Raw genomic sequence first — 55,686 nt, 5'->3', positions numbered from 1 at the left:
CTTGCTGTCCAGAATTAGCAATATATTCCGCTGATTGACGACGTAAATCTTTATACGTACTTCCCTGAACAATCGGGAAAAACGTTTGTTCGTAACCGTATTTATAAGGCACTTTATCTAAATGACTGATACAGCGATCCAACCAACGGTGTGTCATGTGCATAGAACGCTGAGCATATCTGTAATCGCAAGGGTAAGGCGTACACTCATCAAAAGCCATGATAATATCAGCTCCAATCGTACGCTGAATTTCCATTACATTTTCAGGCGTAAAAAAGTGGTACGAACCGTCAATATGCGATTTGAATTTTACTCCTTCTTCTTTAATTTTTCGATTATTTGAAAGAGAATACACTTGATATCCGCCAGAATCTGTCAAAATATTACGATCCCAATTCATGAATTTATGCAGTCCTCCCGCTTTCTCCAAAATTTCAGTCTGCGGACGCAAATATAAATGGTACGTATTTCCAAGAATAATATCCGGATTAATATCGTCTTTCAATTCACGCTGATGCACTCCTTTTACAGAAGCAACCGTTCCTACAGGCATAAAAATAGGCGTTTCAATTACGCCGTGATCTGTAGTAATACTGCCCGCTCTCGCTTTCGACTGCGGATCTTTTTGTAATAAATCAAACTTCATCTGTTTCTTTTTTCAGTCGGCAAAGATAAGCTAATTTCAGGGAAAACTAATTAATTAGATAATTAGAAAATTTGTCGATTAGATAATTATTCTCATTGAGTTAAATTCAGAGATTTTACAAAAACCTGAAACAAAGAAAACTTTAAACATGAAACTAAAATTATTTTGGGCGTTTCCTCCGGCCGGGCTATCCGCTATATTCCCGATTAACAAAAACTACGGCTAAAAAACCTTGTTTTTCTAAATCGGGAGATGCCGCTTCTATCCCTAACGCACACGGTTCTTCAAGAAACTTCACGACAAAAATCATACTGTAAAAACTGCAGCAATCTGATTGTTAAAATATAAAAGTTTCAACGATTTCTTTCGTAATTTTAATATTCAACTAAAATGTATAAAAATCATGATAAATTCAGAAGAAAAAAATACCGCAAAAGAGAATGAAATTGAAAGAAATCTGGAGAATTTAGATTATCCGTCAAGCGAAGACATATTCAATCAAGAAGACCAATTAGAGGATATTGATCTGGATGAAATCTCAAACGAAAAAACCATCGATCAAAACAATCATAAATGGAAACAAAATAGCGATAAACTCGGAGAAGATCTTGACGTTCCCGGCTCTGAACTTGATGATGATCAGGAAGAAATTGGTTCAGAAGATGAAGAAAACAACTTCTATAGTGAAAGCGATACTAATTAAATAGCACATCAAATTTTCTTTAAACTTTTTTTCGTTGCAGATTAAGTGTATTTAAGACATTTAAAAGTCATTAATACACATTTAATCTGTGTCATAGCTTTATGCGTAATTATGAATATCTCGAATTTTCCCTAAATCTGATAAAAAAAGAGCAAAAAAATTTAACAATTAGAGCAAACTAAAGCGGAAAATCATTTGTCTCCCCGCAAAATAACAATTACTTTTGCTTCAGTTTAAAATTTTACATATAAAATGAAGCCTAACACACAACAATTAAGCGATTTAACGATCCAAGTAAGAAGAGATATTCTTCGAATGGTACATGCTGTAAACTCTGGACACCCAGGTGGTTCATTAGGTTGTACTGAATTTTTGGTAACACTATATCAAAATATTATGGACCGCAAAGAAGGTTTTGATATGGACGGAATTGGAGAAGATTTATTTTTCCTTTCAAACGGACATATTTCTCCTGTATTTTATAGCGTTTTAGCACGCAGCGGTTATTTTCCAGTTTCAGAACTTGCTACTTTTAGATTATTAAATTCTCGTTTACAAGGACACCCAACAACTCACGAAGGTTTACCTGGAGTTCGTATTGCCTCTGGTTCATTAGGACAAGGTTTATCTGTAGCTCTTGGAGCAGCACAGGCTAAAAAATTAAACAATGACAATCATATTGTTTATACTTTACACGGAGACGGAGAATTACAAGAAGGTCAAAACTGGGAAGCTATCATGTATGCTTCTGCTAAAAAAGTAGACAACCTTATTGCTACAATCGACTTAAACGGAAAACAAATTGACGGAACAACGGATGAAGTTTTGCCAATGGGAAGTATTCGCGCTAAATTCGAAGCTTTTGACTGGGATGTTTTAGAAATTAAAGAAGGAAACAGCATTGATGCAATTCTTGCTGGTTTAACTGATGCTAAATCAAGAACAGGAAAAGGAAAACCGGTTTGTATTTTATTACATACAGAAATGGGTAATGGAGTTGATTTTATGATGCACACTCACGCATGGCATGGTAAAGCACCAAACAATGACCAATTAGCAAACGCATTGGCTCAAAACATTTCAACTTTAGCGGATTATTAAAAAGTGCTCAGTCTCAGTAGACAGTTTTTAGCTTAGAAACCTAGTCACTTAGAAACTTAGCATCTCAAAAGAAATAAAATGAAAAAATACGAAAATACAGGAAGTAAAGATACTCGTTCTGGTTTTGGAGCGGGAATGACTGAATTAGGTCAAAAAAACGAAAATGTTGTAGCATTATGTGCTGACTTAATTGGATCATTAAAATTTGATGAATTCAAAAAAAATCACCCAGAGCGTTTTTTCCAAATCGGAATTGCGGAAGCTAACATGATCGGAATTGCTGCAGGTTTAACAATTGGCGGAAAAATTCCTTTTACAGGAACTTTCGCAAACTTTTCTACAGGAAGAGTTTACGATCAAATTCGTCAGTCTGTTGCTTATTCAGATAAAAACGTAAAAATCTGTGCTTCACACGCTGGTTTAACTTTAGGAGAAGACGGTGCAACGCACCAAATCTTAGAAGACATCGGATTAATGAAAATGTTGCCAGGAATGACTGTAATCAATACTTGTGATTACAACCAGACTAAAGCTGCAACTTTAGCATTGGCAGATCACCACGGTCCAGCTTACTTGCGTTTCGGACGTCCAGTTGTAGCAAACTTCACTCCTGCTGACGAACCTTTCGTAATTGGAAAAGCAATTTTGTTAAACGAAGGAACAGATGTTACTATTATAGCAACTGGTCACTTGGTTTGGGAAGCTCTTATTGCTGCTGAAGCATTAGAGGCAAAAGGAATTTCTGCTGAAGTAATCAACATTCACACTATCAAACCTCTTGACGAAGAGGCCATTCTAAAATCGATTGCTAAAACGAAATGTGTAGTTACTGCAGAAGAGCACAACTACCTTGGAGGTCTTGGAGAAAGTGTTTCAGGTGTATTAGCTTTAAACAATCCAACTCCACAGGAATTTGTAGCAGTACAAGATAGTTTTGGTGAATCTGGAACTCCTGAGCAATTAATGGAAAAATACAAATTGAACAATCAAGCAATTGTTGAAGCTGTAGAAAGAGTTATCAAAAGAAAATAATTTTTACTTTTCTTACTTTATAAAAAAAACCTCGAAATTGAATTTCGAGGTTTTTTTATTTCTATCTCATCGTAATTATTTTACACTATGATGAATTATGATTTTTAGCAACATGAAGCCTTAATCTTAATAGGGAAGTACAAAGACAAGATGGTTATTGGTGAACCTGAAACTCCAGAGCAATTAATAGAAAAACACAAATTAAAAAATCAAGCAATTGTTGAAGCTGCAAAAAGAGCTATCAAAAGAAAATATTTTTTACTTTTCTCTACAAAAAAACCTCGAAATTGAATTTCGAGGTTTTTTTTTCATTTTTATTTTCTTGTAATTATTTTACACTATGGTGATCTTTATCAACATGAATTCTTAATCTTCCCGGAGAAGTATAATCGCCTCCAAAGGCAGGAATACCATATGTTTCAGTCTCATCAATATTTGGCGTACTAGGATTATCCGGAATTGGATCAAATGGATAATATTTGCTTATACCCGTAACTGGAGCATCAGTAGGTTTTGTAGTTTCAAATCGAGTAGTATAACCATCTCCATCATCATCAACATCTAAGAAATCTGCGATTCCGTCTCCATCTGTATCATCTTTCATCCACGCTGGTGGATTTGGATATCTTACTAAATCTCTTAAGTCATAAACATATCCATTGCCATCAAAACCATCAGCAGTAACAGTTTTATTAACATCTTCAAAATAATCAGGAATACCATCTGGATTTGCAGTTACCGTTGTACCGTTTATCTGAATATCATGATCCATTCTTAAAAGACCATATAATTTAAAACTAAATACCAAAGGAGAATATGCCGGTATTTTATCTTGCGCCGATGCATAATATGCTAGTCCCGAAGGCAAAAACATTACACCAGCTCCAAAATTATCATAGGTAATTTCACCATTTGCTGCAGTAGTCGCGGTTCCTGTCCTAAACTGCGGAAAAATCTCTCCCCAGCCATCAATTACAGCACCTTGAGTGTAAACAAACAAATCAAAGCTTATACCGTATCCATATGAAGTATCAAAAACAGTTCCGTCAAGCAAATTACCAGAATAAGAAGCGTAAATTTTATCTGTATTAGATGGAGCCTCACCAGTTCCTTTTCTTAATTCTAAATAATAAACATCATAATTAACATCACGATTGTAAACCTTTCTTACTTTCAAAGGATACGTTTTTTGATCCCAAATTGAAGTCTGTGTACCCCCAGTAGGGATTTTCTTTATTACAATGTCATAATTTGCTGAAACGTTATCAATATAATTAGTCTTTAAATATTTTACTATAGAGTCATTATCTGCTTTATATTGCACATTATAATCTCTCAAAGGAACCACAGGTTCATCATCATCACCCTTGTTACAAGAAACCAAAGCAATACCAGCTAGTAATAAAATAAAATAATATTTAAATTTATTCATTATTGTTAATTTTTTAGGTGCGCAAGATACAATATTGATTTATTTTTGTAAAGAATTTAACTTCGATTTTAGAAAAATTATGAGAATAGATAAATACTTATGGTGCGTGCGTTATTACAAGACCAGAAACATGGTTACAGAAGCTTGCAAAAAAAACCATATCACAGTAAATGGGCAGGTTGCCAAACCTTCTAAAGAAGTTTTTCCTACTGACAGAATCACCTTTAGAAAAGATCAGATTACTCAAATTATTACGGTTCTTGACATCCCAGAAAGCCGTGTAGGAGCAAAACTTGTGGATATATACCGAAAAAACGAAACTCCAGCCGAAGCTTATGCTCATTTGGAATTATTAAAACTGTCCAAAGAACATTATAGAAAAAGCGGAACAGGAAGACCTACCAAAAAAGACCGAAGAGATATTGACGAGTACGGAAATGAAATTTTTGATGAAGAAGAGGAAAATTAAATTCCAATTCCTAAATTCCAAATTCCAATTCAAAAAATCTAAAATCTAAAATTCTAATCGTATTTTAGCAAAAAATAAAATCATGAGCAAAAACATCATCTTAACCAATCAAGAAATCGAACACAAAATCAAACGTATCGCTTATCAAATTTACGAGACATTTGTTGATGAAGAAGAAGTTGTAATTGCCGGAATAGCTTCTAACGGATCTATATTTGCTCAAAAACTTGCTTTAGCCTTAAGCAATATTTCAACATTAAAAGTTTCAACCTGCGAAGTTAAAGTCGACAAACAAAATCCGCAATTGCCAATTCAGACTTCTTTAACCAAAGAAGAGTACCAAAACAAAGGTTTGGTATTAGTTGATGACGTGCTTAATTCGGGCACTACTTTAATCTATGCTGTTCGTCATTTCCTAGACGTTCCGCTTAAGAAATTCAAAACAGCAGTACTTGTTGACAGAAACCATAAAAAATACCCTGTAAAAGCCGATTTTAAAGGAATCTCCTTATCAACTTCTTTATTAGAGCATGTTCAGGTCGTTTTTGATGAAAATGGCGATAATTACGCGTTCTTAAGCTAAGATTTTCAAAATATCCTCAACTGTTTCTTCGACTGATCTTCCATCAACCGACACTTTATGCTGTGCGTGGTTGTAATAAAAACTTCTGTCGAATAAATGTTTTGCGATAAACTCCTTCATTTCTTCCTCTTCCATATTCGCAATCAGCGGGCGTTTGCTCTTGTTTTGTGCCAATCTATTATATAAAGTATCAATTGATGCTTTTAAGTACACAGATACGATATCATCATTTTGAAGCAGTAAATGATTATTAGCATAACAAGGAGTTCCTCCACCTAAACCAATAATGTTATTTTCTGAAGAATGAAGTAATTCCAAAAACATTTCGTGTTCTAATTTTCGAAAATAGATCTCTCCATGTTTCGAAAAAATTTCATTTATAGACAAATTTGCTCTTTTTTCGATGCAAGTATCTAAATCCAGAAACGGAATATTTGTAATTTTTGACAAGTTTTGGGCAATTGTTGACTTTCCGCAACCCATGTAACCTAATAACACTATTTTTTTCATATTAATAAAACCTTATAAACTAAGACATTGGCGTTTTTTCGTAAAAAAAGACAAATTTATAATAAAAATGCTTGGAAACTTCGAAAATAACTCCTTATATTTGCACCCGCATTCAAGAAACGAATATGACTCGATAGCTCAGTCGGTAGAGCACATCACTTTTAATGATGGGGTCCTGGGTTCGAGCCCCAGTCGGGTCACAAAATTTGTGATTAACAAAATAAGTTTCTTGAAAGCAATGACTCGATAGCTCAGTCGGTAGAGCACATCACTTTTAATGATGGGGTCCTGGGTTCGAGCCCCAGTCGGGTCACAAAAGGTTGTTCGCCACGGCGAATGACCTTTTTTCATTTAAGGCCACGTGGAGAAACGGTAGACTTGCCATCTTGAGGGGGTGGTGCTCGTAAGGGCGTGTGGGTTCAAATCCCACCGTGGTCACTTTAAAAAAGGAAAAGCCTGAGAATTTTGATTCTCAGGCTTTTTTTATTGGCGATTGGTTGTTATCTAATAAAGGTCCTCGTCAACCATTTGTTCTGGGGAGTTTAAAAATAATATCCATTTCCCGTTCTTTCTAAAATACGTATTTTTTGTTAATGCAATTCCTTCGCTAATAGATGCATCATACATATTTTCTGCAACTGGCCTCATCGTCCTAAAACTCTCCATTAGTTTTATATCTGAAAAAAACAATAAATTTTTCGCTGGTATTGTAACTGCAATAATTTCGGCATTTGTAACTTCTTTTGCTGTTGTTTCCCAAAATTCATCTAACAACATTAGTGAAGGGTTGAAATTAGCGTCGATATCTACTTTATAAAATGGTTTTGCCAATGGATTTTGTTCTGAAAAATCCATAATTCCTATTTTGCAATCAGCGTTAACTTTGTTGATGAAATTTCTTTGAGCAACTTGTCTTATATCTTCAATACTTAACCCAAAATTTTCTAAGTGTGATTGAGATAACATTTCGAAATTATCTCCCATATCCAAAACATAACAAGTTACAATTCCATCACTTAAAGGGTCTACTAATAATGGATTGTTGTTTGCAGCCATTTTAATTCTGGGATCATCAATAGACTTGATAACAGGAAAAATACTTTGTCCAACATTAATATATTCTTCTCTGTCTTTTTTTATCTCAGAAATCGGCGTATTTAGCGATTGTATTTTTGATTTGTTTTCTTTTTTTCCAAATAATTTGTCTAATAATCCCATATTTATTATTTATAAGTTTTTGATTATGTAATGAATGACTGTCACCATTCAGTCACTAAAGCAGGTTTGGGATAAATTAAGTACATTCTTCGGATTTGCAAAAACATCCCAAATACAAAACCAACTTTCCATTAAGCCTATTTGTCCAAATCTATTGTAGTAGCTGTTATACGTTCGGCTTTTTATTCATTATCCATTTTGTAAATTCTTGAGTAATCGGCAAATTCTGTGTTTTTTAAATTTACCTCAATTACTTTTTTTGCAATTTCAAAATCAACCACCATACATCCAGCTTCCATTGTCCCACTTCCAATACTTCCCCCGTCTGTGTGGCCAAGTCCTGTCCATCCTAATATTCCGTCAAGTTTGTTTTCAAGTCTATGACGTTTTTCAAGGTCTTGTTCTGTTCCAAAACCGTCAATCTTATATTCTATTTCTAAAAAAGAAAGCTTGTCTTCGTCAAATTCAGCGTAGCCTTCTTTTAGTTTTTCGTTAATTTCTTTCTGAACAGTCTTTCTGAAATTTGAGAAAAGTCCGCTTTTAACTTCTTTGTCTTGTCCACGTTGTCCAACCACACCCCAATGCACAATTGCAGTTTTTTCATCTTTGTCCCAAGTTTCCCAATAGTTAAGTTGATTATCCGTTAGTTTATAAAGTTTAAGCATAGGTTTGTAAATTTCGGTTGTCTCTCACTGTTTAGTTTTTTTAAGCTGACCCATAACGTTCTGGCACTACAGCGGGTTTGGAATAAATTAAGCACATTCTTCGGATTTGCAAAAACATCCCAAATACAAAACCAACTTCCCATTAAGCCAATTGCCCAAATCCGTTGTAGTAGCTGTTGTGTATAGTGCTTTGAATAATTAATTAATAGTCAAATTGTCAATCATATGTCTTAATAACGTAACATTTTCATCGTTGATGTCTGTTTTTTTATTAAGCGAAATGATAAATATTTTGTTTTTTAAAGTTATTGTCCACCATTTCCAATAATTATCATTTTCTTTTATATCACATTCTAAAAGATTGTCATATTTTGATTTAAATGATTTAAAATCTTTATCCTCTAATTTAATTGAGAAATAATCTTTAAAATAATTTTTCATCAAAGCAATAGTTTCATCTGTCGAAAAATTTTTGTCAACTATATAATTGCTTATAGTGATATTGTTTTCTTCTTTTTCGTTACCGTCTTTGCTTTTGTTAAAAATGGAAACTATACCTTCCGTATCCTCTTCAGTGATATAATTTTCTGGGTAATAAATACTATAGGAATTATTTTTCGGACTAAATATTTTCACATTTGTTTTTGGGTGATTTTGTCCAATCAAAATATTTATTGTAAAAAGTGTAAATAGAACTAAGTATTTGTTTTTTTTCATTCCTGTTCGGTTTTTTAGCATTATACATAACTTATATATATGCCTGACTAAATCAGACTTATCTACCCTAAATTAGGCTCTATGTCTGAAAAATTTCAGTATTTAGTTATTTTCAAAAATAGGATTTTTATTTCAAAAACCATCAAAGGAACTTTTTATTTGTTGAAGGCTATTTGTAGTAACATGAATGTAAATTTTGGCGGTCTTGCTATTTTGATGAATTGCGGGAACGCGACTCTAACCAATAGTAATATTAAATTCAAATAATAAAATTAAACATCCTTTATAATTTTTAAATCTTCTAACAAGCGGTTCGAATTCTGTACCGTCAAGGTAACTTTAAAAAGCAAAAAGCCTGAGAATCTAGATTCTCAGGCTTTTTTTATGGTTCGAAAATTTTTAAGATTTTGTTCTAGTTTTAAAAATATCTATGTTTAGAGAGATTTTGGTTCGAACCTCATCATAGATTTGTTAAGTTTTACGATTCCCTTTTAGCTTCTAAAGTTAAGATTTAGTTCCCAGCCTATTATCCAAATCCGCTGTAGTAGTTGCCGGAGGTAGTTATTTTCATTCAGTCTTTATGTGACTTATCAATTTTTCAAGTTCTTTTATATCACCCTTGTGCCTGCTCAATTCAGTAGTTATTTTTAAGAACCATTTTTCAGTAGATTTTCTAATGCACCAAATTTTCACGGGCGTCCAGTCTTTTGTTTTTACTAAAACAGCAAAATAGTTTTCAAATTCCATTCGTTCAACTGTTAAGTGGTCAAGATTGTAACTTAATTCCGTTTCTTTTACCCATAGGTCTGTCCAAAATTTATCATTGTCCAATTGAGTAATAGGAAAATCAAAAGCTAAACCTGCAACGCAACTATCGCTTTTACCAATCTGAAAATTATAAATCTTGCTGTTTCCTAAAATTGTCTCTGTCAAAGTCCAAGGTGATGGAATTTTGTCCATAAAAAAACCAAAATCAGTTTTCAAACTATTTAGTTTTTGCTTCTTAACTTGGTTTGTTGGATAAGTTTTTTTTATTGGTGGATTTAGATAGTCAAATAAATCTTCCACGTTTGCTAAAACTTCACAGTCGCAACCGCCTCCGTTGTCCTCCAACCAGTCAATTACATCACTTGCATTCACAACAACATTTTTGTCTAAAAATTTCTTTGTCAATATCGTTGTATGGTCGCAACCATATTCGCCTAATTCAACATCTAAAAAGTCAAACAGCTGAGCGAATATGTTTTCGTCAATTGGTAAGCTTTTTTTAAACTCGACTAATTCTTTTTCAGCAAGTTGATTCTGTATTTCTTTACGTTTCGCTTTGTCCATTGTTGGTTCTGTATAATTACCACTTACATTTTGTTACTATTGCGGGTTTAGGATTAAATTAAGCCCTATTTTAGATTTGCCAATCATCTCAAATGCAAAATCAACTTTCCATTAAGCCTATTGCCCAAATCCGTTGTAGCAGCTATTAGCAGGTTTTATTTTGCGTCAAGTATTTCATCGAGTTTTTTTTTTCTAAATCCGCTATTTGAAATTTTTATTGAATCATTAATTTCTTCCTCAATAATTAGTCTTGAAAATTCTGGATTTTTTTTTGATATTTCTACAGTAAAATATTTACCAATTTTTGAATCGGAATCACCATTGCCATCATATAATCCATCATATTTTTTTTTATCAAAGTAATAGATATATGATGAATTGTATCTTCCACAATCTTTTAATTTTGCTACTGTGACAAATAAATTACGATCTATATCTTCATTTATTAATTGCTCTTGCTTCGACGTTTTTTCAGCTTCAAAAAAAAGAAATGTCAAAAAGGCTACAAATGCTAAAAGACTAAAATGGTTTTTATTTAATTTCATTTTTTAATTTCTTTTGCAACAAATTGTTTCGGCATTATACTTGGCCGCACCACCAAGGTCACTTTAAAAAAAGCTTGAAACCCGTTATGAAAATTATTTTTGCTATTTATTAATTTATACACGTATTTGTAGTTGGATTGTAATTAATACATTTTACAGCTAAATCGTTGCCACTTCCCTCATATGTAGAAATAACAACATCAGGTCTTTCTGTTTTAAGATATTTAATTTCGTCAAATTTTTGAATTGCTATATTTATCTTAATTAAAGCCAAATCATTATTATTTTCAAGTGAACCAACACCGTTTTTTATAATAGACAAAATATTGCTAGATATTTTTTTTGAAGAACTAATATCTAATGTTTTCAATTTATTAGAAGAACATTGAAGCTTAGACAATTCAATGTTTTTACTTAAATCTAAAGCTGTAAGCAAGTTAGCGCAGCAAAAAACGCGTGTTAAAGATACATTCTTGCTTAAATCTAGATTTGTTAATTGATTCTTATTACATTCAAGTTCATTTAAATGCAGATTTTTACTTAAATCCAAGCCAGCTAATTGATTTGAATTGCACCAAAACCTAGTTAAGGATACATTTTTAGCTGTATTTAAGTTACTAATTTTATTATTAGAACAATCTAACATAGTCAAAACAGTATTTTTACTAATATCCAAAATAGGCAATTGGTTATCGGAACAATCAAGGCCGATCAAATCAGCATTATTACCAATGTCTAATTTAGTCAACTTATTTCGCTCGCAATCCAATTCTTTGAGTTTTGTCAATCCCTTTATATCTATATCTTCTAATTGATTTTGATCACAATATAAAATCGTCAGATTTTTAAAATTTTCTATTCCTTCTAAACTAGAAATTTCAGAATTCCTCATTTCTAATTTATATACAGCCAATGCTTCAGAAACTTGTATATTCTCATCATTGTTAAGATCTATCTTTATTGGCTTCCCATCAAATCCATAAGCAATACGCAATGTATCATTAGCTTCTAATAATTTTCTTTTAAATTTAACGTCAGGAATTGTTATGGTTTGAGCATTAACTTTAATAAAAGCGATTAAAATAAATACTGAATAGTAAAATTTCGTCATTGTTTTAACTATAAAAATCAATTAAATCTTTTCCATTCTCCTTAGAGATATGTTTGAACAAATATATAAGAATGTTTGATTGAAAACTCTTTATTATTTTTGAACTTATCTCTTTCAATTTCTAAATTTTATTCTTTATACAACAAATATATATTTCAAGTTCCTTTTGCTAATTTGGTATTTTTAAAAGATCTTTATTTGGTTGATTCAGCACAAGGATTATTATCGTAATGTGGCTAATAAATTTTATGTTTATGAAATTTAATATATTATTAAAAATTCTATTTTTTACTTTATTTATTAATTACAGCCTCTCTGCACAAGAATGCAGAGGTGCTAGTACTCGATATAAATATAAATTCAAATTATTGAAAGAAAAGAAAATAAGTGTTGATACTTCAAAAATCAAAATTAACGGCATTTATCTAAGAGAACGTGAAGAAAGAGATATTGATGGCAAACCTATCAAAGTATATTATTTTCGTCGCTTTTTTAGTAATGGCAAAATGTATTCTAGTTCTGGTTATTGTTCTTTCCCAACAGAAAAAGATTTTAATAATTTGAAATATGGTTTTTATAGTGAGTATTGTATTGAAGATGACAAAATTATCATAGAAGGATATGCACCTTGGCGCGGTTATGTCTTAAGCTATTATAAAATTGTAGGGGATAAAATAGTTTCTGTTGGACGCAGTGATAGAAAATTCACTAAAGATGTTGTTATAAACTATGATGCAGCACCTTATATTTCAGAATATAAATTTTATAAATGTGATGTGAGTTCGGCTTCATTTTGGTAGTTTTAAAAGTCTTTATATTTTTTATAGAATAATAAAATTGCATAAAATCAGAAACATTTGCCTTTCGATAAGAGCTCGTGAGGAGTTAGGCACATAAAATATTCTTACACTATATAATTCCACTAGAAATTATTTGCTTAACATTTTACCCTGAAGACATATCTAAAGCACAAAAAAACAACTCTTATTTTACTGTAAAATAGGCTTTTATAAATTATTACAAAAAAGCACATAAAAAAGGCTTCAAAACCTAAATAAAGTACTTATATTTGCACCCTCATTAAAGAAAACAATGACTCGATAGCTCAGTCGGTAGAGCACATCACTTTTAATGATGGGGTCCTGGGTTCGAGCCCCAGTCGGGTCACAAAAGCAAAAAAGCCTATTTCATTTCGAAATAGGCTTTTTTTTATGTCTTTTTTGATTAAAAACAGAATTTCCCAAAACTACATTTTAAAATTCCTCGTTTAGATATTTTTTAATTTCATTTTTATCCTCGAGATCAATTGATATTGTCAAATCCCAATCATTGAGAACCAAACTAAATTCAGTTCCAACTTTAAATAAAATTTCCTGAAGCTTCAATTTATCTTCTTCTAATTGATGAAATCTGAATCCGTTGATAAAAAAATCTTTGATAAAATTATCTTTCTGAACAATAAAAATTTGAGCTTCTTTAAAATCATATACAATTGTATTCTCTGATTTTACTGTCGTTGAACCGTAAAAATAATACACATTTTCAATTTTCCTCATTCCAAGCTTAGTGAGCAATGAATCAATCATTTTAACTTCAATTTCCTTTTCAAGTAGCAGCATTTGATTTTCATCTCCTCTGATATAAAGATCTGTAAATCCACTTCCGTCAGAGTGATTTTGAGCAAATTCATTTACTTTATCATTTTCACTTTTTAGAAAATCTATATTTTCTCTAGGAACAAATTCCACTTGTCTAAATAAATCTTCGTGAAAATAAGCGCTGCCAGCAGAAGGGCTTTTAATTTCAACATTGTCTGCTTCTAAACTTTTAAAAAAGGAAACTATTTTTCTAAACATCTTATTTCAATTTATTTTTCAACCAATATACAATCTCTTACTTCTGCGAAATAGCTCTTTTTATATTTATAACGCTGAAACAGGAATTTCCAATTCTTTCAATTCCGCAATTCTATTTCGGCAATATTCCACAATTTCAAAAGCATACAAAATACTTCCAAGATTTATCTTCGTATTAGACAGTACTTTTTTATGATTACGAGTAATATAAACTCCCGTTTTTAATTTAAAAATTATATTACCGTCATTCTTCTTTCCAAAAACTTCAATATCATCTGTAAACTCTTTCCAAGGAAATGACTTTACTTCTCCCCAACTATAACGTATCAGATTATTTTCAGTTCCAATATAATAGCCGCCCGATTTAAACAATCCAAAAAAGCCAAGCAAACCAACGATAACTCCCGGAGATAAAAAGACACAATACATAATCAGCAAACCTCTCAATGGCGATAAATCATCGGGACAAACTTCTGTATAGACACCATCGATCGAAATTGAGGTGCATTCTCCATAAAACAATTCCCAGACAAAACCATAAAAGATTAGACTGTTTACTAAGATCCAAACAAAACTAAAACCGAAAACCGAAAGAATATTTCTTAATGGCTGTTCTTTTTTAGCTTTTACAAAAAATTCTATTTTTTCATTTCCAAGCGCTTCTTGCATTACATTTGGAATAGCAATATTTTCAATCATATTTTCAATTTACTAGCTCTTATGATCAAAACTCAAAACCTCTTTCAAAATCCACTCTTTATTAATTAAAAGATAAACATGAGTGAATTTCGCTTCGCTGGTAAAAACATCCGGTTTATTTGCTTCTCTTAAATAAAAATCATGAATTCCGGTCTGAACAACTCCATAAAGCTTTCCATTATCATAAAGAGGATAAACTTCCAAGCTTTCAGCTTTTACTTTTCGAATTGGTTTTTGAGAACCTTTGGCACAAATATTCTTTTTTACGTTTTCTAAAAAAGTCTTTTTATTCTGAATTCCGCCTTGATCGTGATAAAAAACCAAATCAGGATGAATCGCTTTTTCTAAAAAAGCAATATCACACTGATTAAAACTCTTTTCAAAAAAAATACTGTCATGTTTCTTTAACGTCAAAAACAACTCAGAATCTTTTGGCACTTGCGCAAAAAGCACAACTGAAATATTTAATAAAAATAATACAAGTGATTTTTTCATATCTAAATTTATTAATTCGTATTCTTTTTCAAATCTTCTATTTTTTATTAAAAGTAAAACAAAGCCGTTAAAAACAATTTTCCTGAAGCAATATTTTTTATTTCTTCCATAAATCCCAATGAATTCGCAACATCAAGCTTATTTAACCACACATTTTCAATCAGTTACAAAATAAATTATGTTAAAAAATTTGCGTAGCCAAATGGCTTCATTTATATTTGTAGCCAAATAACTTCACAATGAATTTAAGAAGAGATGTATTTCAGGCAATAGCCGATCCTACAAGAAGAGCTATTTTACTTTTAGTGACTTCGCATTCGATGACTGCGGGAGCAATCGCGTCAAACTTTGATACTGCACGACCGACCGTTTCAAAGCACCTAAAAATTCTGACGGAATGCGAATTGCTGCAACAAACACAAAATGGCCGAGAAGTCTATTACACCATAAATGCAAAAAAAATGAGACAAATAGCTGATTTCATAGAACCGTTCCGCCAAATGTGGGACGAAAGATTCAACAAACTCGAAGACATCATGAAAAACTATAAACCAGAAAACTAACTGTTATGGAATTAAAAACAAAAATAGACGCACAGGAAAGCAAACAGGATTTAGTAATTACACGAGAATTTGATCTGCCTGTTGCATTGCTTTTTAAAGCGTATGAAGAGCCTGAAATTGTAGCACAATGGATGGGCACAAAAGTTTTAAAACTGGAAAGCAAAAAACATGGTTCTTATCAATTTGAAACTAGCGATGCAAACGGAAACGTAGTTTTTAAAGCAAATGGCGTAATTCATGACTTTGTCCCAAATCAAAAAATCACCAGAACATTTGAAATGGAAAATTCTCCTTTTACTGCACAATTAGAGTTTTTAGAATTTGAACAGCTAAATGACAACCGCAGCAAACTTACGATGCAGATCGTCTATAAATCTAACGAACTGAGAGATCAAATGCTGCAATTGCCATTTAAACAAGGCTTAAATATGGCGCACAACCGTTTACAAGAAATTTGCAACAACCTAAAATAACTTATCATGACAAAAAGAAACAAAATTATTTATTGGATTGCTACACTTTGGCTGGCATTAGGCATGACAGCAACGGGTATTGTACAATTAATGCAGTCAAAAGACGAAACCCTCAGAATGTCGCATTTGGGTTATCCAATTTATTTGCTAACTTTATTAGCCATTTGGAAATTACTTGGCGTTATTGCAGTGCTTATTCCTAAATTTCCTTTATTAAAAGAATGGGCGTATGCCGGTTTTTTCTTTGCAATGTCAGGCGCTTTATTTTCACATTTTGCATCAGGCGATAGTGCTAAAGATTTTTTCGGTCCTGCTCTTTTGATTGTCTTAACGGTAATTTCTTGGTATTTTAGACCAGCTGAACGAAAACTCATTAACGCTTAAATTAATAAAAATGAATCCGAAAGTTGACTTTTTCTTTGATAAGGCTGTAAAATGGCAAGAAGAATTAGAGCTGATGCGAACCATCGCTCTGGAATGCCAGCTTACTGAAGAATTAAAATGGGGAAATTCATGTTATATGTACCAAGACAGCAATGTTGTTTTAATTCACGCTTTTAAAGAGTATTGCGCTTTTCTATTTTTTAAAGGCGCTTTGATGAAAGATACGGACGGAATTTTGATTCAGCAATCCGAAAATGTTCAGGCCGCCCGTCATATTCGATTCACAAATCTTAAAGAAATTGTCGATTTGAAACCTGTTTTAAAAACGTATATCTATCAGGCAATTGAAATTGAAAAAGCGGGATTAAAAGTCAATCTGAAAAAGACTTCTGATTTTCCAGTTTCTGAAGAATTTCAAAAGAAATTAAATGAAGATTCCGAATTAAAAAAAGCTTTTGAAGCCTTAACTCCAGGAAGACAAAGAGCTTATTTATTGCACTTTTCTCAGCCAAAACAAGCCAAAACGCGAGAAGCAAGAGTTGAAAAACACACGCAGAATATTCTTGACGGAAAAGGTTTAAATGATTAATTTGCCATTTTAATACAAATCAAAATGACAGCTAAAGATATTTTAATACAGCTCAAATCTCTTGGAGATGAAAAAGTATTTGCCCAAAATAAAAAACGTGGTGTTTCTGAGAATCAGTTTGGCGTTAAAATGGGCGACATTCGGACATTGGCAAAAAAAATAAAAATCAATCACGAATTAGCACTTGAACTTTGGGATACTGAAAATGCCGACGCTCGATTTTTAGCAATATTGATTATAGATCCAAAGAAACTTTCGAATGAACAAATTGCCAAAATGGTTTCCTCGGAAAAATTCGTCCATATTGCCGATTGGTTTTATTCCTATATAATAAAAGAGTATCCCGACCGAGAAACTTTGCGACAAGCCTGGATGCATTCAACCGATGTGATGCACGGCCGCGCCGCATGGAGCCTGACCAGCGGATGTGTTGCCCGAAATCCTGAAATTCTTGATTTACCAGCTTTACTTGATAGAATTGAAAACGAAATGCCAACCGCAGCGCCAGAAGTCCAATGGACAATGAACAGCACTTTGGCACAAATTGGAATTAAATTTCCTGAATATCGAGAACGCGCCTTAGCTATTGGAGAGAAATTGGGCATTTACAGAGATTACCCAACTTCAAAAGGCTGTACTTCTCCTTTTGCACCAATTTGGATAAATGAAATGGTACGCCGACAAGAGTAATGATCAAAAAACAACAAAATGAAAAATAAAATTTCGCAGGAAGAACAAGAACAGCTGATCAGCATTTTGAAAGTCCGTTTTGAGAAAAACACAAATCGTCATCAAAATATAGATTGGTCAAAAGTCGAAGCTAAACTCAATGCAAATCCGGAGAAACTTTGGTCTTTGCTTCAAATGGAAAAAACAGAAGGCGAACCAGATGTTGTAAACTACAATAAAGATACTGACGAATATACATTCTTCGATTGCGCAGCCGAAAGCCCAAAAGCCCGCAGAAGCCTTTGTTACGACAGAAAAGCATTGGATTCAAGAAAAGAACACAAACCTAAAAACAGTGCCGTTGATATGGCAGCCGAAATGGGAATTGAGCTTTTAACTGAAGAACAATATCGACAATTACAAGAATTTGGAAATTTTGATACTAAAACCTCAAGCTGGATCGCAACGCCAGATGATGTTCGAAAACTTGGCGGCGCGGTATTTTGTGATTTCCGTTACGGCAGGGTTTTCCTTTATCACAATGGCGCCGAATCCTATTATGCAGCAAGAGGATTTCGAGGATTTTTGAAAATTTAATTATAAAAACCCGTTGGTTATAATTCGTTTTTTTATTCAACACATAGAAACATAGATTTTATTTGTAGAAAAGAGCTTAAAAAGAAACCAGTTTCTAACACATAGCCAACTATGTTTGTTAAAACAAGTGAAACGCCTTTTTTGCGCCTTTTAAATCTATGTCTCTATGTGTTTGAATTCATTACCCCCAACAAGTTTATATTTATTTCACACAAGAACTTCTCTTCCAAAATAAATCTTTCTTAAATTCGTCTGGAAATAATTAACCGCTAATCCCAAATTAGTTTTATGAAAAACCTACTATTAGTATCATTTATTATGATTACTTGCTCTTCCTGGGCACAATCTGCAACTGCTTATTTTGACAAAGCCATGAAAAAAGCAGAAGCAGGCAATACAAAAGGCGCTATAAGCGATTACACAAAAGCAATCAGCATGAATTCAAAATTTGTTGAAGCGTACCAAAATCGCGGTGTCGCAAAACTTAAACTTAATGATTTAAATGGCGCTCTCGCAGATTTTAGCAAAACGATTGAACTAGACAGCATGAATGCCGATGCTTTTACTGGAAGAGCCAATGTAAATTACAAATTGATGAACTACAAAGAAGCCATTGATGACTGCACTTCGTCACTTGGGCTTAATCCTAAAGATTATATCGCCTACAATTTAAGAGGTTTGGCTTATAATAAAATTGGCGACAAGAAAAATTCCTGCAAAGATTTCTCAAAAGCTGTAGAACTCGGAAGTCAGAGCGCAATAAAAAACAAAGCAACTTTTTGCAGATAAAAGAAAAACAACAAAAGCCATTTGTAAAGACCAAAATACAAATGGCTTTTATTTTACAAACACTTTAATATTCCACAAAAGATATTTATAAATTTGCTCTTCAATTAAATTTCTATGGCGCTTCTTAAAAAAATCAACAACAATGCTCAAACAGATAAAAATTCCGGGTTTGGAACCAATGCAGAAAGTTACGGCGGAAGATTTGTCAATAAAAATGGAACGGCAAATGTTGAAAAAAGAGGCATGCATTTATTTCGTCGCATCAGTTGGTATCATACCATGATTAATATGCCAAATTGGAAATTCATGCTCATTTTATTTAGTTTTTACATTGTCATCAATTTTATTTTTGCCGTCATTTATTATGCCATAGGAATTGAACATCTTGACGGAATCGAACAGTCTCAAAGCATTTTGAAGCAATTTGGCCAGGCTTATTTTTTTAGCGCACAAACATTTACCACCGTTGGTTATGGGCATATTAGTCCGACTGGATTTTTAACGAGCGCCTTGTCTGCTGCCGAAGCACTAATTGGATTATTAAGCTTTGCAATTGCAACAGGATTGTTTTTTGGAAGATTCAGCAAGCCTACTGCATATTTAAAATTTTCCCACAATGCTTTAATTTCGCCTTATGGAGAAGATAAAGGTTTAATGATTCGGCTTGTACCTTTTAAAAACACCAATTTTACTGATGCTACAGCAAAAATAACTTTAGGATTAAGTATTGAGGAAAATGGCGTACAAGTGAATAAATTCTACAGTCTCGATTTGGAATTAGACAAAATCAATGCTCTTACATTAAGTTGGACATTGGTGCATCCAATTACAAAAAACAGTCCTTTATATAATTTTACCGAAGAAGATTTCAAAAAAATACATGGCGAAATTTTAGTCTTTATTACCACTTTTGATGACATGTTTAGCAACACGGTTGCTGCTCGAACTTCGTATACTTTTGACGAAATTATATATGGCGCAAAATTTGTAACTATGTACAACAGAAGCCAAAACGCGTCCAAAACAATTCTTCATCTGGACAAATTAAATCAGTATGAGACTACAAACTTTCAATAATCTAGCATTTTGATAAAGTTTTAGAGGTTATTTCAGATTTTATTTTATTTTTGTTTACTCAACGATCAATAATGGTAAACAATATAAAAACGGTTTTCAGCATAAAAGACCTCGAAAACTTATCTGGCATAAAAGCGCATACAATTCGTATTTGGGAAAAAAGATACAATATTCTTGAACCAATGCGAACGGATACCAATATCAGACTATATAATTTACAAAACTTACAGAAACTTTTAAATATAACTTTGCTTCATCAGTACGGTTATAAAATTTCTAAAATTGCTACTTATCCTGAGGACAGAATCCCGCAGTTAGTACGCGAAATTATTTCTAAGAAAAATTCGCAAAACTATGCTATCACTTCGTTTAAAATGGCAATGATGAATTTCGACCAAGAATTATTCTTCAATACTTTTGACTGGCTTATTTCAGAAAAAAGCTTTAAAGAAGTTTTTAAAGACCATTTTCTTCCGTTGTTGAAAGAGTTAGGCCTGTTATGGCAATCTGAAACCATAACACCCGCAAATGAACACTTTATGAGTCATTTGATCAAACAGAAAATTTTAATTTATACCGAAAGTCTTCAAATATTAAAACCTACAAAAACAGACCGAATCTTTGTGCTGTCATTGCCTTTAAATGAAGTGCATCAAATTGGTCTTTTATATCTGCAATACGAAATTTTGACAAAAGGATACAAAACCATTTATTTAGGAGAAAGTATGCCTATTGAAAACTTGCAGGATCTTACTCGACATTTTGAAAACATAACATTCGTTTCGTTCATGACCGTTCAGCCTGATAGAACTGTTATTAATCAATATGTAAAATCGATGGGACAGAAATTGTTGCTGAAAAATAACGAAATCTGGCTTATGGGTAATATGGTAGAACATATTGACCAGTCAAATCTGCATGAGCGCATTCGTGTTTTTGATTCGATGGAAGAAACTATCGAAGAAATTTAATTATTTTGTTTAAAGTTTTTGTATATTTGTTAAACAAATGACAAAAACAATTATCATACTAGGATCTGGCTTTTCTTCTTTAGCCGCATCGTGTTACTTGGCAAAACAAGGACACAAGGTTACTATTTATGAAAAAAATCCAACGATTGGTGGCCGAGCACGACAATTTAAGAAAGATGGTTTCACCTTTGATATGGGACCAAGCTGGTACTGGATGCCAGATGTTTTTGATCGCTTTTTTCAGGATTTTAATAAACAAACTTCTGATTATTATGAACTCATAAAACTTAATCCTGCCTACAGAGTTTATTTTGGAACAAATGATTTTATCAGTATTTGCGATAATTTAGAAGAAATAAAAGCTGCTTTTGAAACCATCGAAAACGGAAGTGCTAATAAACTTCAGAACTTCATCGACCAAGCAAAAAGCAATTATGATATTGCGATTAAAGATCTTGTATATCGTCCCGGAGTTTCTCCTTTAGAATTAATTACACCAAAAACAGCTTTAAAACTCGATCAGTTTTTGAGTAATGTGAGTCAGGATATCCGAAAGAAATTCAAAAACGAAAGATTAATTCAAATCTTAGAATTTCCCGTTTTATTTCTTGGAGCAAAACCCAGCAAAACGCCTTCCTTTTACAATTTTATGAATTATGCCGATTTTGGTCTAGGAACCTGGCATCCAAAAACAGGAATGTTTGATGTTATTCGCGGTATTGAAAAATTAGCTTTAGAACTTGGCGTTACGATTAAAACCAATTCGCCAATTGAAAAAATAATCGTTGAAAACAAAACCGCAACTGGAGTTGAAATCAACGCAGAAATCATAAAAGCAGACCTGATTTTAAGTGGTGCCGATTATCAGCATACTGAAACTTTGCTCGAAAAAGAACATCGTGTTTATTCCAATAAATATTGGGAAAACCGAATTTTTGCTCCTTCTTCTCTCCTATTTTTCATTGGCTTCAATAAAAAAATAGAAAACATTTCGCATCATGCATTATTTTTTGATGTTGATTTTGACAAGCATGCAAAAGCCATTTATGATGATCCACAATGGCCGGAATCTCCATTGTTTTATGCCAATTTTCCATCCAAAACAGATCTTACGGCAGCGCCCGAAGGAATGGAATCAGGGTTTTTCTTAATTCCGCTTGCACCGGGAATTGAAGATAATGAAGAACTACGAGAAGCCTATTTCGAAAAGATAATCGATCGTTTTGAAGAGCTTACACAACAGAAAATTAAAAATAACATTATATTTAAGAAGTCATTCTGCAAAAATGATTTCGTAACAGATTACAATGCGTATAAAGGCAACGCTTACGGAATGGCGAATACTTTATCGCAGACTGCTTTCTTAAGGCCAAAACTAAAAAGCAAAAAAGTACGTAATTTATATTTCACAGGACAATTAACTGTTCCTGGTCCAGGGGTTCCGCCTGCTTTAATTTCGGGAAAATTGGTTGCTGAGTTAATTCAAAAATCTTTTAGATCTTAAAAAATGAAATCACTATTCGACGCCGTTTCTTTCAAATGCAGTAAACTGATTACGCAAAATTACAGTTCCTCATTTTCATTGGCAGTAAAAATGCTGTCGCCAAGCATTCGTGATGCCATTTACAGCATTTACGGATTCGTGCGTTTTGCTGATGAAATCGTAGATTCATTTCACGATTATGAAAAAGAATATCTGATCGAGGATTTCGAAAAAGAATATTACAAAGCAATGCAATTAGGCATCAGTCTGAATCCTATTTTAAACGCTTTCCAGCATACAGTCAAAGAATATAATATTACTGATGATTTAGTTCAGGCGTTTTTACGAAGCATGAAACTTGACCTTATAAAATCAACTTATAACACTCAAACCGAGTACGCAGATTACATTTATGGCTCCGCCGATGTTGTCGGATTAATGTGTTTGAAAGTTTTTGTTTCCGGAAAAGAGCACAAATACGAGCAGTTAAAACACGAAGCCATGCGTTTAGGATCAGCTTTTCAAAAGGTAAATTTCCTAAGAGATTTAAAAGATGATAATCTGATTTTAAACCGAACTTATTTTCCGGGAATCAATCTCAACAATTTCAATGAAGATGCAAAAGCGCAGATCATCAAAGAAATCGAAGAAGATTTCCGAATTGCGTATCAAGGAATTGTAAAATTGCCAATTGAAGCTAAATTTGGCGTTTACACCGCTTATGTTTATTATAAAAAGTTACTCAAAAAGCTAAAAAACACACCATATCACGAAATAGGAAATTCCAGAATACGGGTTTCTAATTATACAAAAGCTGGGCTTTTGGCGCAGTCATTTGTGACGTATAAATTGAAGTTAGTATAGAGATTTAGCCAACAGTTTGTCATTTCGACGAAGGAGAAATCTTCGCGAGAAACTCGACAAAGATTGTCACAGATTGCGGAGCTACTTGCGGTCCTTCGACTTCGCTCAGGATGACAAGTAAAAAAAATAATCATTAGAGTTAATATTTTACAATCTAAAGCTAAACTCAAACAAAATAAAGTCATAATTTTAATAACAACATTTACAAAATGATTTCTTTTTTAATCTTTTTAGGCGTTTTTCTGTTCATGGAATGTGTTACCTGGCTTACGCATAAGTACGTAATGCACGGTTTTATGTGGTATTTTCACGAAGATCATCATCAGCCAAAATACGAGCATACCTTTGAGCGCAACGACATTTTCTTTGTCATTTTTGCTACTCCAAGTATCCTTTTATTTTATTTTGGTGCTCAGGCCGGTTTCAATTATTTGTTTTTCATTGCCTGTGGGATTACGCTTTACGGCGCCTGCTATTTTTTAATTCACGATGTGTTGATTCATCAGCGTTTTAAATGGTTTAAAAACACTAAAAACAAATACCTCATCGGACTTAGAAAAGCACATAAAATACACCATAAACACCTCAACAAAGAAAAAGGAGAATGTTTCGGAATGTTGTTTGTACCATTTAAATATTATAAAATGTAACTTTATAAGAAACATTTGAAACAATTGATTTAATACGAAATGAAATTATACAAAATAGAAACCGTACAATATGTAAATTCAAGTGTCGAAGAATGTTGGGATTTTTTCTCAAGTCCAAAAAATCTTAAAACCATAACGCTTGACAATATGAGTTTTGAAATTCAGGATTTTGATAATAAAAGAATGTATCACGGACAGCTCATTACTTACACCTTAAAACCGCTTTTGGGAATCAAAATTTCATGGGTAACCGAAATTACAGCTTGTCAAGAAAACGAATATTTCATCGACATTCAGCGCTTTGGTCCATACAAATTATGGCATCACAAACATTTTTTTGAACGCACAAAAGACGGCCGAACAAAAATGACAGACATCGTTCATTACGCCCTTCCACTCGGAATTCTAGGCCGAATTATGAACACCATAATTGTAAAAAATAAACTAAATACCATTTTCGATTTCCGACGCAACAAAATAGAAGAATTATTCAATTCACAAAAAGAGCCACAAGTCGTACAAATTAATGGCAAACAAAAAAGCTTTTAATTTTCTTTAAACACATAGAAACATAGATTTTATAACTTGAAAAAGGCGTTTCACTTGCACAAACAAACATAGTCTGTACAATCTTGTCATTCCGAGTAACGAGGAATGACAAACTTTGGGAGCTATGTGTTAAGAAACTAGTTTCTTTTTTAAGATCTCTAAATCAAAAAGAAAAAAATCTATGTTTCTATGTGTTTAAAAAAAATACACAATACAAATATTCGTCAAGACATAACCAATACAATGACAAAACAAAAAGTTTCTTTCTTCTGGTTCAGACGCGATCTGCGTTTAGAAGATAATACGGGATTATTTCACGCCTTGCAATCAGATTTCCCTGTAATTCCTTTATTTATTTTTGACGAAGATATTTTGGACAATCTTCCAAAAAATGATGCCAGAGTAACTTTTATTTATGATTTACTTCAAAAAATAAATTCCCAATTAAACGAATTTGATTCTTCAATTCTAATCAAAAAAGGAAAAACAACAGAAGTCTGGAAATCGCTTATTTCAGAATTTGACATACAAAACGTTTTCTTCAATAAAGATTACGAACCGTTTGCAATCAAACGTGACACAACAATTTGTTCTCTTTTAAAGGAAAGTAAAATCGAGTGTTTCTCTTTTAAAGATCATGTAATCTTCGAAGAAAAAGAAATCACAAAAGCCGATGGACTTCCATACACGGTTTACACACCATATAAAAACAAATGGCTTGAGAAATATCATTTTTCAGGAGCTGCACCAGAATATGATTCGGCATCGTTTCAATCCAATTTTTTCAAAAATCAATTTTCATTTCCAGAATTATCAGAAATTGGTTTTGAAAAAAGTGCTATAAAAGTACAACCTCACGATTTATCTCAAATTTCAAATTATAAAGAAACACGTGATTTTCCTGCCTTAGACAGCACATCTTATCTTTCGCCGCATTTACGTTTTGGAACCGTCAGTATTCGGAAGTTGGTAAATTGGGCGAATAGAAAAAATCAGACTTTTTTAAGTGAATTGATTTGGAGAGAATTCTTTATTCAGATTCTATTCAGCTTTCCAAATTGTGTCAATCATAATTTCAAATCGGCTTACGACGGAATTCAATGGCGAAATAACGAAGAAGATTTTAAACGTTGGTGTTCAGGCACCACAGGTTATCCAATGGTCGATGCCGGAATGCGTCAGCTCAACGAAACAGGTTATATGCACAATCGTGTCCGCATGGTTGTGGCCAGTTTTTTATGCAAACATTTATTGATTAATTGGCAATGGGGTGAAGCTTATTTTGCCGAAAAATTATTAGATTTTGAATTGGCTTCAAACGTAGGAAACTGGCAATGGGCTGCAGGAACAGGCTGCGACGCCGCGCCTTATTTCAGAGTTTTTAATCCCGAAATTCAGCAAAAGAAATTTGACGAAAAAGGAGAATACATTCGCAAATGGATTCCTGAGTTTGATTTTGGTTACAATGAACCAATGGTTGATCACGCGTTTGCAAGAGATCGTGCGATTGCGACTTATAAGGCGGGGATAATTAAATAAATTCCAAATTTTAAAATTCCAAATTCCAATTACACACAATCTTGTCATCCTGAACGAAGGATCACAAACTAAACGAAAAAACCTTTGTCAAAGTTTTAAACTTTGACAAAGGTCTATCTTGTTAGATTGGAATTTGGAATTTTTATATTGGAATTTCCTCCACTAGTATTTCAAATAATTCTCAACAACAATTTTCGCCTTCAAATCGAACATTAAGTTATACAAACCAAAGAAAGTACGATTCATGTAAATAAAGTGCTTAGAACCACGATTTCCGTTCATTTTTTTCAAGTTTGTATCTTCTGAAAAGCGTTTGCCTAATTGCGCAATGGCATTGAAGAAAGTTTCATCGGCAAAATCGAAAGTTTCGTTTTGGAAAGGTCTTGTAAAAAGCGAAAGCAAATCATGAAACATTTCGGTGAAATATTCGATTTCTGCTGGTGTATCATCTGGACGAAGAATTTCTAATTCGAATAATTTTTCGTTGAAACGCTTTTCATCTGTAATCACATTTTTATTGATTAATTCAAAATACGGTGTGTAAAATTCTTCCGGAATTTGTTTCATACAGCCAAAATCCAACGCAATTAAGTGGTTTTGATCATCAACCAAAAAATTTCCTGGATGAGGATCAGCGTGAACTTTTCGTAAAACATGGATTTGGTACATATAAAAATCCCAAAGCGCCTGCCCTAATTTATCTCCTGCTTCCTGATCCGTATTTTTGGCCGTAAACTCAGAAAGATGAATTCCAGTCATCCAATCCATTGTAATAATTTTCTCTGATGAAAATTCAGGATAATAATTCGGGAAAGAAATATTCTCGATTTTACTGCAGGCATCAACAACTTCTTGACTTTGTTTCAATTCTAGCAAGTAGTTCGTTTCCTCAATAAGTTTGTCTTCGACCTCTTTAAAATATTTATCAGAATCTTTTCCTTGCAAATTAAACATCCTGATTGCGATTGGTTTTACCAAAGCTAAATCGGAAGAAATACTGTTTGCAACACCCGGATACTGAATTTTGACTGCTAGTTTTTTTCCATTTTTCGTAGCCAAATGCACTTGACCAATACTGGCCGCGTTTATTGAATTTGGGTTGAATTCATCATAAATTTCATAAGGCGTTTTGCCAAAATTATTTTTGAATGTTTTTAATACTAACGGTGCAGAAAGCGGCGGAACAGAAAATTGTGAAAGCGAAAATTTTTCTACATAAGCCTGAGGCAGAAAATTCTTGTCCATACTCAGCATTTGAGCCACTTTAAGGGCGCTTCCTTTTAAGCTCTTTAGTCCGTCGTAAATATCTTCGGCGTTATTTTCATTTAGTTTATCTCTTGATAAATCAGGATTAACTATTTTTTCAGCATAATGTTTCACATAATTTACTCCAATTTTGGCGCCGGTCTGAACCAGTTTTCCCGCTCTTTCTATTTTTGAAGTTGGGATATAATCGATTGTTTTCATTATTTGCTGTATATTTTTTCTTTAAATAGAAATTTGCCAAGATCTATCAAATGGTTCATTGGCGCAACATTCATTAATTCGAATGAAGCATTAACTGATTTTTCGATAAAAATATCGGTTTTCTCAAATCCGGCAGATTCATCGTCCATCCAAAATTTAATTGTAAACATTAATTGCACCCAAGCCGATTCCTGAATTGTTTTTTCCTGAAATTTTTGAAGTTTTTCTTGTTCCAGTCTATAATCATCCGTCAGAATTTCTGAAACATATTCTTTAAAACTGTTTCGGAGTGAAGTAAGCTGCACTAAATTTTTAAGCGGATTCCTATCTACTTTTAACGACTGTAGAACATAACTTCTGTTGGCAGTCAAAATTTCGAAGAAAGTAAAATAAAAACTCAGCATTTTATTTTTCATATCATATTGCTGATATTCTTCATTTTTGTGAAGCAAGTTAACGGTGTTTTCAAAAAAGAGTCTAAATATTTCTTTTTCCAAACCTTCTAATGTTCCAAAAAAAGCATAAAACTCAGCTTCGCTAAAATCATTTTCTTTGGCAAAATGATAAACTGATTTTGGTTTTTCGCCTTTTTCTAAAACTTCATTCATGTATATTGAAACGATATCATCTTTGGTAATTACCTTTTTTTTAGTCGCCATTTTATTAAAAATTAGAATTTGCCTTAAAGGTAAGCATTGTTTAAGTACCTTTACTATTCCTTAAACAATATGCACTGTTAAATATATTATAAACTATTATGGCTCAAAATGTTTTACTGACCGGAGGCACTGGATTTGTTGGTAAACATCTGACCGATGTTCTTATCGACAATGGCTTTTCAGTGTCAATTTTAAGTCGGTTTGAGCATAAAAATACGCCGTCAATTACGTATTATAAATGGGATTTAAAAAAGGATTTCATTGAAAAAGAAGCCATCCTGAATGCTGATTATATTATACATCTTGCCGGCGAAGGCATTGTTGAAAAACGATGGACCAGAAGACGAAAAAGAGTTATTTTAGAAAGCCGAACAAAACCTATCGAACTTATCTTTTCGATTTTAAAAGAAAACAATAAAACGCTAAATGCATTTATTTCGGCGTCAGGAATTGGGATTTATGGAGCGGTTACAAGCCATAAAATTTGCAATGAAGAAACACCATCAGCAAAAGACTTTTTAGGCACAACTTGCCAAATATGGGAAGATACAGCCGATAAAATAAGTACGCTCGGCATTAGAACGGTAAAAATCAGAACCGGAATTGTTTTTGGCAAAGATGAAGGTTTTTTGAAAAAAGTGGTTCCGAGTTTTAAATCTGGTTTTGGTGCTGTTTTAGGCACTGGAAAACAATATTTAGCCTGGATTCATATTGACGATTTAGCACAGATTTATCTAAAAGCAATTACAGACGAACATATGCATGGCGCCTACAATGCCTGCGTCACAGACAATACTACCAATTCAGGATTTTCAAGAACATTAGCTACGATTTTAGGCTATTCGATCTGGTTTCCTAAAATTCCTGCTTTTTTACTAAAAATTACTTTGGGAGAGATGAGCGAAGCAGTTTTAAAAGGACAGCGTGTTTCGTCTCAAAAAATCCAAAAAGAAGGATTTGAGTTTCAGTTTACAGATTTAGAACGGACGCTTTTGAGCTGTCTGCAATAATTTACGACTCCGATTCTACAAATTCTTAAGGCTGTTATGCTGCTACCCATTTTTTTAATTAACCTTAAGAATTTGTAAAAATCTTTGTCAATTTTTATCGCATGATCCCTGTTAAATCAGTCTGGACAGTTTTTGAAATTTTGTTGGCTACAACGTAAGGGATTTCGATATTAAAATCTTCTACTGAAATAGGAAATGTCGATACAATCTGAATTCCGTCAGGAACTCTTTTCATCAGCGCTTTTACAGCAATAATTTTAGATTTTCCATGCAGATATAATTTGCCTTTAATATCATATTCTCTTTCCGTTTCATCGATATTTTTTAAATCAAATTTTTCGATTTTGCCTTTAAAAACAGCTTTTGGATAACGATGGCTTTCGATATAATTATCGTTAAAATGTTCCTGCATTAAATCCATTTTAAAACGAAAATCTTTGATAATAACAGTACAGATAAGCGTACTTGTTTCAGGTTCAAGAACAAGAGTTCCGAGCTTATTTACCGCTTTCACTTCTTCAAAAAAAGGAACAGAAGCTTCAAAATTTACAACCGCCGAATTGGTTTTAAATTTATCTTGAGCAAGCAAAGAAAATGCGGTAAAAAGTAAAATTAATAAAGTAGTTCTTTTCATAATCGTCATCATTAAACAATTATGTCATTCGATTTTTTTATTTTAAGAAGAGAAAATCAGAACTTAAGATAATGGCTTAAAAAAATTGAATGGCAGTACTCCGTGAAATATTCCGTAACCTAATAATGTATACTTAAAGTTACGAAATTTCTTGGTACAAAGTTTTCTGCTAATCCTAAATATTTGTGAATATTTTTTACGTGAAATGAGTATTGTAAATTGTGAAATATAAAGTCCCTAAGGGACAAAATAGATTGGGTTTCTATTATATTTTTCTACCAATATTTAATCTCTACGAGATATTCCGTTAGGAATTAATATTGCTAGAAAAAAATAAATTAACGCAGCGATCTGTCCCGCAGCTACCAATATTTAATCTCTACGAGATATTCCGATAGGAATTAAATATTGGTAGAAAAAAAACATTAACGCCACAATTTGTCCCGAAGGGACTTCACCATAATTTTATTACTCAACAGGCGTACAAATCTCAATCAAAAATCCTTCGGGATCACGAACATACGCTACAACTTGTCCCCAAGGTTTTTTCGTTGGTTCTGTTACTAAAACAGCTCCAAAAGAAGTTGCTTTTTGCAGCAATTCCCCAACATCTTCAGTTATAAAACCGATTTCAATTGCAAAAGGCTTGTTTTCTAAATTACTTTCAAGAAAACCATCTTTCAAATTCTGGTTTGCTAATTTTTTTGACGCAAATGAAAGCGTGGTTTCTCCTGTGATTAATTCGCCATAATCATTGTCTGGGCTAATAAATCTCCTTGAAAACCCAAAAGCATTTTCATAAAATTCAATTGCTTTTTCTACTTCTTCAACATATAATATTGTATATCCAAACTTTACCATCGTGTTATAATTTAATGTTATAACCTAAAGATAAACAATCTAACTGATTTCTAAAAGCACATTGTACTTATCCAAGCTCGCTAAATCTTCAATCGAATTCACATTGGTGAGTTTTTCATGTTCTTCAACCTCTTTCTTAATTTCAATATGTTTGATTGCTTTTCTAAAACGGCGCACTTCTTCAAGACTTGACAAAATAAGACCCGGAACTTGAACGCTTTTTCCTTCTTTATCTTTAGCAACCATTGTAAAATATGACGAATTGCAATGTTTTATCACTCCAGTTTGAATATTTTCGGCTTCAACACGAATTCCGACAACCATCGAACTTCTTCCCACATAATTTACCGACGCTTTCATCGTTACCAGTTCGCCCACTTCAATAGGTTTTAAAAAGTTTACGGTATCAACAGAAGCCGTAACACAATAATTACCACTGAATTTTGATGCCGAAGCAAAAGCAATCTGATCCAGTAATTGTAAAATATATCCTCCGTGAATTTTACCGCTAAAGTTGGTATGCGATGGCAGCATTAATTCGGAAATACTAATTTTTGATGATGAAACGAGTTTGAAATCTGTAGTCATGTTTTTATTTTTATGGTATTTTTTATGTTATTCTGGCTGAAGTTAAATTGGAGTTTTAATTTAAAAACTGATTTTCATCTTCATTTGAAGCTCTGGCAATAATATTTTCAGGAAGCGATTTTTTTGCCTTGGCTCCCATTTTCTTTAATTTTTCGACGCTTGAAATTAAGTTTCCTTTTCCGTCAACCAATTTATTCATAGCGCTTTCGTATTCGGTTTTTGTGTCTTTAATTTTATTTCCAATTCGGACTAAATCCGTTACAAAACCTTCAAATTTATCATATAAAGCTCCCGCTTGTCTGGCAATTTCAAAAGCATTTTCCTGCTGTTTCTGGTTTGTCCACATACTGTCGATAGTGCGTAAAGTTGCCAATAAAGTACTTGGAGTTACAATGACAATATTTTTATCAAATGCTTTATTGTATAAGGTCGAATCTTCATTTAATGCAATGGCGAAAGCTGGTTCTATCGGAATAAAAAGCAACACAAAATCTGGGCTTTCAATTTGATATAAATCATGATAATTTTTGTTTCCGAGCTGTTCTACGTGTCTTTTTATAGAACTGACATGTTCTTTCAGAAAATCGATTTTCAATATTTCAGATTCTTCATTGATCCATCTTTCATAAGCAACCAGCGAAACTTTAGAATCGACAATCATCTTCTTTCCGTCAGGCAAATTAATTACAACATCTGGCAAAACACGTGTTCCCTCATTATTTGTAAAACTCTGCTGTACTTCATATTCGCGTCCTTTTTCTAAGCCTGATTTTTCTAAAACACGCTCTAAAACCAGTTCGCCCCAATTTCCCTGCATTTTAGTATCACCTTTTAATGCTTTAGTTAAATTAAGCGTTTCTTTGCTCATTTGCGCATTCATTTCGCTTAAACCAACAATCTGCTGACGCAACGCTGCGTGATAATCGATGCTTTCTTTATGTGTCTGTTCTACTTTTTGCTCAAATCCTTGAATTTTATCTTGCAAAGGCAACAAAATATTCTTCATATTTTCGCTGTTCTGCTCCGTAAATTTAGCCGACTTTTCTTCGAGAATTTTATTGGCCAAGTTTTCAAATTCTTTGGTGAATTTTTCCTGAAGCTCTGTTATTTCATTTTTCTGTTCTTTATGGCGTTCCCATAAATTTTCAAAATCGACTTCTTTTTTAGAAAGCTGAATCGCAAGGCTGTCTTTCTCGGTTCTAATATTTTCTTTTTCAGAATTAATTAATTGAACCTGTTTCTGAAAATTATTTCTTTCACTTTCAAATTGTTCTTTCTGCAGCTGCAGCTGATTTACGTTTGCATTTAATTTTTCTTCCAAACTCACTTTTTCAGTCTGTGATTTGGCGCTCATTAAAAGCTTTCCTAAGTAAATACCTAAAAATAACGCCATAATAAAAGCCACTAAAATGGGAAGAAAGTCAAACATAACTAAGTTTTTTTTAAGTAAAAGTACGCAATAATACGTAGTTCTGATTTTTAAAATTTAAAATTTCACTAATTCGTGCGCATTCTAAATTAAATAAACATTTTAAAAAAAGTAAAGAAAAAAGCATTTTCGACGCAACCTTTTTAAACTTCAGTCATCTACAAAATATAACCTATTAAAATAATACAATGAAAAAATTGATGTTGAGCTTATTTATAGCTTTTGGATTGAGCGCATGCTCGCTTGGAAATGATGATATGAATGTTGATTGCGGTGCAAATACAGAATTAGGATTTACAGGTTTTCCGCTTTTATGCAATTACGCAATCAAAACGCTTCCTGATAACCCAGCTGCCGTTGTTGTTGGGACTCAAGAAAAAATGACTGCCCTTTTTACAAAACACGAAAATACATGCCCAGTTGCCACTGATGCTAATATTGATTTTACTAAAAATATGTTAGTTGGTATTTTCTCAGGAATGAAAACAACAACCGGTTATACTATAAAAATGACTTCGATTGTTGAAAATAAATGCGAAATTGTAATTAGCTATTACGAAAGCGGGCCTCAGTCAGGTGAAAATATTTCTCCAACTGTAACATACCCTTCAGATTTTATTTTACTTCCGAAATCAAACAAAACGATCATTTTTAATAAAACAACTGAAACTCCAGATAACATTATTATTGGAAGCTACTATGGAAATTGTTCAGGTTCTGACTGTCAAAATTTCTTTCAGCTGAATGATTTTAATATTCTAAAATTGATCAGTACTGCTTCTGGAAACTTCAATTTTGAACAGTCAGCTTATTTTGCTAAAACAAAAAGAGGTGAATATACACTATTTACAAAAAGCATTCCTGCAGAAATTTACACTTTAAAAGGGCAAACAAAAACGTATGGTTCTCCAGATGGAGCAGATCAAGGCGGTATCTTTTTCCAATTGAAACAAGGAGCATCTGTAACTAAAATATTTATTGACAACAACGATACACCTGATCAAAGCGCAGACATCAAAGCTTTCAAAAAAGCAATTAAAGATAAAATCACAAGTTTAAAATAATCTTAGCATGAAAAAGTATTTTTTATTTCTTATCGTTTTTGGACTTATTTCAACGGCCTATTCGCTTGATTCTTCGAATGTAAATTCGGGATCAATTGTGAATACTTGGATTTGGGAAAAATCTGTTGGAGGCGCGAGCAATCCTTACACAGCAACGCCAAAAACAGCCGGATTTACAAAAAAAGTAGTTTTTACACCTGAAGGAAGAGTTATCACTTATAAAAATGATGTTGAAATCAGAAACAGCACGTATGAAACAGGAAAAGGAATTGGCTTTTCTGATCATGCAGAGCATGACCTGATTACCTTTGAAGGCAAAACATACGTGATAGAAAACCTTGACAATCAAAACCTAACCATTGTAAGCAATAATCAAGATGCTGCACGCAGTATCTTTAAAAGGTAGTTTTTTAAGTTTATAAAAACTATTTTTGCCAAACCAAACAATACCATTTTTTTTGAAAGACGATTTAGAAAAATACATTAGGCAATGCATGAAGAATGACCGGGCAGGACAGCTGAAAATATATCAGCTGTTTTCTCCGGTTCTATACGGTATTTGTCTAAAGTATATGAAAAATGAAGATGATGCCAAAGATGTTTTTCAAGAAGCATTTGTAATCGTTTTTCAAAAAATAAGCCAATATAAATTTGAAGGAAGTTTTGAAGGCTGGCTAAAACGGATTTTCATCAACAAGCTTATTGAGACTTTAAATAAGAAGAAAAAAGAGAGTTTCTTTTTAGATGTTTTTGATCCCGATACTGATTTTATTGAAGAAGAAGAATTAGAAACGATTCCGATAGAAAAAGAAAAATTATTAGAATACATACGGGATTTGCCCGATCAATACCGGACGGTTTTTAACTTATATGTTTTTGAACATATGAAACATAAAGAAATAGCCGAATTATTGAAGATTTCAGAAGGAACATCAAAATCAAATTTAAACAGAGCAAAGGGTATTTTGCAGAAACGGATTTTGAGCATAAAAAATTTTAAGATAGCATGAAGAAGCAAAAAATAGAAGATATTTTTTCATCAATGGAACACTTTTCGAGTGTTCCGCCACCAGAACTATGGGCTGGAATTGAGGAAAAACTAGACAAACCTAAAAAGAAAAAAAGAGTTATTCTTTGGTGGTCAGCTGCAGCATGCTTATTATTATGCTTATCGCTTCCTGCTGTTTTGTCTGACTCTGGCAATAAAATCAACACTGGTAATTCTTTAGAAAAAAACAATGTAGTTCTTGATGAAAATAAAAATGGTGAAAACCACAAAAAACCAGCTTCGGCAAAAGATCAAAATTCAGAAAATAATAAAAATAACATTGTAAATCCAAATTCAGGAAACGCAACAGATCCAACTAATAATTCGTCTGCAAATTCAACAGAAGAAACAGCAGTTGCTAATGCCGATTCTAAAACGGAACGCAGTTCAAAAACAACTGAATCAAAATCAAATAGTGTAAACAATTCAAACAGCAATAGCAATCAAGCTGTCGCCGAGGGAAGTGCAACTGCAAAAAATAAAAACCAATTTTCAGTTTCTGGAAACCAAAAATCAAACTCAGAAAAAAGAAATCTGAATCAAGCGGTTGCGGTTAAAAATTATGGTTCTGAAAAAACAAATGCATTTAATGGTTCTGAAAAAAATCAATCTAATGCTTCGGAAACTCAAAAATTTAATGCCGAAAAAAGAAATTCAAATCAAGCTGTAGCATCAAAAAATTATACTTCAGGAAAATATAACACATTTAATACCACTGATAAAAATCAGTTTTCTGAAAGCGAAAAAAGAAATCTCGACAAAGTTTTAGCCGAAAAAACGTTTACAGGCAAAAAGACAAATTCATTTAGTAAGTCTTCAAAAAATCAGCTTCCAAATTCTATTTTTGAAAACAATTTAAATTCGAAATCCAATACTATCGCTTTAAATTCTTCGAACAAAAATGCAGCAGAACGCAAGCAAAATATGCTCTCTGAGAATAAAAAGGAAACGGTAAATAATACTCAAAAATCAGAAAAAGCAATTGCTGACAATACACAAAAAAGCAATTCAAAATTTAATGATGCTGTTTTGAGCAAACAAGATTCTGTACAATTAGCAGAGCTTCAAAATCTGGAAAAAGGAATTGTAACTCCTGAAGTGAAAAAGGATAAAGAAAAAGATCCTAAAAAGACTTTAATTGATGAAAAATGGGCGCTTGAAGTTTTTGCTGGAGTAGCAAATTCTGAAAACTACAAAAATGACAAAACGCTCGGCAATGTTAACGATTCAAAGTCAACCAATAGTTATGGTGTAAAAACAAAATACAAACTAAATAAAAAATGGGCTGTTGGATCAGGATTTAAAATAAATAAATTAGGACAAAGTATTGCAAATGTTTCTTATATTAGCACGAAAAATAATGCATTTTTAGGAAGCAACGACTATTTTGTTCAGAATGCAACAGTACCGCAAATTGCAACAGAAGCAGGTTATGTATTGGTATCTAATACCACAAAAAATGCATTAAAAAGTGACAACTTGGCGACTGGAAATATAGATCAGAGTTTAAAATATATCGAAATGCCGTTAGAAGTTTCATATTCGATTTTTTCTAAAAACAAAGCGAACATCAGTTTAAATACTGGCACTTTTGTTGGAAAATTAATAGCTAACAATCTTGCGCTTAATGGAAATTCGATTGGCGAAAATGAAAATGCAAATGATTTTGTTTACGGCTCAACTTTGAGCAGTACAATCCAATACCGAGTTTATAAAAAAACAAATATTTTTGTAGAACCAGCAATGAATTATTATATTAACCCTTTGAGCACGCAGTCTTTTAATCAATTCCAATGGGGATTGAATTTTGGATTGAATGTTTCATTTTAAAAAAATACTAACTATTTAACAACCCCAAAACCTACGTAACCCCCTAAACCTACATAATTTTGAAAACAAGCCTAAAAGCCAGTCTTCTCAAAATGATCGTAAAAAACCACTGGTCGAACCATAAATCTTTCCCCAAGGATTTAATTTTAGCCAAAGAACTGGTTTATGATTGCTTTGATTTTGATTGCACGCAGCCTCAGCAAGAAAGTGAGAGCATTGACTACAGTGCTTATCGTTTTTTAATGAATGAAAAACACATTTGTTATCGGGAGGCTAAAATTACACCAACAAAAACAGGGCAATTTGTCACTTTGTGGAAACGAACCCGACTTGGAATCATTGAACCATTTGATTTTGACGATGACATTGATTTTGCTATTATAAGTGTTCGAAAAGATACTCTTTTAGGGCAATTCATTTTCCCAAAAAATGTTTTGCTGGAAAAAGGTGTTTTTTCTACCAAAACCCACGAAGGAAAAAGAGCCATCAGAGTTTACCCGCCTTGGGATGAAACCGAAAGTAAACAAGCAAAAAAAACACAGCAATGGCAATTGGAATATTTTTACCCCATAGTTCCAGAACCAGATTTTGATGTTTTTAAAAAATTAATTGCCTATTAATATATAAAAGGCTGTCTGGAAAAGAGACGGCCTTTTTCAATTTTATTAATTTTAATATATATCAGCTTTCATCATCTAATTTCATATTTCCTCTGTCTTCATGATTGTCAGGATTTGAGTTTGGATAACGGTTTGGTGTGATGTCTGAATTCCTGTCTTTATTTTCGACTGTTTTATTGGCTTCTTCATCAGTTTCAACACCGCGATTTGCATTTGGGTTATTCGGATTTATTTTATCTGAAACTTTTTTGATTTCTTCGTTTTCATTTCGTGCTCGTTCAACGATTTCTTTCTTTCCCTCTTTATCTGCAACAACTTCTTTTTTCAAATTAACGTCATCGGCTTTGCCATCGTGCGAAACATTTTTCCCTTTAGATTCATCTACATTTTTCTGTACTCCGTTTATCTTTTTGGTTCCTAAATTATTCGTTTCCATAACTTTATTGTTTTGCGTTCTAACTATAATATTACGAATTCTAAATCGGAACATTTTATGGCTTTGCATTGCCTTTGTTTTATAATTGCCATCTTTCAAAATTTGTTACCTTTATTAGCAACAACTTGAAAATCTGGATTATTATGAATTTCTTCAAAATCAAAACCTCTTGGTCAAATGCCGAATTTATTCTGATCAAATTATGCATGGCTTCGGCTTATATTTTCATTGGAAGTTATTTTCATGACTTTTTCAAAAACTATTATACGGTTTTGATTGCCGTTTTTGGTGTCACTGTAATTTGGTTTGTGTACCAGTGGCTAAAAAAAATGAAAGCCTAAAAAGGAGTTATATGCAGCACTTTGGCTTTTAATTTTACCAAAGAACCTATCTTTGCGAAAAATTAAAAATGCACAGACACTTTATTCTTTTTAAACCTTACGGCTATTTGAGCCAATTTATTTATGAATTAAAAAGAAAGAAAAAACTTTTGGGTGAACTGCATGATTTTCCTGAAGGAACAATGGCAATTGGAAGACTGGACGAAGATTCTGAAGGTTTGCTTTTATTGACAACTGACGGAAAAGTCAGCGAACAGATAAGAAGTAAAAAAGTCGACAAAGAATATTATGTTCAAGTTGACGGAATTATAACGCCAGAAGCGATCGAACAGTTGCAAAAAGGTGTCGAAATTGGTTTTGAAGGCGGAAAATATAAAACAAAACCTTGCTCTGCTTTTATTGTTACCGAAGTTCCAGATTTTGGACCACGAGCTAAAAAAATCAGAGACGAACGTCACGGCCCAACTTCGTGGGCTTCGATTACTGTAAATGAGGGGAAATTTCGCCAAGTTCGAAAAATGACCGCTGCAGTTGGTTTTCCAACATTACGTTTGGTTCGAGTTCGGATTGGAAATGTATATTTGCAAAACTTAAAAGCCGGAGAAGTCCTTGAAGTAAACGATTTTAAATTAGAGAATATGTCAATTTGATAATTAGATAATTTTGAAACTCATAACCTATAACTCATAACTCAAAAAAAATGCTGAACGTTGTTCTTGTTGAACCTGAAATACCTAATAATACTGGAAACATTGGAAGATTGTGCGTTGGTACAGAAAGCCGACTTCATTTAATTCATCCTTTTGGTTTTGTAATTAATGACAAAAATCTGAAACGCTCTGGTTTGGATTATTGGGTTCATCTTAACGTTACCGAATATCCAAATGTTGACGAATGGATGAAACAAATTCCGGATCAATCTCGTGTTTTTTTAATGAGTTCACATTCTGATAAATCGTATTTAGAAAATGATTTTCAGGATGGCGATTGGTTAGTTTTTGGAAAAGAAAGCGTTGGTTTAAGCAAAGAATTTATGGCTCTATTTGAGAATCATTTAACCATTCCGATGTCACCGCTTATTCGTTCTTTTAATATTGCAAATTCAGTTGCTTTTGTAGTTGGTGAGGCTAAGAGACAAATTGGATTGAAAAAGTAATATGAGACCTTTCATTGATCTAAATAATTTAAGTTATTCGAAAGAGAAATTAATTTATTATTCTCAAAGTATTGTTTATACTTGGCTTTTTGTTGCACTTGGCCTTTTGATCTATGCCGTTTATTCACTGACAAATAAGGAAACTTATATGGTATCCTTTTTATTGTTACCGATTATTGCATTAATAATCTACAAAGAATCAAAATTACTAAAGAGAATTAATGAAGTTCAATTTCGAATTAACTCTAAAGGAATTCAATACAGAAATGAAGAGCTTGTTTCCTGGAGCAATATTAAAAACGAAAGAATCGAAACAGAGCGATCTGGCAGATACACCAATTACTTTTTTGTATACTACATTATCGATCAAGATAAGTTTGTAAAGCATGATATAGGCGATTTAAATACTGACGTCGCAGAACTGCAACATACTCTTATGATTCATCGAAACCGATATCTCAGAGAAAACAATATTAGTTAAGTATAAATTTTTCTTTTTTAGCCCCAAAAAACAAAATGACCGAAACTGTAACCGTAGAACAAGCCTTAAAAAAAGGCAGATGGCAATTAAAAAACTTGCCAATGATTGTAACTTTTGCCATTATTGGCGGAGGAATTTATCTTTCCTATGCAAAAATATTTGAAGGTTGGATCATTCCCGTAGGATTTGCATTGGGATTTTTATCTGGCTGGTTGGTATGGAGCTATTATGTAAATCATTGGAAAATTTGGGCATACGAAAATGTCCGAAATATTCACGAATTACAGCGAAAAGCAGTTGAAGAAAAATTAATTTGGCAAAGTGGAAGCTGGTTTGAAAAAACAGAGTTTAAAGATTATCAGCAAAAACAGAAATTAAAACAACTGGAGAAAAAATTTCTTGAAAAAGATGTTTTTAAGGATGATATTTCTGTTCCAAAGGAAACAATGATTTTTTATTCTAGAATTACACTTCTCTTTATATTATTTGTTTCTATAATAATTAGTTTAACAGGTCTTTACTTTTTGAGCAAAAAAGAATATTTATGTTTATTATTATTGGGAATAGGCCTTTATTTATCCTATATTCAAGTTAAAAAATTAAGAGATAAAAGTCCGCAAGTGATAATTAATGCTGAAGGAATAAAATTAAAAGACCAAAAACTTGTAATCTGGAAAAACATTAGAAACGACAGAGTTTTAACAGAGATTAGAGGAAAAAATTCTAGGACCTATCTGGCATTTAATCATGAAAAGATTGATATTGCTGAATTTAATATAAAGTCTCAGGAATTAGAAAAACTGCTTCACGTTTATCGAGTTCGTTATGAAAACAATCTCTAAGTCACAATAAACTTTCCTTTTTCAGCATCAAAAATAATATGTTCATCTTTGAATAAAGAAGCAAAGTTTCCGTTTGAAATTAGATTGCATGGTTCGTCCTGTACTACATTTTCTGGCGTCATGATAATCATTTCGTCACTTAACTGAATCGCCAAATCGATGTCGTGCGTCGAAAACAAAATACATTTTTGAGTTTCATGAGTGAGTTTTTTCAATAATTTGAATAACGAAACTTTATGAAGCAAATCTAAATGTGTTGTGGGTTCATCTAAAATAATCAGGGGTGTATCTTGTGCCAAAGCTCTGGCGATTAAAACCTTTTGCAGTTGTCCGTCACTTATTTCATAATGTTTTTTATGAGCGAGATTTTCGATTTGCGTTAATTGCATAGCTTCTTGAACTTTTTCGATATCAGCTGCTGTCAAAGTTCCAACCCAATTGGTGTAAGGCTGGCGTCCAAGTGCGACCAATTCAAAGACTGAAAGATTACTTGGCGGTAATTTTTCAGTTAAAACTAAACTTAAATTCTGTGCTAAATCAAGAGGATTGTATGTCGAAATGTTTTTATCATTCAAAAAAACATTTCCTGATAAAGGATGCTGAATCCCGGTAATGGTTCGCAATAAAGTTGATTTTCCAATTCCGTTTGCTCCAATTAAAGAAATTAGTTTTCCTGATGCTAAATTCAAATTTAGATTTTCAGCAATGGTCACAGTTGCTTTCTTGGATTTGTATCCAATATTTAAGTTTATCGTCTTTAGAATACTAATCATCGCGATTATTTTTTTAAACACATAGAAACATAGGTTTTCTTTGCGTTGAAAGTTGTTTAAAAATTTACTTGTAAATTAACACATAGCTGGCGTTTCTAAAACTTTGGCAATAATTTGTAATGTTCATTTACGAATGTTTTTTGTCCCTCTTTGAAAATATTGAAACAATTAAAATTAACGATAATTCCCTTTGGAGCTTTCAATAATTTCATGTAGGTCATTATCTGTGCTTCGTGAATTGGATTTATTTCTGATGACGCTTTTAATTCGACAACTAAACAATTTTCTATAAATAAATCACATCTCATATCTGCATTTAATTCTTTGTCTTTATAAATCAAAGGCACTTTCATTTCTGTACAGAAGTTTATATTTCGAGATTTTAGTTCTTCTTTCAAACATTGATGATAAATATTTTCTAACAACCCTTTTCCAATTGTTTTATGTACTTCAATACAAGCTCCAATAATTGCATAACTTAATTCATCTAAATATTTCTGAGTAATCATTTATTAGTTATTAGATAGAAATCTGCCTTATACTACAAAGGCTATGTTTGTTTACAAAAGTGAAACGCCTTTCACCAGCATTCAAAACTATGTCTCTATGTGTTTAAAAAATAAAGGTAAAAATATTTTGTAAGTTTTTACTTAAAATTTCTCTTTCTAACTAAAAGCCAAATTACAACAGGCGCACCAATTATCGACGTTATAGCATTTATTGGCAACGTAACATCAAATCCTGGCATTTGCGAAACGATGTCACAGAACAACATTATAATCGAACCAAAAAATAAAGTGCTCCAAAACAAAATAGTATGGTTACTAGTCTGAAAAGTCAGTTTTGCAATATGAGGAACCGCCAATCCAACAAAAGCAATTGGGCCGGCAAAAGCCGTTATGCTTCCTGATAAAATACTCGTTGCAAATATGATAATAAGTCTTGCTCTTTTAAAGTTCAATCCCATACTTTTAGCGTAGTTTTCGCCCAACAATAAAGCATTTAGAGGTTTGATACTATTCGCGCTCAAAAGCAATCCCAGTGTAACGCAAAAAGTCAAAATTCCGATTGTTGGCCACGAAAGATTCCCAAGACTTCCCATTGACCAAAAAGTGAATTTCTGTAATTGTTCGGCTGTACTGAAATACGTTAGAACACTAACAATTGCTGTGGTAAAACTTCCAAACATTAATCCCACAATCAAAATTGCCATTGTATCGCGCAATCGCTGTGAAACAACTAAAACCAGCAATAAAACTAATGTACTGCCAAAAGTAGAAGCAATCACAATTCCGTAAGATGAAAGCGCAATTACTCTTAAAAACGAAGGCAAAAATCCAGCACCTAAAATCACAAAAGCAACACCTAAACTTGCTCCTGAACTGAGTCCTAAAACATATGGTCCAGCCAACGGATTTCGGAATAATGTCTGCATCAAAAGTCCGCTGATGGAAAGTCCGGTTCCAACCAAAACGGCTGTAATTGCTTTTGGCAGACGATAATTAATGATAATATACTCCCAAGTTGATTTTGTCGCCTGTCCGCCCGTTAAACTTGTAAAAACATCTTTTAGCGGAATTGTAACAGATCCTAAACTGATACTCGCAAAAAACATCAGCAAAAGTCCTAAAGACAAAACGACAAATAAAATGGTATTTCGTTTTTTGTTTGCCAATTTAATTCAGTTTTGATGCAAAAGTAAATTCATAACCCGCCAATAAATCAGGATGGAAAATTTTGATATAGTCTTTTAAAACCAAATCTGGACGGCTTGGCGATAATTCATAAAAAACAGTTCCTCCAGTTGCTCCAAATTTACTTTCCATAGAATAAACCGATTTATTTTTGAAAGCATCAAACTCACCATAATGCGGATTTGCTTTCTGCAATTCTTCTAAGGTTTTAAACGATCCCGAAACAACCCAGATGTTTGCTGTTTTTGCCTTGTCCAAAACTTTTTCAAAAGACAAACCTTCACTTCCCGTTCCTTTAAGATTGCTCCATAAATAATCAGCTTTTGCATCTTTCATAAATTGTGCAACCCAGCTGTTTCCTTTGGCTACATACCAAACGTCTTCATACATTGAGCCGTACAAAACCTTAGTTGTTGCAGGCTTGTCTGTCACTAATTTTTTAGCTTGATTGTAGCTTTCAACAATTTTATCAAACAATTCTTTTGCTTTGTCTTCTTTTCCAAATAATGCTCCGTAAAGCTTTATCCATTCGGCTTTTCCTAGCGGTGACTGCTCCATCCAATCTCCCTGAATTAAAACATTCAAACCGCTTTTTTTCAAATTATCAAGCATCGGATTGTTGTTGTCAACTCCAAAAGTTACAATCAAATCTGGAGATAATTCGATTAATTGCTCAATATTCAGCTTTTCATTTTGTCCAACATTTTTCACTGAACCTTTATCAATAAGTGCTCTTGTTTTTTCAGATGAAATATAATCAGTATGCGGAAAACCAACCAATTTATCTTCAACTTCCAGCATTTCTAAAAATGGGATATTAGTTGTTGAAGTAACCACAACTGATTCTAAAGGAACTTTAATAATTGGGTAAGTCTGAAGGCTGTCTGGGACATTAGCATCCTTTTCTTTCAGAACGTATTTGAAATTCTTATTCGCATTAGGCCAAGGATTTGAAATTGTAACAACAGAATAACCTTCTTGTTTTACAATAGAAAGTCCTGAAGCATATTCGATACTGTTTTTTGCAATTTCTGACTTTTCGACTACAATATTTTCATTTTTTTTACATCCTGTAAGAATGAAAAAAGAAAGAAAAAATACTAACTTAGGTAAATAAAATTTCATATTTAACGTTTTGGATAGGGACAAAGGTAAATCATTTTATGATTTTTTTGTCTACCTTTATTCTTACAAAATTCAACAAACTGTATCTTTACATTTATGAATACCACAAAAACAAAAATTTGCTCAAGCTGTGAAACTTCATTCAGTTGTGGAGATGTCTCGGTTGAAAACAAATGCTGGTGCAATGATTACCCTCCAATTTTTAATCTTTCAGAAGGAGGCGACTGTTTGTGCCCAGTTTGTTTCAAAGAAGCTTGTGAAGATAAAATTGATGCTTACGTAGAAACAATGACTCCTGAAAAAGCTTTAAAAAACAAAGCTATATCTTTACCCAAAACCGAAAAACTGATTGAAGGAATTGACTATTATATTGAAAATGGCAATTATGTTTTTAAATCCTGGTTTCACCTCAAAAGAGGAACTTGCTGCGGAAACGACTGCAGGCATTGCCCCTACTAATTATTAATTATTAGTTGTTAGTTGTTAATTATGAAGAATAACATTGTGAAAAACAAAAGTTTTGATTTTGCAATCAGAATTGTTAAACTGTATCAATATTTAAATAATGATAAAAAAGAATTTATACTTTCGAAACAACTTTTGAGATCAGGAACTAGTGTTGGTGCAATGATGAGAGAAGCGGAGCATGCCGAAAGTAAAAGTGATTTCATTCATAAATTTGCTATTGCTCAAAAAGAAGCTAACGAAACAGTATATTGGCTTGAATTATTAAAGGCAACTGATTATTTAAATGAAAAGGAATTCGAAAACATTCACAATGATGCAATTGCAATTTTAAAATTAGTAACCAGTATTCTTAAAACTTCAAAAAAACAAGTTCCAGCATAAATTTATAATTAACAATTTATAATTAACCATTATTACATGATTTATTTAATTACCGGTGGCGAAAGATCTGGAAAAAGCAGTTATGCTCAGAAATTAGCTTTAGAACTTTCAGATGCGCCAATTTATGTTGCGACAGCGAGAAAATGGGATAGCGATTTTCAAAATCGTATTGACCGTCATCAACAGGAACGTGATGAAGGCTGGACCAATATTGAAAAAGAAAAATATTTAAGTGAAATTGATTTTTCAGGAAAAGTGGCCTTGATTGACTGCGTAACCTTATGGCTGACTAACTTTTTTATCGATACTAAAAACGATGTTGCTGTATCGCTGGAAGAAGCTAAAAATGAATTTATTAAAATAGCCAAACAAGAAGGCACATTAATAATTGTGACCAATGAAATTGGAATGGGAGTTCATGCCGAAACTCATATTGGCAGAAAATTTACTGAACTTCAAGGCTGGATGAATCAGTTTTTAGCATCAAATGCGGATGAAGTTGTTTTAATGATTTCAGGAATTCCAGTAAAAATAAAGGGATAAAATACTAAAACTAAAATCCCAATTTTTTAAAATTCCAAATTCCAATGTTAAACTTTACCTTTACTAGAATATTTCAATTCCTAAAAATTGGAATATGGAATTTTAATATTGGAATTTATGAGTATTTTAGATGATATTTTAAAATCGCGACGCGATACACGACATTTTACAGCTGATGAAGTTCCTGACGAAGTGATGCAAAAAGCTTTGCAGGCCGGACATTGGGCGCCTTCGGTCGGGCTTACAGATGCAACGCGATATTATATTATTAAATCGGCGGAAGTTAAAACTGCTATTAAAAATCTGTTTTTAGATTACAATAAAAAAGCCGAAGAACTTACTGATAATCCTGAACAAAAAGAACTTTACAGATCTCTAAAACTGGAAGCAATTGAAGAAGCGCCAATCGGACTTATAATTGCTTATGACCGATCTGTTTTAAATCAATTTACGATTGGAACTGTTGGCAGCAATGAAGCGGTGAAATTCAGTTCGGTTTGTGCCGCGCAGAATATTTGGCTTTCGCTGACAGAACAAGGTTACGGAATGGGCTGGGTTTCTATTTTAAATTATTATCAGTTTAAGAAGATTCTGGATTTGCCTGAAAACATTGAACCACTTGGCTATTTCTGTATTGGAAAACCTGCAACAAATTACAACAATCAGCCAATGCTCCAGCAATTGCATTGGAAACAAAAATCGGAAAGTCCAATTTGTACTGAAATTCAAAATGTAAACGAAAGTTCAGTTTCAGAAATAAAGACTACAACTTCTTCAGAAAAAAATAATTCATCAGATTTTGATCAGCTTCTGCAGGAAAAAATAGATTCGAAAACGAAACCTATTGGTGCTTTGGGAACTTTAGAGACTTTAGCTTTTCAAACGGCAAAAGTTTTTAAAACTTTGGAACCAAAAATTATTAAACCAAACATGGTTGTTTTTGCCGCTGATCATGGCATTGCAAATCACGGCGTAAGTGCTTATCCACAAGATGTAACCCGACAAATGGTTGGAAATTTTCTGGACGGAGGCGCCGCAATAAATGTGTTTTGCAGACAAAATAACATTCAGCTCTCAATTGTTGATGCTGGAGTCAATTATGATTTCCCGACTAACATAGAACTCATTAATGCTAAAGTTGCTAAAGGAACTCAATCCTTTTTACATGTGCCGGCAATGAGTGAAGCTGAATTGCAATTATGTTTTGAAAAAGGAAAATCCATCGTCGATGCCATTGCCTCAACAGGTTCAAACTGCATTGGTTTTGGTGAAATGGGAATTGGAAATACTTCTACAGCTTCCGTTTTGATGAGTCTTTTGACGGATTTTCCAATTGAAGAATGCATTGGAAAAGGCACCGGAATTGTTGATGAAAAACTCATTCAAAAACACAATCTTCTTAAAAAAGCAATCGAAAATTATTCCGGTCAAGCCGAATTAATGTCACAGCTGGCCTATTTTGGCGGTTTCGAAATCCTGCAAATGGCAGGCGGAATGCTCTCGGCCTTTGAAAATAAAATGCTGATTCTGGTGGATGGTTTTATTTGTTCTGTTGCATTTTTAATTGCTCTAAAAATCAATCCGAATATTAAAGAAAATGCCATTTTTTGTCATTGCTCCGCTGAACAGGCACATCAAAAATTGCTTGATTATTTGAATGCAAAACCAATTTTAAACCTAGATTTGCGTCTTGGCGAAGGAACTGGATGCGCAATTGCTTTCCCGATTTTAAAATCGGCTGAAGTTTTTTTGAATGAAATGGCTAGTTTTGAAAGTGCTGGAGTGAGCAGGAAATAGTAATCAGACGCAGTTTCAGTTTTCAGTTTTCAGCCTTAAAACTAAATTTTATTAATTAATTATCTTAATGAAAAAAGAACTACATATCTTCTTCACCTGTTTAATGTTTTACACCCGAATACCCTGCCCAAAAAACATTACACATCATCCCGATTATCTAAATAAAGCCACGCGCTATTTTCCTTTTATTGGATGGATTGTTGGGAGTATTTCATTTTTGGCTTTTTATCTTTTTTCTCTTTTTCTTTCAACAGAAACGGCTGTAATTTTTGCTATAATTGCTTCTGTCTTAACAACAGGCGCTTTTCATGAAGACGGTTTTGCCGATGTCTGTGATGGTTTTGGCGGTGGCTGGACAAAAGAAAAAATTCTGATGATTATGAAAGACAGCGCAATTGGCGCTTACGGAGCAATTGGTCTGGTGTTATTGTTTTTAGCTAAATTCAAATTACTTTCAGAATCAATTTCGCATTTTACAATTTCCCAAAATTATTTGCTGGTTTTGCTGTTATTTATTTCGGCTCACGCTTTGAGTCGTTTAGCCGCAATCAGCATTATTTTCACACATGAATATTCGAGAGATGACGCTTCAAGCAAAAGCAAACCAATTGCAAAAAACCACACCTGGAAAGAAATTTCGGGATCTTTTTTCTTCGGATTACTTCCTCTATTTGTACTCTCCTATTTTGGTTTTCAATTCAAAATACTGCTCGTTTTAATTCCGGTTTTCTTGACAAGATATTTTTTAGCCAGATATTTTCAAAAATGGATTGATGGATACACAGGCGATTGCCTTGGCGCAACGCAACAAGTATGTGAAGTTGTTTTTTATTTAAGTCTGCTTTTTATATGGAAATTTATTTAGTCCGACATACCGAAACGGTCTGCGAAAAAGGAATTTGCTACGGACAATCTGATGTAAATATTGCAGCACCTTTTGATGCTATTTTTGATGAAATAGTTTCTCAATTACCTTCAGAAGCAACTATTTTTTCAAGTCCATTAAAGCGCTGTGTGATTTTGGCAAAACATGTTCAGAACAATATCAAAACAATATCCTATCAAGAAGATGAACGTTTAAAAGAAATGAATTTTGGCGACTGGGAATTAAAAAACTGGAATGAAATTCCGCCAGAACAGCTCAATCCTTGGATGGAAGATTTTGTAAATATCCGCGTTTCAAATGGTGAATCTTTTGTTGAATTACATGACAGAGTTGGGAATTTTCTATCTGAAATTCTTTCAAAAAACATACAAAATCCAATCGTCATTGTTGCACATGCCGGAATTATCAGAAGTATCTTATGTCATCAAACTTCATTGCCCTTGAAAGAGGCTTTTCAAAATAAAGTAGATTTTGGCCAAGTCATTAAAATCGAGCTTTAACAAGTGTTCTGTTTAGAATTTGATGGAAAAACTAAAACAAATTTGAAAATTCATTAATTTTAACTTTATCTTTGCACAAAATTAAGGTTGTGTTTTATTTATAAAAACACATTAAAAGGGAATCAAGTAAAATCTTGAGCTGTACCCGCAACTGTAAGCTTAGTTCTGAAAAGAATGCTCGTTGTAACTGCAAAGCCACTGCTCGCCCCGGCGAATGGGAAGGCATACAACAAGACGCAAGCCAGGAGACCTGCCTTTGAAACAAAAATCGAACTCTCGGGAAAAAGAGTGTAGAAATTATGACTTTAAAAAAATATTTCGCTTTTACTTTATTGCTGCTGTGCCAATTCATTTGGGCGCAAAAGGATTCTATTACTGGTCTTAAAGAAGTTGTTGTTTCTGATGCTAATCTTAAAAAATATTCTGCTTCACAATCGATTCTAAAACTAAATGATTCGGTTATCAATAAAAATGAAGCTTTATTGACCGATCTTCTAAATTTCAATTCTACCATTTATTTTAAAGAATACGGGCGTGGCATGCTTTCGACAGTTGCCTTTAGAGGAACAACTTCATCACAAACGGCAGTAATCTGGAACGGAATCAACATTAATTCACAAATGAACGGAAGCACCGACTTCAATACGATTTCGGGTTCCGATTATAATTCTGTAAGCGTAAAAGCCGGCGGAGGAAGTGTTATTTATGGAAGCGGTGCCGTGGGCGGAACAGTCCATTTAAATAATGATTTGGCATTTTATAATCGATTTGAGAATAATTTAAAACTAGATTACGGAAGTTATAATACCATCGGAATCAATTATAAAACTAATATTTCAAACGAAAAATGGAGTGCTCAAATTGGTTTTTCAAAAAACAGCTCTACAAACGATTATAAATATTTAAATCGATATACCTGGAAAGGTGAACAGCGATGGAATCAAAACGGACAATATGATGTTGTTACGCTTAGTGCCAATTTGGGCTATAAATTTGATGCCAAAAACAGTTTAAAACTCTACAGCCAAACATCCAATACAGACCGAAATACTTCCTTAATAACAGAGACCGAAACCCCAAGCAAATATGTAAACGGTTTCAACAGAAATTTACTGGAATATGATGGGGATTTCGGCAAGTTTAAAGCCAATTTCAAAACGGCCTATATTTTCGAAAATTACCAATATTACCCCGATAATTCTTTTAATCAATATACTTACGGAAAAACTGAAAGTTTAATTACTAAGGCAGATTTAGGATATACATTTTTCAAATCAACACAAGTAAACGGAATTGTAGACTATAACCGAACAAAAGGTTTTGGAAGCGGTTTTGGTAATAACACACGAGAAATCAGTTCTGCTGCGTTATTAGTAAAACAAGATTTTTCTAAAGACTGGAAGAATGAATTTGGTATTCGAAAAGAATTCACAGACAATTATAAATCGCCAGTTTTATTCAATTTAGGATCTTCTTATCAATTTGGGGAACTGTATAATTTAAAGTTGAATTTGTCCCGAAATTTCAGAATCCCGACTTTCAATGATTTATATTGGGAAGAAGGAGGAAATCCAAATTTGAAACCGGAAAGTTCGTATCAGGCAGAAATTGGAAATGTTTTTACTTTCAAAAATATTTCGCTTACGCAGACTTTTTACTACATAAAAATCACCGATTTATTGCGATGGGTTCCTGGAAGCGGCGGTATCTGGAAACCAGAAAATACAGACAAAGTAAATAGTTACGGTGCCGAAACTTTGGTGAGCTGGAAAAAACAGTATGGCAAAAATTATTTTGGAGCCAATGCTACTTACGCCTACACGATCTCAGAAAACACAGAAACTAATAAACAGTTGTTTTTTGTTCCTTTTAATAAAGTAACAGCATCTGTTTCGTATTCAAGAAACCGAATTTCAGCCTATTACCAATTCCTTTACAATGGATTTGTGTACACGCAGGCCGATAATGATCCAAATGAAATTGTCGATGCCTATACGGTTTCAAATATTGGAATCGATTATGATTTTAAATTTTTAAGTTCTTTCAAACTTGGATTTCAAGTATTAAATCTTTGGAACGAAAATTATGAAAGCCTTGAAAATAGACCAATGCCAGGAAGAAATTTTAATATGTACTTAAACCTTAAATTTTAATATAATGAAGCTAACTAGATTATTTTTATTAGCATTAAGCGTATCGCTTTTTGTTTCTTGTTCTAACGATGACGACAATGATCCGAAAGGAGTTTATGATAAAGGCTTTTTCATCTTAAACGAAGGAAATTCTGGAGGTGGTTCAGTTTCTTTTGCAAGTGATGATTTAGCCAATTTTACAGCTGATGTTTACAAAACAGCAAATGTTGGTGATTTTGCTGGAGTATATCTTCAAAACATCTTTTTTGACGGAGATAAAGCTTATATCATTGCTGGCGGTTCTAACGTAATTAATGTTGTAAACAGATACACATTCAAATTAATTGCAAAAGTTGACAGCGGATTAGCAAACCCAAGATACGGTGTTATAAAAGACGGAAAAGCGTATGTAACGAATGCAAACACTTATTCTTACAGTAATCCTGCAACTGGTGATACTGACGATTATATTGCTGTAATTGATTTAGCTACGAACAAAGTAGAATCTAAAATTGAATTGAAAGCTACTGCAAACCGTATTGTATTAGAAAACGGCAAATTTTATATTACTGATACTTATAATGATAAAGTATTGGTTGTAAATCCAGTAACAAAAGCATTAGAAACTCCAGTGACCATTGGTTACAGCGGAGACAGCGTGGAAGTTAAAGACGGAATTTTGTATGTTTTGAGAGCTCCTTATGGAGATAACAGAAGTGAAATTGTAAAAGTGAAACTATCTGATAAATCAGTTACAAAAATCACTTTCCCAAAATCTTTAGACAGAGCTGGATACTTAGATATTTATAATGATAAAGTTTACTACACTTCAAACAATTCAGTTTACGCTATCAGCCCTTCTGCAACAGAAGCATCTACTACGCCAATTTTAACTGCTAATCTTCCAACTGGTGGTTCCATCTATGGTTTTGCTGTCGAAAACAATAAAATTTATATTGCTGATGCTGGAGATTATGCATCAAACAGCAAAGCTTATATCTATAACTTAAGTGGTGTATCACAAAAAGAATTAACTGTAGGAGTTGGACCAAATGGTTTTTACTTCAACAATTAATATACCTTTATTTTTAAATTAGTTTTTGGATTTTTTTTTGAAAAAAAGGCTTTCATTTCTGAAAGCCTTTTTTCTATTTTAATGATTTTGAAAATCCTTTTGGAACAGTTTCCAAATACATATCATTTCGTAATCCATTGATTTTTTTCGAATCGTCTATATAAGGTAAAACAAAACTTTTGTCGGTTTGAATCTTTTTAGCGGTAGCTCCAGTAATCTTAGAAATTGCCAAATTCAATAATGGTTCAGTTGGATCTCCAAGTACTCCGTAACTGCTTACATATTCTAACTGAAGATAAGTAGGAACTAATCCTGAAGTATAATCTCCAAAATCTTGAGCGTTAGTAATTTTAAAAACCAAAGGCTGCATAGCATATTTATGATTTGGATTTACGTTTGATTTCGTAAAAGTCGGTGAATCATAAACCGTAAAGGAACCAACATTTTTCCCAATCGTTGTTTCACCAATCTGAACAACATCGATATAAGGTTTTAAGCCATTAACAACTAATTCACTTGCCGACGCCGTGCTAGAAGTTGTTAAAATATAAACCTTTGATAAATTCAAACTATTTAAGGCCGTACCGTCAATGTTATTGACAAATCTTTGGTTCAAAGACTCCAGATCTTCTGTTGTCATTGTAGCCATTAATTTTAAATTATATTGCTGTTTCGAAAATATTTTTCCGTTAAACTGACCTGTAATCATACTTGCCAAACGAGTTGATGTACGTACAGAACCGCCTCCATTATATCTTAAATCCAAAACTAAATCCGTAACACCCTGTGCTTTCAATTCACCAAAAGCCTGATTCAGTTTAGCATCATAATCGGAATAAAAACCATTGTACATTAAATAGCCTATTTTATGTCCGCCAGATGTAATTACTTTATTAATTAAAATTGGGTTTTCTTCTAAAACGGTTTTAGTCAAAGCAACCGATTTGCCATTCAAAACAAAAGTTGAGCCATTATAATCAGAAAGATTTAAAGTATAACTGTCTGGAGCTAACAATAATGATTGATAATTAGAGACCGTAAGTTTTGTACCATTCACAGCCGTAAATAAATCGCCTCTTTTTATTGCTTTTGCTGAAGCATCAGAATTTGGAACAATATAACGTACATAACCTACCACATCATTTGAGCCGCTTGCAACTCTCATTAGTCCAAAATCTACTCCATTATTTTTTGTAATTCCGTTAAGTTCTTGTTCCAAAACAGTATAATCATCAACAATCCAGCTAAAACGGTCAATTGCCGTTGCAGGATATTTACTGATGGGCTTATTTAATAAATCTTGAAATAATTCTTTTGGATCTGAGTATCCAGATAAATAAGAGTTTAATTCTGCTTGACTGCTAAACCTATCATCGGCTAAATTTGGCACATCAGCTTGCCACAAGTAAACTGCATTTAATCCTTTCCAGATAAAATCATTTACTTGCAAAGTTGCCGGAGCTTCTACATCATCCTGATCTTCACAGGACTGCAAAGTAAAGGCAAGCAAAAAAATTAGTAGTAAACTCTTTAATATTGTTTTCATAAAAAATGTTCTTGGTAATCTATTAACGTAAAAATACTACCTTTAGTTTTAACTCTATTAAGTTTATTTCATTTTTTCTGTAATTTTTTTTAAAAGTGGCTGTAACAAAAATAATAGTGCCTCGTCTTGACTATATAAGCTAACGAATAACCAACCAATTTTATGAATCAGAATGTGTTTATAGAATTAATTAATCCTTTTAAAGACAAAGTTTTTCGTCTGGCAAAAAGATTGCTTACAAGCACCGAAGAGGCAGAAGATGCGACTCAGGAAGTGATGGTAAAATTATGGAACAAAAAAGACAATTTGGATTCCTATAATAATATCGAAGCAGTAGCCATGACAATGACCAAGAATTATTGTCTGGATCAATTAAAATCTAAAAGAGCCGGAAACCTCAAAATTGTACATAACAATTTTACAGACCGGGAACCTCAATTAGACAAAAAATTAGAAGATTCTGACAGCTTGGAATGGGTCGAAAAAATTATAAATCAGCTGCCAGAACAGCTTCAAATATTAATTCAGCTTCGGGATGTTGAGCAATATGAATTTGATGAAATTGCGAAAATTGTCAACATGAATGAAACCGCTATACGAGTAGCGCTTTCGAGAGCGAGAAAAAAAATTAGAGAATCAATGGTTAACACACACAGTTATGGAATTAGATAGAATAGAAAATATATTAGAAAAATACTTTCAGGGAGAAACTACTATTGCTGAAGAAAAAGAATTAAAAGACTATTTTTCGTCTCCAAATGTTGCGCAGCATTTAGAGCAATATCAGCCAATGTTTGGTTATTTCTCTCAGGTAAAACAACAAAAATCGACACAAGAGATTCCACTACAAACTAAGAAACGAAATGTGGCGTGGTTATCAATTGCAGCTTCGGCGGTTGTTTTACTCGGAATTGGGACTTATTTCTTTGCTGGCGAACAAAATGCAGCTCCGACTGTAGCGCAGTCAGAATTAGGAACCTATGATAATCCTGAAGAAGCACTGAAGGCAACTCAAAAAGCTTTGGCACTATTATCAAACAATGTTAATGTCGGTATTGGAAGTGTACAATACATTAACGAATATGAACAATCAAAAAACAAAATTTTTAAACAGTAATTAAAATCAATCAAAAATGAAAAATCTTATTATAACACTAGTTTTCGCCTTTTTCACACATACATTCTACGCACAGGGCGCTTTTGACAAATTTGATGGTCAAGACGATGTAACATCAGTAATTGTAAACAAAAAAATGTTCGATTTAATGAGCAAAGTAAAAGTTGACGCTACTGACAAAGAAACACAGCAATATATTAATCTGATCAAAAAATTAGATTACCTAAAAGTGTTTACAACAAAAAACCCTAAAATCGAAGCTGACATGAAAGCTTCTGCTGACAAATACATTAAAACAGCAGGTTTAGAAGAATTGATGCGAGTAAACGACAGCGGAAAAAATGTTCGCATCATGGTAAAATCTGGCGCAAGCGACACACAAATTAAAGAATTACTAATGTTTGTTGATGGTGCAAAAAATGACGAAACCGTTTTGCTGTCTCTAACTGGTAATTTTGACTTAAACGAAATCTCTGTACTTACTGATAAAATGCAACTTCCAGGCGGTTCAGACTTAAAAAAGGCCTCTAAAGGCAAAAGATAATCATGAAAACTAAAGTTTTTACCTCAGCCATTTTAGTATTACTGACTTTAATAAGTTGTAATTCTGAACCTTCATTGCAAAAGTATTTTGTTGAAAATACCGAAAAAAAGGACTTTATCGCGATTGATGTTTCATCTAATATTTTAAATGTAGACAAAGCAAAATTATCTGCCGAACAAACTGAAGCTTTAAAATCATTTGACAAAATGAACATTTTAGCCTTTAAAGCCACAGATAAAAATCAAGCCGAATTTGAAGCGGAACGCACGAAAGTGAAAGCGATTTTAAAAGACCCAAAATATCAGCAATTAATGAAAGTTGGTTCAGG

At 33.0% G+C, this 55,686-nt stretch carries 67 protein-coding genes, 4 tRNA genes and 1 riboswitch (2 of these 72 cut by a window edge); of the genes, 47 read left to right on the top strand and 24 right to left on the bottom strand.

Features of this window, described 5'->3' with window-relative positions; translation table 11 throughout:
- Positions 1-646, bottom strand: partial view of a tRNA guanosine(34) transglycosylase Tgt gene (tgt, locus tag GKZ88_RS17365; RefSeq protein WP_095952095.1) — the 5' portion only. The gene continues 485 nt to the left of window position 1, outside the view; only the first 646 of its 1,131 coding nucleotides appear in the window; its start codon is at positions 644-646; the stop codon falls past the left edge of the window.
- A 403-nt stretch (positions 647-1,049) separates the two neighbouring features.
- On the opposite strand from tgt, the gene GKZ88_RS17360 reads away from it, so the two are divergent.
- The 3 genes from GKZ88_RS17360 (at position 1,050) to GKZ88_RS17350 (ending at position 3,482) form a co-directional block, all read left to right on the top strand.
- Positions 1,050-1,349: a hypothetical protein gene (locus GKZ88_RS17360; protein ID WP_155103602.1), complete on the top strand. Its 300-nt coding sequence runs from the start codon at positions 1,050-1,052 to the stop codon at positions 1,347-1,349.
- A 252-nt stretch (positions 1,350-1,601) separates the two neighbouring features.
- Positions 1,602-2,450 (top strand): transketolase, encoded by an 849-nt coding sequence (locus GKZ88_RS17355; RefSeq protein ID WP_155103601.1) that lies wholly within the window; start codon positions 1,602-1,604, stop codon positions 2,448-2,450.
- Positions 2,451-2,528: 78 nt separating this feature from the next.
- A complete protein-coding gene (locus GKZ88_RS17350; RefSeq protein WP_155103600.1) occupies positions 2,529-3,482 on the top strand; it encodes a transketolase C-terminal domain-containing protein in 954 nt (317 codons plus the stop codon).
- 328 nt (positions 3,483-3,810) lie between these two features.
- Here the strand turns inward: GKZ88_RS17350 and GKZ88_RS17345 are convergent, their stop codons facing one another.
- Positions 3,811-4,914 (bottom strand): FKBP-type peptidyl-prolyl cis-trans isomerase, encoded by a 1,104-nt coding sequence (locus GKZ88_RS17345; RefSeq protein WP_155103599.1) that lies wholly within the window; start codon positions 4,912-4,914, stop codon positions 3,811-3,813.
- Positions 4,915-4,993: 79 nt separating this feature from the next.
- Here GKZ88_RS17345 and GKZ88_RS17340 point away from each other — a divergent pair, with 79 nt between their 5' ends.
- Together GKZ88_RS17340 and GKZ88_RS17335 are read left to right on the top strand one after the other, a co-directional pair.
- On the top strand, positions 4,994-5,383 hold the full coding sequence (locus GKZ88_RS17340; protein ID WP_155103598.1) for an RNA-binding S4 domain-containing protein: 390 nt from the start codon (positions 4,994-4,996) through the stop codon (positions 5,381-5,383).
- An 82-nt stretch (positions 5,384-5,465) separates the two neighbouring features.
- The gene (locus tag GKZ88_RS17335; protein ID WP_155103597.1) at positions 5,466-5,966 is read left to right on the top strand and encodes a phosphoribosyltransferase family protein; all 501 of its coding nucleotides are present in this window, start codon (positions 5,466-5,468) and stop codon (positions 5,964-5,966) included.
- On the opposite strand, the gene GKZ88_RS17330 is transcribed toward GKZ88_RS17335, so the two are convergent.
- Positions 5,958-6,476 carry a shikimate kinase gene (locus GKZ88_RS17330; protein WP_155103596.1) on the bottom strand — a complete coding sequence of 173 codons (519 nt, stop codon included), beginning with the start codon at positions 6,474-6,476 and terminating at the stop codon, positions 5,958-5,960. The two genes, GKZ88_RS17335 and GKZ88_RS17330, sit on opposite strands and share 9 nt — an antisense overlap.
- A gap of 127 nt (positions 6,477-6,603) precedes the next feature.
- Between GKZ88_RS17330 and GKZ88_RS17325 the strand changes: the two genes are divergently transcribed.
- From GKZ88_RS17325 to GKZ88_RS17315, 3 genes are all read left to right on the top strand, one after another.
- A tRNA-Lys gene (locus GKZ88_RS17325) sits at positions 6,604-6,676 on the top strand.
- Positions 6,677-6,716: 40 nt separating this feature from the next.
- Positions 6,717-6,789, top strand: a tRNA-Lys gene (locus GKZ88_RS17320).
- 42 nt (positions 6,790-6,831) lie between these two features.
- Positions 6,832-6,914 (top strand) — tRNA-Leu (locus tag GKZ88_RS17315).
- Between the two features lie 66 nt (positions 6,915-6,980).
- On the opposite strand, the gene GKZ88_RS17310 is transcribed toward GKZ88_RS17315, so the two are convergent.
- The 6 genes from GKZ88_RS17310 to GKZ88_RS17285 form a co-directional block, all read right to left on the bottom strand.
- The gene (locus tag GKZ88_RS17310; RefSeq protein WP_155103595.1) at positions 6,981-7,694 is read right to left on the bottom strand and encodes a DUF1444 family protein; all 714 of its coding nucleotides are present in this window, start codon (positions 7,692-7,694) and stop codon (positions 6,981-6,983) included.
- Positions 7,695-7,876: 182 nt separating this feature from the next.
- Positions 7,877-8,359, bottom strand: coding sequence for a WGR domain-containing protein (locus GKZ88_RS17305; protein WP_155103594.1), 483 nt, complete (start codon positions 8,357-8,359; stop codon positions 7,877-7,879).
- A gap of 198 nt (positions 8,360-8,557) precedes the next feature.
- Entirely contained in the window at positions 8,558-9,076 is a 519-nt protein-coding gene (locus tag GKZ88_RS17300; protein WP_155103593.1) for a hypothetical protein, read from the bottom strand.
- A 567-nt stretch (positions 9,077-9,643) separates the two neighbouring features.
- Positions 9,644-10,408 (bottom strand): DUF2695 domain-containing protein, encoded by a 765-nt coding sequence (locus GKZ88_RS17295; RefSeq protein ID WP_155103592.1) that lies wholly within the window; start codon positions 10,406-10,408, stop codon positions 9,644-9,646.
- 155 nt (positions 10,409-10,563) lie between these two features.
- Entirely contained in the window at positions 10,564-10,953 is a 390-nt protein-coding gene (locus GKZ88_RS17290; RefSeq protein WP_155103591.1) for a hypothetical protein, read from the bottom strand.
- A gap of 109 nt (positions 10,954-11,062) precedes the next feature.
- Positions 11,063-12,064 (bottom strand): leucine-rich repeat domain-containing protein, encoded by a 1,002-nt coding sequence (locus GKZ88_RS17285; RefSeq protein ID WP_155103590.1) that lies wholly within the window; start codon positions 12,062-12,064, stop codon positions 11,063-11,065.
- Positions 12,065-12,318: 254 nt separating this feature from the next.
- On the opposite strand from GKZ88_RS17285, the gene GKZ88_RS17280 reads away from it, so the two are divergent.
- Both GKZ88_RS17280 and GKZ88_RS17275 read left to right on the top strand, forming a co-directional pair.
- Positions 12,319-12,864, top strand: a complete 546-nt coding sequence (locus tag GKZ88_RS17280) for a hypothetical protein (RefSeq protein WP_155103589.1) — start codon at positions 12,319-12,321, stop codon at positions 12,862-12,864.
- A gap of 294 nt (positions 12,865-13,158) precedes the next feature.
- Positions 13,159-13,231 (top strand) — tRNA-Lys (locus GKZ88_RS17275).
- A gap of 86 nt (positions 13,232-13,317) precedes the next feature.
- Here GKZ88_RS17275 and GKZ88_RS17270 read toward each other — a convergent pair.
- The 3 genes from GKZ88_RS17270 to GKZ88_RS17260 all read right to left on the bottom strand — a co-directional run bounded on the left by GKZ88_RS17270 (position 13,318) and on the right by GKZ88_RS17260 (position 15,114).
- Positions 13,318-13,920 (bottom strand): hypothetical protein, encoded by a 603-nt coding sequence (locus tag GKZ88_RS17270; RefSeq protein WP_155103588.1) that lies wholly within the window; start codon positions 13,918-13,920, stop codon positions 13,318-13,320.
- 66 nt (positions 13,921-13,986) lie between these two features.
- Positions 13,987-14,619, bottom strand: coding sequence for a hypothetical protein (locus GKZ88_RS17265; protein ID WP_155103587.1), 633 nt, complete (start codon positions 14,617-14,619; stop codon positions 13,987-13,989).
- 12 nt (positions 14,620-14,631) lie between these two features.
- The gene (locus tag GKZ88_RS17260; protein WP_155103586.1) at positions 14,632-15,114 is read right to left on the bottom strand and encodes a nuclear transport factor 2 family protein; all 483 of its coding nucleotides are present in this window, start codon (positions 15,112-15,114) and stop codon (positions 14,632-14,634) included.
- Between the two features lie 239 nt (positions 15,115-15,353).
- Here GKZ88_RS17260 and GKZ88_RS17255 point away from each other — a divergent pair, with 239 nt between their 5' ends.
- From GKZ88_RS17255 to GKZ88_RS17190, 14 genes are all read left to right on the top strand, one after another.
- On the top strand, positions 15,354-15,677 hold the full coding sequence (locus GKZ88_RS17255; protein WP_155103585.1) for a metalloregulator ArsR/SmtB family transcription factor: 324 nt from the start codon (positions 15,354-15,356) through the stop codon (positions 15,675-15,677).
- Between the two features lie 5 nt (positions 15,678-15,682).
- Positions 15,683-16,150 (top strand): SRPBCC domain-containing protein, encoded by a 468-nt coding sequence (locus tag GKZ88_RS17250; protein ID WP_155103584.1) that lies wholly within the window; start codon positions 15,683-15,685, stop codon positions 16,148-16,150.
- Positions 16,151-16,156: 6 nt separating this feature from the next.
- Complete coding sequence (locus tag GKZ88_RS17245) at positions 16,157-16,534, top strand: DoxX family protein (protein ID WP_155103583.1); 378 nt, start codon at positions 16,157-16,159, stop codon at positions 16,532-16,534.
- Positions 16,535-16,544: 10 nt separating this feature from the next.
- Complete coding sequence (locus tag GKZ88_RS17240) at positions 16,545-17,123, top strand: DUF1801 domain-containing protein (protein ID WP_155103582.1); 579 nt, start codon at positions 16,545-16,547, stop codon at positions 17,121-17,123.
- Between the two features lie 24 nt (positions 17,124-17,147).
- Complete coding sequence (locus tag GKZ88_RS17235; RefSeq protein ID WP_155103581.1) at positions 17,148-17,813, top strand: DNA alkylation repair protein; 666 nt, start codon at positions 17,148-17,150, stop codon at positions 17,811-17,813.
- 18 nt (positions 17,814-17,831) lie between these two features.
- Positions 17,832-18,389 carry a DUF4256 domain-containing protein gene (locus GKZ88_RS17230; protein ID WP_155103580.1) on the top strand — a complete coding sequence of 186 codons (558 nt, stop codon included), beginning with the start codon at positions 17,832-17,834 and terminating at the stop codon, positions 18,387-18,389.
- 288 nt (positions 18,390-18,677) lie between these two features.
- Positions 18,678-19,178 (top strand): tetratricopeptide repeat protein, encoded by a 501-nt coding sequence (locus GKZ88_RS17225; RefSeq protein WP_230392542.1) that lies wholly within the window; start codon positions 18,678-18,680, stop codon positions 19,176-19,178.
- Positions 19,179-19,292: 114 nt separating this feature from the next.
- Positions 19,293-20,255, top strand: coding sequence for an ion channel (locus GKZ88_RS17220; protein ID WP_155103579.1), 963 nt, complete (start codon positions 19,293-19,295; stop codon positions 20,253-20,255).
- A gap of 71 nt (positions 20,256-20,326) precedes the next feature.
- On the top strand, positions 20,327-21,226 hold the full coding sequence (locus tag GKZ88_RS17215; protein ID WP_155103578.1) for a MerR family transcriptional regulator: 900 nt from the start codon (positions 20,327-20,329) through the stop codon (positions 21,224-21,226).
- Positions 21,227-21,263: 37 nt separating this feature from the next.
- Positions 21,264-22,730 (top strand): phytoene desaturase family protein, encoded by a 1,467-nt coding sequence (crtI, locus tag GKZ88_RS17210; protein ID WP_155103577.1) that lies wholly within the window; start codon positions 21,264-21,266, stop codon positions 22,728-22,730.
- Positions 22,731-22,733: 3 nt separating this feature from the next.
- Complete coding sequence (locus GKZ88_RS17205; protein WP_155103576.1) at positions 22,734-23,573, top strand: phytoene/squalene synthase family protein; 840 nt, start codon at positions 22,734-22,736, stop codon at positions 23,571-23,573.
- Positions 23,574-23,782: 209 nt separating this feature from the next.
- The gene (locus GKZ88_RS17200) at positions 23,783-24,223 is read left to right on the top strand and encodes a sterol desaturase family protein (RefSeq protein ID WP_155103575.1); all 441 of its coding nucleotides are present in this window, start codon (positions 23,783-23,785) and stop codon (positions 24,221-24,223) included.
- Positions 24,224-24,262: 39 nt separating this feature from the next.
- Positions 24,263-24,772, top strand: coding sequence for an SRPBCC family protein (locus tag GKZ88_RS17195; RefSeq protein ID WP_155103574.1), 510 nt, complete (start codon positions 24,263-24,265; stop codon positions 24,770-24,772).
- 243 nt (positions 24,773-25,015) lie between these two features.
- Positions 25,016-26,311: a deoxyribodipyrimidine photo-lyase gene (locus GKZ88_RS17190; protein ID WP_155103573.1), complete on the top strand. Its 1,296-nt coding sequence runs from the start codon at positions 25,016-25,018 to the stop codon at positions 26,309-26,311.
- Positions 26,312-26,473: 162 nt separating this feature from the next.
- On the opposite strand, the gene GKZ88_RS17185 is transcribed toward GKZ88_RS17190, so the two are convergent.
- Together GKZ88_RS17185 and GKZ88_RS17180 are read right to left on the bottom strand one after the other, a co-directional pair.
- Complete coding sequence (locus tag GKZ88_RS17185) at positions 26,474-27,778, bottom strand: AarF/UbiB family protein (protein WP_155103572.1); 1,305 nt, start codon at positions 27,776-27,778, stop codon at positions 26,474-26,476.
- On the bottom strand, positions 27,778-28,437 hold the full coding sequence (locus GKZ88_RS17180; protein ID WP_155103571.1) for a TetR family transcriptional regulator C-terminal domain-containing protein: 660 nt from the start codon (positions 28,435-28,437) through the stop codon (positions 27,778-27,780). Before GKZ88_RS17180 ends, GKZ88_RS17185 begins: the two co-directional genes overlap by 1 nt.
- Before the next feature lie 98 nt (positions 28,438-28,535).
- On the opposite strand from GKZ88_RS17180, the gene GKZ88_RS17175 reads away from it, so the two are divergent.
- A complete protein-coding gene (locus GKZ88_RS17175) occupies positions 28,536-29,447 on the top strand; it encodes a TIGR01777 family oxidoreductase (protein ID WP_155103570.1) in 912 nt (303 codons plus the stop codon).
- Positions 29,448-29,541: 94 nt separating this feature from the next.
- Here the strand turns inward: GKZ88_RS17175 and GKZ88_RS17170 are convergent, their stop codons facing one another.
- The 4 genes from GKZ88_RS17170 to rmuC form a co-directional block, all read right to left on the bottom strand.
- Positions 29,542-30,081 (bottom strand): YceI family protein, encoded by a 540-nt coding sequence (locus tag GKZ88_RS17170; RefSeq protein WP_155103569.1) that lies wholly within the window; start codon positions 30,079-30,081, stop codon positions 29,542-29,544.
- A gap of 468 nt (positions 30,082-30,549) precedes the next feature.
- Positions 30,550-30,942: a VOC family protein gene (locus GKZ88_RS17165; RefSeq protein WP_155103568.1), complete on the bottom strand. Its 393-nt coding sequence runs from the start codon at positions 30,940-30,942 to the stop codon at positions 30,550-30,552.
- A gap of 39 nt (positions 30,943-30,981) precedes the next feature.
- Complete coding sequence (locus tag GKZ88_RS17160) at positions 30,982-31,530, bottom strand: acyl-CoA thioesterase (protein WP_155103567.1); 549 nt, start codon at positions 31,528-31,530, stop codon at positions 30,982-30,984.
- Between the two features lie 55 nt (positions 31,531-31,585).
- Positions 31,586-32,959: a DNA recombination protein RmuC gene (gene rmuC, locus GKZ88_RS17155; RefSeq protein ID WP_155103566.1), complete on the bottom strand. Its 1,374-nt coding sequence runs from the start codon at positions 32,957-32,959 to the stop codon at positions 31,586-31,588.
- Positions 32,960-33,147: 188 nt separating this feature from the next.
- Between rmuC and GKZ88_RS17150 the strand changes: the two genes are divergently transcribed.
- The 5 genes from GKZ88_RS17150 to GKZ88_RS17130 are packed head-to-tail and all read left to right on the top strand — an operon-like array spanning position 33,148 to position 37,521.
- The gene (locus GKZ88_RS17150) at positions 33,148-34,023 is read left to right on the top strand and encodes a protease complex subunit PrcB family protein (RefSeq protein ID WP_155103565.1); all 876 of its coding nucleotides are present in this window, start codon (positions 33,148-33,150) and stop codon (positions 34,021-34,023) included.
- Positions 34,024-34,030: 7 nt separating this feature from the next.
- Positions 34,031-34,429, top strand: coding sequence for a hypothetical protein (locus GKZ88_RS17145; RefSeq protein WP_155103564.1), 399 nt, complete (start codon positions 34,031-34,033; stop codon positions 34,427-34,429).
- A gap of 52 nt (positions 34,430-34,481) precedes the next feature.
- Positions 34,482-35,033, top strand: a complete 552-nt coding sequence (locus tag GKZ88_RS17140; protein WP_155103563.1) for a sigma-70 family RNA polymerase sigma factor — start codon at positions 34,482-34,484, stop codon at positions 35,031-35,033.
- Positions 35,030-36,901, top strand: coding sequence for a hypothetical protein (locus tag GKZ88_RS17135; RefSeq protein WP_155103562.1), 1,872 nt, complete (start codon positions 35,030-35,032; stop codon positions 36,899-36,901). The genes GKZ88_RS17140 and GKZ88_RS17135 overlap by 4 nt, the downstream gene beginning before the upstream one ends.
- A gap of 59 nt (positions 36,902-36,960) precedes the next feature.
- On the top strand, positions 36,961-37,521 hold the full coding sequence (locus GKZ88_RS17130; protein WP_347343893.1) for a MepB family protein: 561 nt from the start codon (positions 36,961-36,963) through the stop codon (positions 37,519-37,521).
- A 61-nt stretch (positions 37,522-37,582) separates the two neighbouring features.
- On the opposite strand, the gene GKZ88_RS17125 is transcribed toward GKZ88_RS17130, so the two are convergent.
- Positions 37,583-37,957, bottom strand: coding sequence for a hypothetical protein (locus GKZ88_RS17125; RefSeq protein ID WP_155103561.1), 375 nt, complete (start codon positions 37,955-37,957; stop codon positions 37,583-37,585).
- Between the two features lie 143 nt (positions 37,958-38,100).
- Between GKZ88_RS17125 and GKZ88_RS17120 the strand changes: the two genes are divergently transcribed.
- The 5 genes from GKZ88_RS17120 (at position 38,101) to GKZ88_RS17100 (ending at position 40,777) form a co-directional block, all read left to right on the top strand.
- On the top strand, positions 38,101-38,298 hold the full coding sequence (locus GKZ88_RS17120; RefSeq protein WP_155103560.1) for a hypothetical protein: 198 nt from the start codon (positions 38,101-38,103) through the stop codon (positions 38,296-38,298).
- Positions 38,299-38,366: 68 nt separating this feature from the next.
- Entirely contained in the window at positions 38,367-38,948 is a 582-nt protein-coding gene (locus GKZ88_RS17115; protein ID WP_155103559.1) for a pseudouridine synthase, read from the top strand.
- Positions 38,949-38,998: 50 nt separating this feature from the next.
- Positions 38,999-39,454, top strand: coding sequence for a tRNA (cytidine(34)-2'-O)-methyltransferase (locus tag GKZ88_RS17110; RefSeq protein WP_155103558.1), 456 nt, complete (start codon positions 38,999-39,001; stop codon positions 39,452-39,454).
- Position 39,455: 1 nt separating this feature from the next.
- Positions 39,456-39,935 (top strand): hypothetical protein, encoded by a 480-nt coding sequence (locus GKZ88_RS17105; protein WP_155103557.1) that lies wholly within the window; start codon positions 39,456-39,458, stop codon positions 39,933-39,935.
- A 35-nt stretch (positions 39,936-39,970) separates the two neighbouring features.
- A complete protein-coding gene (locus GKZ88_RS17100; RefSeq protein WP_155103556.1) occupies positions 39,971-40,777 on the top strand; it encodes a hypothetical protein in 807 nt (268 codons plus the stop codon).
- Here the strand turns inward: GKZ88_RS17100 and GKZ88_RS17095 are convergent.
- The 4 genes from GKZ88_RS17095 to GKZ88_RS17080 all read right to left on the bottom strand — a co-directional run bounded on the left by GKZ88_RS17095 (position 40,774) and on the right by GKZ88_RS17080 (position 44,369).
- Positions 40,774-41,550 carry an ABC transporter ATP-binding protein gene (locus GKZ88_RS17095; RefSeq protein WP_155103555.1) on the bottom strand — a complete coding sequence of 259 codons (777 nt, stop codon included), beginning with the start codon at positions 41,548-41,550 and terminating at the stop codon, positions 40,774-40,776. The genes GKZ88_RS17100 and GKZ88_RS17095 overlap by 4 nt on opposite strands.
- Positions 41,551-41,645: 95 nt before the next feature.
- Complete coding sequence (locus GKZ88_RS17090; RefSeq protein ID WP_155103554.1) at positions 41,646-42,059, bottom strand: GxxExxY protein; 414 nt, start codon at positions 42,057-42,059, stop codon at positions 41,646-41,648.
- A gap of 137 nt (positions 42,060-42,196) precedes the next feature.
- Complete coding sequence (locus tag GKZ88_RS17085) at positions 42,197-43,165, bottom strand: iron ABC transporter permease (protein ID WP_196216492.1); 969 nt, start codon at positions 43,163-43,165, stop codon at positions 42,197-42,199.
- Between the two features lie 61 nt (positions 43,166-43,226).
- The gene (locus GKZ88_RS17080) at positions 43,227-44,369 is read right to left on the bottom strand and encodes an ABC transporter substrate-binding protein (RefSeq protein WP_155103552.1); all 1,143 of its coding nucleotides are present in this window, start codon (positions 44,367-44,369) and stop codon (positions 43,227-43,229) included.
- Positions 44,370-44,465: 96 nt separating this feature from the next.
- Between GKZ88_RS17080 and GKZ88_RS17075 the strand changes: the two genes are divergently transcribed.
- The 8 genes from GKZ88_RS17075 to GKZ88_RS17040 all read left to right on the top strand — a co-directional run bounded on the left by GKZ88_RS17075 (position 44,466) and on the right by GKZ88_RS17040 (position 52,151).
- Positions 44,466-44,828 carry a DUF5522 domain-containing protein gene (locus GKZ88_RS17075; RefSeq protein ID WP_155103551.1) on the top strand — a complete coding sequence of 121 codons (363 nt, stop codon included), beginning with the start codon at positions 44,466-44,468 and terminating at the stop codon, positions 44,826-44,828.
- 30 nt (positions 44,829-44,858) lie between these two features.
- Positions 44,859-45,218: a four helix bundle protein gene (locus tag GKZ88_RS17070; RefSeq protein ID WP_155103550.1), complete on the top strand. Its 360-nt coding sequence runs from the start codon at positions 44,859-44,861 to the stop codon at positions 45,216-45,218.
- 36 nt (positions 45,219-45,254) lie between these two features.
- Positions 45,255-45,761 carry a bifunctional adenosylcobinamide kinase/adenosylcobinamide-phosphate guanylyltransferase gene (cobU, locus tag GKZ88_RS17065; RefSeq protein WP_155103549.1) on the top strand — a complete coding sequence of 169 codons (507 nt, stop codon included), beginning with the start codon at positions 45,255-45,257 and terminating at the stop codon, positions 45,759-45,761.
- Between the two features lie 117 nt (positions 45,762-45,878).
- Entirely contained in the window at positions 45,879-47,558 is a 1,680-nt protein-coding gene (gene cobT / locus GKZ88_RS17060; RefSeq protein WP_155103548.1) for a nicotinate-nucleotide--dimethylbenzimidazole phosphoribosyltransferase, read from the top strand.
- A 67-nt stretch (positions 47,559-47,625) separates the two neighbouring features.
- Positions 47,626-48,423, top strand: coding sequence for an adenosylcobinamide-GDP ribazoletransferase (locus GKZ88_RS17055; RefSeq protein WP_155103547.1), 798 nt, complete (start codon positions 47,626-47,628; stop codon positions 48,421-48,423).
- Complete coding sequence (gene cobC, locus GKZ88_RS17050) at positions 48,408-48,944, top strand: alpha-ribazole phosphatase (protein WP_155103546.1); 537 nt, start codon at positions 48,408-48,410, stop codon at positions 48,942-48,944. The genes GKZ88_RS17055 and cobC overlap by 16 nt, the downstream gene beginning before the upstream one ends.
- Before the next feature lie 67 nt (positions 48,945-49,011).
- Positions 49,012-49,217, top strand: a riboswitch (cobalamin riboswitch).
- 26 nt (positions 49,218-49,243) lie between these two features.
- Entirely contained in the window at positions 49,244-51,097 is a 1,854-nt protein-coding gene (locus GKZ88_RS17045) for a TonB-dependent receptor (protein ID WP_155103545.1), read from the top strand.
- 4 nt (positions 51,098-51,101) lie between these two features.
- Positions 51,102-52,151 carry an amine dehydrogenase large subunit gene (locus GKZ88_RS17040; RefSeq protein ID WP_155103544.1) on the top strand — a complete coding sequence of 350 codons (1,050 nt, stop codon included), beginning with the start codon at positions 51,102-51,104 and terminating at the stop codon, positions 52,149-52,151.
- Positions 52,152-52,224: 73 nt separating this feature from the next.
- On the opposite strand, the gene GKZ88_RS17035 is transcribed toward GKZ88_RS17040, so the two are convergent.
- Complete coding sequence (locus tag GKZ88_RS17035) at positions 52,225-53,697, bottom strand: S41 family peptidase (protein ID WP_155103543.1); 1,473 nt, start codon at positions 53,695-53,697, stop codon at positions 52,225-52,227.
- A gap of 162 nt (positions 53,698-53,859) precedes the next feature.
- Between GKZ88_RS17035 and GKZ88_RS17030 the strand changes: the two genes are divergently transcribed.
- The 4 genes in view from GKZ88_RS17030 to GKZ88_RS17015 are tightly spaced (at most 16 nt apart) and all read left to right on the top strand, a layout consistent with a single transcriptional unit that may run on beyond the window.
- On the top strand, positions 53,860-54,369 hold the full coding sequence (locus GKZ88_RS17030; protein ID WP_035649689.1) for a sigma-70 family RNA polymerase sigma factor: 510 nt from the start codon (positions 53,860-53,862) through the stop codon (positions 54,367-54,369).
- Entirely contained in the window at positions 54,356-54,814 is a 459-nt protein-coding gene (locus GKZ88_RS17025) for a hypothetical protein (protein ID WP_155103542.1), read from the top strand. The genes GKZ88_RS17030 and GKZ88_RS17025 overlap by 14 nt, the downstream gene beginning before the upstream one ends.
- A gap of 16 nt (positions 54,815-54,830) precedes the next feature.
- A complete protein-coding gene (locus GKZ88_RS17020) occupies positions 54,831-55,358 on the top strand; it encodes a DUF4252 domain-containing protein (RefSeq protein ID WP_155103541.1) in 528 nt (175 codons plus the stop codon).
- A gap of 2 nt (positions 55,359-55,360) precedes the next feature.
- Positions 55,361-55,686, top strand: the 5' portion of a protein-coding gene (locus GKZ88_RS17015; protein ID WP_155103540.1) for a DUF4252 domain-containing protein. Its footprint extends 211 nt past the window's final position; only the first 326 of its 537 coding nucleotides appear in the window; the start codon lies at positions 55,361-55,363; its stop codon lies off the right edge, out of view.

It is taken from the genome of Flavobacterium sp. LC2016-01, from assembly GCF_009711135.1.
Taxonomy (GTDB): Bacteria; Bacteroidota; Bacteroidia; order Flavobacteriales; family Flavobacteriaceae; genus Flavobacterium.
This window is presented reverse-complemented; position numbering and strand designations above follow the sequence as displayed.

Coding starts and splice junctions, on each gene's coding strand:
- crtI (WP_155103577.1), top strand. CDS start 21,264: ATGACAAAAACAATTATCATACTAGGATCTGGCTTTTCTTCTTTAGCC.
- GKZ88_RS17170 (WP_155103569.1), bottom strand. CDS start 30,081: ATGAAAAGAACTACTTTATTAATTTTACTTTTTACCGCATTTTCTTTG.
- GKZ88_RS17205 (WP_155103576.1), top strand. CDS start 22,734: ATGAAATCACTATTCGACGCCGTTTCTTTCAAATGCAGTAAACTGATT.
- GKZ88_RS17290 (WP_155103591.1), bottom strand. CDS start 10,953: ATGAAATTAAATAAAAACCATTTTAGTCTTTTAGCATTTGTAGCCTTT.
- GKZ88_RS17355 (WP_155103601.1), top strand. CDS start 1,602: ATGAAGCCTAACACACAACAATTAAGCGATTTAACGATCCAAGTAAGA.
- GKZ88_RS17090 (WP_155103554.1), bottom strand. CDS start 42,059: ATGATTACTCAGAAATATTTAGATGAATTAAGTTATGCAATTATTGGA.
- GKZ88_RS17285 (WP_155103590.1), bottom strand. CDS start 12,064: ATGACGAAATTTTACTATTCAGTATTTATTTTAATCGCTTTTATTAAA.
- GKZ88_RS17135 (WP_155103562.1), top strand. CDS start 35,030: ATGAAGAAGCAAAAAATAGAAGATATTTTTTCATCAATGGAACACTTT.
- rmuC (WP_155103566.1), bottom strand. CDS start 32,959: ATGTTTGACTTTCTTCCCATTTTAGTGGCTTTTATTATGGCGTTATTT.
- GKZ88_RS17220 (WP_155103579.1), top strand. CDS start 19,293: ATGGCGCTTCTTAAAAAAATCAACAACAATGCTCAAACAGATAAAAAT.
- GKZ88_RS17310 (WP_155103595.1), bottom strand. CDS start 7,694: ATGGGATTATTAGACAAATTATTTGGAAAAAAAGAAAACAAATCAAAA.
- GKZ88_RS17250 (WP_155103584.1), top strand. CDS start 15,683: ATGGAATTAAAAACAAAAATAGACGCACAGGAAAGCAAACAGGATTTA.
- GKZ88_RS17105 (WP_155103557.1), top strand. CDS start 39,456: ATGAGACCTTTCATTGATCTAAATAATTTAAGTTATTCGAAAGAGAAA.
- GKZ88_RS17345 (WP_155103599.1), bottom strand. CDS start 4,914: ATGAATAAATTTAAATATTATTTTATTTTATTACTAGCTGGTATTGCT.
- GKZ88_RS17160 (WP_155103567.1), bottom strand. CDS start 31,530: ATGACTACAGATTTCAAACTCGTTTCATCATCAAAAATTAGTATTTCC.
- GKZ88_RS17025 (WP_155103542.1), top strand. CDS start 54,356: ATGGAATTAGATAGAATAGAAAATATATTAGAAAAATACTTTCAGGGA.
- GKZ88_RS17115 (WP_155103559.1), top strand. CDS start 38,367: ATGCACAGACACTTTATTCTTTTTAAACCTTACGGCTATTTGAGCCAA.
- GKZ88_RS17165 (WP_155103568.1), bottom strand. CDS start 30,942: ATGGTAAAGTTTGGATATACAATATTATATGTTGAAGAAGTAGAAAAA.
- GKZ88_RS17270 (WP_155103588.1), bottom strand. CDS start 13,920: ATGTTTAGAAAAATAGTTTCCTTTTTTAAAAGTTTAGAAGCAGACAAT.
- GKZ88_RS17110 (WP_155103558.1), top strand. CDS start 38,999: ATGCTGAACGTTGTTCTTGTTGAACCTGAAATACCTAATAATACTGGA.
- GKZ88_RS17185 (WP_155103572.1), bottom strand. CDS start 27,778: ATGAAAACAATCGATTATATCCCAACTTCAAAAATAGAAAGAGCGGGA.
- GKZ88_RS17295 (WP_155103592.1), bottom strand. CDS start 10,408: ATGGACAAAGCGAAACGTAAAGAAATACAGAATCAACTTGCTGAAAAA.
- GKZ88_RS17150 (WP_155103565.1), top strand. CDS start 33,148: ATGAAAAAATTGATGTTGAGCTTATTTATAGCTTTTGGATTGAGCGCA.
- GKZ88_RS17255 (WP_155103585.1), top strand. CDS start 15,354: ATGAATTTAAGAAGAGATGTATTTCAGGCAATAGCCGATCCTACAAGA.
- GKZ88_RS17225 (WP_230392542.1), top strand. CDS start 18,678: ATGAAAAACCTACTATTAGTATCATTTATTATGATTACTTGCTCTTCC.
- GKZ88_RS17100 (WP_155103556.1), top strand. CDS start 39,971: ATGACCGAAACTGTAACCGTAGAACAAGCCTTAAAAAAAGGCAGATGG.
- GKZ88_RS17245 (WP_155103583.1), top strand. CDS start 16,157: ATGACAAAAAGAAACAAAATTATTTATTGGATTGCTACACTTTGGCTG.
- GKZ88_RS17125 (WP_155103561.1), bottom strand. CDS start 37,957: ATGGAAACGAATAATTTAGGAACCAAAAAGATAAACGGAGTACAGAAA.
- GKZ88_RS17030 (WP_035649689.1), top strand. CDS start 53,860: ATGAATCAGAATGTGTTTATAGAATTAATTAATCCTTTTAAAGACAAA.
- GKZ88_RS17070 (WP_155103550.1), top strand. CDS start 44,859: ATGAAGAATAACATTGTGAAAAACAAAAGTTTTGATTTTGCAATCAGA.
- GKZ88_RS17080 (WP_155103552.1), bottom strand. CDS start 44,369: ATGAAATTTTATTTACCTAAGTTAGTATTTTTTCTTTCTTTTTTCATT.
- GKZ88_RS17230 (WP_155103580.1), top strand. CDS start 17,832: ATGAAAAATAAAATTTCGCAGGAAGAACAAGAACAGCTGATCAGCATT.
- GKZ88_RS17335 (WP_155103597.1), top strand. CDS start 5,466: ATGAGCAAAAACATCATCTTAACCAATCAAGAAATCGAACACAAAATC.
- GKZ88_RS17195 (WP_155103574.1), top strand. CDS start 24,263: ATGAAATTATACAAAATAGAAACCGTACAATATGTAAATTCAAGTGTC.
- GKZ88_RS17085 (WP_196216492.1), bottom strand. CDS start 43,165: ATGTTTTTTGCGAGTATCAGTTTAGGATCTGTTACAATTCCGCTAAAA.
- GKZ88_RS17200 (WP_155103575.1), top strand. CDS start 23,783: ATGATTTCTTTTTTAATCTTTTTAGGCGTTTTTCTGTTCATGGAATGT.
- GKZ88_RS17305 (WP_155103594.1), bottom strand. CDS start 8,359: ATGCTTAAACTTTATAAACTAACGGATAATCAACTTAACTATTGGGAA.
- GKZ88_RS17235 (WP_155103581.1), top strand. CDS start 17,148: ATGACAGCTAAAGATATTTTAATACAGCTCAAATCTCTTGGAGATGAA.
- GKZ88_RS17040 (WP_155103544.1), top strand. CDS start 51,102: ATGAAGCTAACTAGATTATTTTTATTAGCATTAAGCGTATCGCTTTTT.
- GKZ88_RS17055 (WP_155103547.1), top strand. CDS start 47,626: ATGAAAAAAGAACTACATATCTTCTTCACCTGTTTAATGTTTTACACC.
- GKZ88_RS17095 (WP_155103555.1), bottom strand. CDS start 41,550: ATGATTAGTATTCTAAAGACGATAAACTTAAATATTGGATACAAATCC.
- GKZ88_RS17240 (WP_155103582.1), top strand. CDS start 16,545: ATGAATCCGAAAGTTGACTTTTTCTTTGATAAGGCTGTAAAATGGCAA.
- GKZ88_RS17020 (WP_155103541.1), top strand. CDS start 54,831: ATGAAAAATCTTATTATAACACTAGTTTTCGCCTTTTTCACACATACA.
- GKZ88_RS17145 (WP_155103564.1), top strand. CDS start 34,031: ATGAAAAAGTATTTTTTATTTCTTATCGTTTTTGGACTTATTTCAACG.
- cobU (WP_155103549.1), top strand. CDS start 45,255: ATGATTTATTTAATTACCGGTGGCGAAAGATCTGGAAAAAGCAGTTAT.
- GKZ88_RS17260 (WP_155103586.1), bottom strand. CDS start 15,114: ATGAAAAAATCACTTGTATTATTTTTATTAAATATTTCAGTTGTGCTT.
- GKZ88_RS17120 (WP_155103560.1), top strand. CDS start 38,101: ATGAATTTCTTCAAAATCAAAACCTCTTGGTCAAATGCCGAATTTATT.
- GKZ88_RS17045 (WP_155103545.1), top strand. CDS start 49,244: ATGACTTTAAAAAAATATTTCGCTTTTACTTTATTGCTGCTGTGCCAA.
- GKZ88_RS17360 (WP_155103602.1), top strand. CDS start 1,050: ATGATAAATTCAGAAGAAAAAAATACCGCAAAAGAGAATGAAATTGAA.
- cobC (WP_155103546.1), top strand. CDS start 48,408: ATGGAAATTTATTTAGTCCGACATACCGAAACGGTCTGCGAAAAAGGA.
- GKZ88_RS17265 (WP_155103587.1), bottom strand. CDS start 14,619: ATGATTGAAAATATTGCTATTCCAAATGTAATGCAAGAAGCGCTTGGA.
- GKZ88_RS17350 (WP_155103600.1), top strand. CDS start 2,529: ATGAAAAAATACGAAAATACAGGAAGTAAAGATACTCGTTCTGGTTTT.
- GKZ88_RS17300 (WP_155103593.1), bottom strand. CDS start 9,076: ATGAAAAAAAACAAATACTTAGTTCTATTTACACTTTTTACAATAAAT.
- GKZ88_RS17215 (WP_155103578.1), top strand. CDS start 20,327: ATGGTAAACAATATAAAAACGGTTTTCAGCATAAAAGACCTCGAAAAC.
- GKZ88_RS17330 (WP_155103596.1), bottom strand. CDS start 6,476: ATGAAAAAAATAGTGTTATTAGGTTACATGGGTTGCGGAAAGTCAACA.
- GKZ88_RS17280 (WP_155103589.1), top strand. CDS start 12,319: ATGAAATTTAATATATTATTAAAAATTCTATTTTTTACTTTATTTATT.
- GKZ88_RS17075 (WP_155103551.1), top strand. CDS start 44,466: ATGAATACCACAAAAACAAAAATTTGCTCAAGCTGTGAAACTTCATTC.
- GKZ88_RS17035 (WP_155103543.1), bottom strand. CDS start 53,697: ATGAAAACAATATTAAAGAGTTTACTACTAATTTTTTTGCTTGCCTTT.
- GKZ88_RS17180 (WP_155103571.1), bottom strand. CDS start 28,437: ATGGCGACTAAAAAAAAGGTAATTACCAAAGATGATATCGTTTCAATA.
- GKZ88_RS17175 (WP_155103570.1), top strand. CDS start 28,536: ATGGCTCAAAATGTTTTACTGACCGGAGGCACTGGATTTGTTGGTAAA.
- GKZ88_RS17340 (WP_155103598.1), top strand. CDS start 4,994: ATGAGAATAGATAAATACTTATGGTGCGTGCGTTATTACAAGACCAGA.
- GKZ88_RS17190 (WP_155103573.1), top strand. CDS start 25,016: ATGACAAAACAAAAAGTTTCTTTCTTCTGGTTCAGACGCGATCTGCGT.
- cobT (WP_155103548.1), top strand. CDS start 45,879: ATGAGTATTTTAGATGATATTTTAAAATCGCGACGCGATACACGACAT.